The organism is Cobetia sp. MM1IDA2H-1, assembly GCF_002916775.2.
GTDB lineage: Bacteria > Pseudomonadota > Gammaproteobacteria > Pseudomonadales > Halomonadaceae > Cobetia > Cobetia marina.
Map to the genome: position 1 here is coordinate 3,857,015 of NZ_CM133225.1, position 57,671 is coordinate 3,914,685.

At 61.7% G+C, this 57,671-nt stretch carries 39 protein-coding genes, 5 tRNA genes, 6 rRNA genes and 1 pseudogene (2 of these 51 running past the window's edge); 24 read left to right on the plus strand and 27 right to left on the minus strand.

Translation table 11 applies throughout. The features are described 5' to 3' along the window. A protein-coding gene (locus tag BOH68_RS16150; RefSeq protein ID WP_077373605.1) for a TetR/AcrR family transcriptional regulator crosses the window boundary here: on the minus strand, positions 1-475 show its 5' portion. 170 nt of this gene lie to the left of the window's left edge; the window shows 475 of its 645 coding nt (coding positions 1-475); its start codon is at positions 473-475; its stop codon lies beyond the left edge, outside the window. Between the two features lie 299 nt (positions 476-774). On the opposite strand from BOH68_RS16150, the gene BOH68_RS16155 reads away from it, so the two are divergent. Both BOH68_RS16155 and BOH68_RS16160 read left to right on the plus strand, forming a co-directional pair. After that, positions 775-1,485, plus strand: a complete 711-nt coding sequence (locus BOH68_RS16155; protein WP_077373602.1) for an SOS response-associated peptidase — start codon at positions 775-777, stop codon at positions 1,483-1,485. 209 nt (positions 1,486-1,694) lie between these two features. Continuing rightward, the gene (locus BOH68_RS16160) at positions 1,695-4,658 is read left to right on the plus strand and encodes an insulinase family protein (RefSeq protein WP_077373599.1); all 2,964 of its coding nucleotides are present in this window, start codon (positions 1,695-1,697) and stop codon (positions 4,656-4,658) included. Between the two features lie 184 nt (positions 4,659-4,842). Here BOH68_RS16160 and sbcB read toward each other — a convergent pair whose 3' ends face one another. From sbcB to minC, 4 genes are all read right to left on the minus strand, one after another. Beyond that, positions 4,843-6,318: an exodeoxyribonuclease I gene (gene sbcB / locus BOH68_RS16165; RefSeq protein ID WP_077373596.1), complete on the minus strand. Its 1,476-nt coding sequence runs from the start codon at positions 6,316-6,318 to the stop codon at positions 4,843-4,845. A 109-nt stretch (positions 6,319-6,427) separates the two neighbouring features. Then, positions 6,428-6,688 carry a cell division topological specificity factor MinE gene (minE, locus tag BOH68_RS16170; RefSeq protein WP_043336475.1) on the minus strand — a complete coding sequence of 87 codons (261 nt, stop codon included), beginning with the start codon at positions 6,686-6,688 and terminating at the stop codon, positions 6,428-6,430. Further along, entirely contained in the window at positions 6,685-7,503 is an 819-nt protein-coding gene (minD, locus tag BOH68_RS16175; protein ID WP_077373593.1) for a septum site-determining protein MinD, read from the minus strand. The genes minE and minD overlap by 4 nt, the downstream gene beginning before the upstream one ends. 83 nt (positions 7,504-7,586) lie before the next feature. Continuing rightward, entirely contained in the window at positions 7,587-8,369 is a 783-nt protein-coding gene (gene minC, locus BOH68_RS16180) for a septum site-determining protein MinC (RefSeq protein WP_077373590.1), read from the minus strand. 605 nt (positions 8,370-8,974) lie between these two features. Here minC and BOH68_RS16185 point away from each other — a divergent pair. Next, on the plus strand, positions 8,975-11,797 hold the full coding sequence (locus BOH68_RS16185) for a DUF349 domain-containing protein (RefSeq protein WP_077373587.1): 2,823 nt from the start codon (positions 8,975-8,977) through the stop codon (positions 11,795-11,797). A 251-nt stretch (positions 11,798-12,048) separates the two neighbouring features. Here BOH68_RS16185 and phbB read toward each other — a convergent pair whose 3' ends face one another. Continuing rightward, complete coding sequence (gene phbB, locus BOH68_RS16190) at positions 12,049-12,795, minus strand: acetoacetyl-CoA reductase (protein ID WP_077373584.1); 747 nt, start codon at positions 12,793-12,795, stop codon at positions 12,049-12,051. A 369-nt stretch (positions 12,796-13,164) separates the two neighbouring features. Here phbB and BOH68_RS16195 point away from each other — a divergent pair. The 5 genes from BOH68_RS16195 to BOH68_RS16215 all read left to right on the plus strand — a co-directional run bounded on the left by BOH68_RS16195 (position 13,165) and on the right by BOH68_RS16215 (position 15,204). Continuing rightward, a tRNA-Met gene (locus BOH68_RS16195) sits at positions 13,165-13,241 on the plus strand. A 42-nt stretch (positions 13,242-13,283) separates the two neighbouring features. After that, positions 13,284-13,360, plus strand: a tRNA-Met gene (locus BOH68_RS16200). Between the two features lie 43 nt (positions 13,361-13,403). After that, positions 13,404-13,480 (plus strand) — tRNA-Met (locus BOH68_RS16205). A gap of 158 nt (positions 13,481-13,638) precedes the next feature. After that, on the plus strand, positions 13,639-14,118 hold the full coding sequence (locus BOH68_RS16210; protein ID WP_077373581.1) for an EVE domain-containing protein: 480 nt from the start codon (positions 13,639-13,641) through the stop codon (positions 14,116-14,118). 120 nt (positions 14,119-14,238) lie between these two features. Further along, positions 14,239-15,204 (plus strand): tetratricopeptide repeat protein, encoded by a 966-nt coding sequence (locus BOH68_RS16215; protein ID WP_308457324.1) that lies wholly within the window; start codon positions 14,239-14,241, stop codon positions 15,202-15,204. Between the two features lie 517 nt (positions 15,205-15,721). On the opposite strand, the gene BOH68_RS16220 is transcribed toward BOH68_RS16215, so the two are convergent. Then, positions 15,722-16,885, minus strand: a complete 1,164-nt coding sequence (locus BOH68_RS16220; protein WP_077373575.1) for a MalY/PatB family protein — start codon at positions 16,883-16,885, stop codon at positions 15,722-15,724. Positions 16,886-17,006: 121 nt separating this feature from the next. On the opposite strand from BOH68_RS16220, the gene BOH68_RS16225 reads away from it, so the two are divergent. From BOH68_RS16225 to BOH68_RS16265, 9 genes and pseudogenes are all read left to right on the plus strand, one after another. Next, positions 17,007-17,432 carry a hypothetical protein gene (locus BOH68_RS16225; RefSeq protein WP_077373572.1) on the plus strand — a complete coding sequence of 142 codons (426 nt, stop codon included), beginning with the start codon at positions 17,007-17,009 and terminating at the stop codon, positions 17,430-17,432. 399 nt (positions 17,433-17,831) lie between these two features. Then, positions 17,832-18,269, plus strand: coding sequence for a universal stress protein (locus BOH68_RS16230; RefSeq protein WP_077373569.1), 438 nt, complete (start codon positions 17,832-17,834; stop codon positions 18,267-18,269). 67 nt (positions 18,270-18,336) lie between these two features. Then, on the plus strand, positions 18,337-19,878 hold the full coding sequence (locus tag BOH68_RS16235; protein WP_077373566.1) for an alanine/glycine:cation symporter family protein: 1,542 nt from the start codon (positions 18,337-18,339) through the stop codon (positions 19,876-19,878). A 216-nt stretch (positions 19,879-20,094) separates the two neighbouring features. Further along, the gene (locus tag BOH68_RS16240; protein WP_219815764.1) at positions 20,095-21,114 is read left to right on the plus strand and encodes a zinc-binding dehydrogenase; all 1,020 of its coding nucleotides are present in this window, start codon (positions 20,095-20,097) and stop codon (positions 21,112-21,114) included. Beyond that, positions 21,114-21,935: a hypothetical protein gene (locus BOH68_RS16245; RefSeq protein ID WP_077373563.1), complete on the plus strand. Its 822-nt coding sequence runs from the start codon at positions 21,114-21,116 to the stop codon at positions 21,933-21,935. Before BOH68_RS16240 ends, BOH68_RS16245 begins: the two co-directional genes overlap by 1 nt. Before the next feature lie 48 nt (positions 21,936-21,983). Beyond that, positions 21,984-22,373 (plus strand): annotated as a pseudogene (locus BOH68_RS16250) (acyl-CoA thioesterase); the annotation flags it as partial. A gap of 95 nt (positions 22,374-22,468) precedes the next feature. Then, positions 22,469-22,948 (plus strand): aminoacyl-tRNA deacylase, encoded by a 480-nt coding sequence (locus BOH68_RS16255; RefSeq protein ID WP_077373557.1) that lies wholly within the window; start codon positions 22,469-22,471, stop codon positions 22,946-22,948. A 57-nt stretch (positions 22,949-23,005) separates the two neighbouring features. Then, positions 23,006-23,335 (plus strand): hypothetical protein, encoded by a 330-nt coding sequence (locus tag BOH68_RS16260; RefSeq protein WP_077373554.1) that lies wholly within the window; start codon positions 23,006-23,008, stop codon positions 23,333-23,335. Next, positions 23,313-23,840: a DUF501 domain-containing protein gene (locus BOH68_RS16265; RefSeq protein ID WP_077373551.1), complete on the plus strand. Its 528-nt coding sequence runs from the start codon at positions 23,313-23,315 to the stop codon at positions 23,838-23,840. The genes BOH68_RS16260 and BOH68_RS16265 overlap by 23 nt, the downstream gene beginning before the upstream one ends. A gap of 120 nt (positions 23,841-23,960) precedes the next feature. On the opposite strand, the gene BOH68_RS16270 is transcribed toward BOH68_RS16265, so the two are convergent. After that, positions 23,961-25,301 carry a sodium-dependent transporter gene (locus BOH68_RS16270; protein ID WP_077373548.1) on the minus strand — a complete coding sequence of 447 codons (1,341 nt, stop codon included), beginning with the start codon at positions 25,299-25,301 and terminating at the stop codon, positions 23,961-23,963. Between the two features lie 300 nt (positions 25,302-25,601). On the opposite strand from BOH68_RS16270, the gene BOH68_RS16275 reads away from it, so the two are divergent. Further along, positions 25,602-26,156 (plus strand): LOG family protein, encoded by a 555-nt coding sequence (locus BOH68_RS16275; protein ID WP_077373546.1) that lies wholly within the window; start codon positions 25,602-25,604, stop codon positions 26,154-26,156. Between the two features lie 16 nt (positions 26,157-26,172). On the opposite strand, the gene BOH68_RS16280 is transcribed toward BOH68_RS16275, so the two are convergent. Beyond that, a complete protein-coding gene (locus BOH68_RS16280; RefSeq protein WP_077373543.1) occupies positions 26,173-27,939 on the minus strand; it encodes a GNAT family N-acyltransferase in 1,767 nt (588 codons plus the stop codon). Between the two features lie 186 nt (positions 27,940-28,125). Here BOH68_RS16280 and BOH68_RS16285 point away from each other — a divergent pair, with 186 nt between their 5' ends. Further along, positions 28,126-29,094 carry an NAD(P)H-quinone oxidoreductase gene (locus BOH68_RS16285; RefSeq protein WP_077373540.1) on the plus strand — a complete coding sequence of 323 codons (969 nt, stop codon included), beginning with the start codon at positions 28,126-28,128 and terminating at the stop codon, positions 29,092-29,094. Between the two features lie 94 nt (positions 29,095-29,188). Here BOH68_RS16285 and BOH68_RS16290 read toward each other — a convergent pair whose 3' ends face one another. Both BOH68_RS16290 and BOH68_RS16295 read right to left on the minus strand, forming a co-directional pair. Continuing rightward, positions 29,189-29,689, minus strand: a complete 501-nt coding sequence (locus BOH68_RS16290; protein ID WP_077373537.1) for a 3'-5' exonuclease — start codon at positions 29,687-29,689, stop codon at positions 29,189-29,191. Between the two features lie 198 nt (positions 29,690-29,887). Next, complete coding sequence (locus tag BOH68_RS16295) at positions 29,888-30,373, minus strand: tetratricopeptide repeat protein (protein WP_077373534.1); 486 nt, start codon at positions 30,371-30,373, stop codon at positions 29,888-29,890. A gap of 314 nt (positions 30,374-30,687) precedes the next feature. Here BOH68_RS16295 and BOH68_RS16300 point away from each other — a divergent pair, with 314 nt between their 5' ends. From BOH68_RS16300 to yaaA, 3 genes are all read left to right on the plus strand, one after another. Further along, positions 30,688-31,719, plus strand: a complete 1,032-nt coding sequence (locus BOH68_RS16300) for an NADP(H)-dependent aldo-keto reductase (protein WP_077373531.1) — start codon at positions 30,688-30,690, stop codon at positions 31,717-31,719. A gap of 68 nt (positions 31,720-31,787) precedes the next feature. After that, on the plus strand, positions 31,788-32,240 hold the full coding sequence (locus tag BOH68_RS16305; RefSeq protein ID WP_077373528.1) for a DMT family transporter: 453 nt from the start codon (positions 31,788-31,790) through the stop codon (positions 32,238-32,240). A 108-nt stretch (positions 32,241-32,348) separates the two neighbouring features. After that, on the plus strand, positions 32,349-33,137 hold the full coding sequence (yaaA, locus tag BOH68_RS16310) for a peroxide stress protein YaaA (RefSeq protein ID WP_077373525.1): 789 nt from the start codon (positions 32,349-32,351) through the stop codon (positions 33,135-33,137). A gap of 40 nt (positions 33,138-33,177) precedes the next feature. Here the strand turns inward: yaaA and BOH68_RS16315 are convergent, their stop codons facing one another. Continuing rightward, complete coding sequence (locus tag BOH68_RS16315; protein ID WP_255304548.1) at positions 33,178-33,783, minus strand: isochorismatase family protein; 606 nt, start codon at positions 33,781-33,783, stop codon at positions 33,178-33,180. Positions 33,784-33,857: 74 nt separating this feature from the next. Between BOH68_RS16315 and BOH68_RS16320 the strand changes: the two genes are divergently transcribed. Continuing rightward, entirely contained in the window at positions 33,858-34,754 is an 897-nt protein-coding gene (locus tag BOH68_RS16320) for a Tim44 domain-containing protein (protein ID WP_077373522.1), read from the plus strand. Positions 34,755-35,645: 891 nt separating this feature from the next. Here BOH68_RS16320 and rrf (BOH68_RS16325) read toward each other — a convergent pair. From rrf (BOH68_RS16325) to ilvC, 10 genes are all read right to left on the minus strand, one after another. Beyond that, positions 35,646-35,761, minus strand: a 5S ribosomal RNA gene (gene rrf / locus BOH68_RS16325). Between the two features lie 138 nt (positions 35,762-35,899). Continuing rightward, positions 35,900-38,788 (minus strand): 23S ribosomal RNA (locus BOH68_RS16330). 231 nt (positions 38,789-39,019) lie between these two features. Then, positions 39,020-39,095, minus strand: a tRNA-Ala gene (locus BOH68_RS16335). A 39-nt stretch (positions 39,096-39,134) separates the two neighbouring features. Beyond that, positions 39,135-39,211 (minus strand) — tRNA-Ile (locus BOH68_RS16340). A gap of 76 nt (positions 39,212-39,287) precedes the next feature. Beyond that, positions 39,288-40,828: ribosomal RNA gene (locus BOH68_RS16345) — 16S ribosomal RNA — on the minus strand. Positions 40,829-41,702: 874 nt separating this feature from the next. After that, positions 41,703-41,818 (minus strand): 5S ribosomal RNA (gene rrf / locus BOH68_RS16350). A 138-nt stretch (positions 41,819-41,956) separates the two neighbouring features. Then, positions 41,957-44,845 (minus strand): 23S ribosomal RNA (locus BOH68_RS16355). A 242-nt stretch (positions 44,846-45,087) separates the two neighbouring features. Continuing rightward, a 16S ribosomal RNA gene (locus BOH68_RS16360) occupies positions 45,088-46,628 on the minus strand. The 16S, 23S and 5S rRNA genes sit together here with 2 tRNA genes alongside, the layout of an rRNA operon. 631 nt (positions 46,629-47,259) lie before the next feature. Beyond that, positions 47,260-48,111 carry a CDP-diacylglycerol--serine O-phosphatidyltransferase gene (gene pssA / locus BOH68_RS16365; RefSeq protein ID WP_077373497.1) on the minus strand — a complete coding sequence of 284 codons (852 nt, stop codon included), beginning with the start codon at positions 48,109-48,111 and terminating at the stop codon, positions 47,260-47,262. A gap of 209 nt (positions 48,112-48,320) precedes the next feature. Further along, positions 48,321-49,337, minus strand: a complete 1,017-nt coding sequence (gene ilvC, locus BOH68_RS16370; RefSeq protein ID WP_043337232.1) for a ketol-acid reductoisomerase — start codon at positions 49,335-49,337, stop codon at positions 48,321-48,323. Positions 49,338-49,657: 320 nt separating this feature from the next. On the opposite strand from ilvC, the gene ilvY reads away from it, so the two are divergent. Then, positions 49,658-50,587, plus strand: a complete 930-nt coding sequence (gene ilvY / locus BOH68_RS16375; protein WP_077373494.1) for an HTH-type transcriptional activator IlvY — start codon at positions 49,658-49,660, stop codon at positions 50,585-50,587. A 114-nt stretch (positions 50,588-50,701) separates the two neighbouring features. Here the strand turns inward: ilvY and ilvN are convergent, their stop codons facing one another. The 5 genes from ilvN to rluD all read right to left on the minus strand — a co-directional run. Further along, positions 50,702-51,193 (minus strand): acetolactate synthase small subunit, encoded by a 492-nt coding sequence (ilvN, locus tag BOH68_RS16380; protein WP_043337227.1) that lies wholly within the window; start codon positions 51,191-51,193, stop codon positions 50,702-50,704. Then, complete coding sequence (locus BOH68_RS16385) at positions 51,193-52,917, minus strand: acetolactate synthase 3 large subunit (protein ID WP_077373491.1); 1,725 nt, start codon at positions 52,915-52,917, stop codon at positions 51,193-51,195. Before BOH68_RS16385 ends, ilvN begins: the two co-directional genes overlap by 1 nt. 577 nt (positions 52,918-53,494) lie before the next feature. Further along, positions 53,495-56,131: an ATP-dependent chaperone ClpB gene (gene clpB, locus BOH68_RS16390; protein ID WP_077373488.1), complete on the minus strand. Its 2,637-nt coding sequence runs from the start codon at positions 56,129-56,131 to the stop codon at positions 53,495-53,497. 327 nt (positions 56,132-56,458) lie between these two features. Then, positions 56,459-57,238 (minus strand): peptidoglycan editing factor PgeF, encoded by a 780-nt coding sequence (gene pgeF, locus BOH68_RS16395; RefSeq protein ID WP_077373486.1) that lies wholly within the window; start codon positions 57,236-57,238, stop codon positions 56,459-56,461. A gap of 39 nt (positions 57,239-57,277) precedes the next feature. Then, positions 57,278-57,671 carry the end of a 23S rRNA pseudouridine(1911/1915/1917) synthase RluD gene (gene rluD / locus BOH68_RS16400; RefSeq protein WP_077373483.1) on the minus strand. The gene runs 560 nt beyond the window's last position, so the window shows 394 of its 954 coding nt (coding positions 561-954); its start codon lies off the right edge, out of view — the gene reads right to left on this strand; it ends in the stop codon at positions 57,278-57,280.

Genomic DNA, 57,671 nt, shown 5'->3' on the forward strand with positions numbered 1-57,671 from the left:
TGCCCCACAGGGTTCGCGCCATGCGCTTGGCTTCCACTGACTCCACCTTGGGAGCGTACTCGACCAGAGCCAGCTCCACTCGCTCGAACAAGCCTTCGATCATGGCGTTCTGACGCTGATCCAGCTCCCCTTCCTGGGCCAGCGGGAAATCGAACAGCAGCTGCCAGCGATAGGGGTCGCGCTGGGCAAAGCCCCAATAGGCTCGCGCCAATGCCTTGAGACGCTGGGAGGGGCTCGGGGTCTCCTGCCCGGCAATCGCATCGCGCAGACGGTCCAGGGTCGTCAGATTGACGTGCTGGAGCAGGTTGCCAAAACTGCCGTAGAGCTTGAGCAGGGTACTGGGGGCGCAACCGACTTCGCGAGCCAGGTTGCGCAAGGACAAGGCGTGAACGGGCTGCTGCTTGAGCCATTCATCGCATGTCTCCATTACCCGCGCATGCAGCGCTTCCGGTGCATGCTGACGTGGACGGGCCATCGAATTCCTCTGGTGCTGAGATGCGTTACCGCGCAGCGAATCTGGCGCGGTGTGTGTCCGGACTGCGCGGGTTGGCAGAAAGAGTCACGATACCTGAGCATCCTGCTCTTGAAGCGCCCCGTGTCAGCCATTGAATCGAACAGTGTTTCCGTCCAGCATATCGAGACTGAGCACAAACGCAAGCGCCACCAAGGTGTGGCATGCTGGCGACTGCCGCGTGCAGCGGGGCTCTCGCGCTCATGATTGGGCAATGCGTCGCCCTGCATGTTCCCCCCTGCCCTTCATCTCAAAGGATTTCCGTGGCCGGACGCCTGTACCTTCCCCCGTTTCCCGAAGACCTGCCGCCCAGTGAACTGTTCGGATCACTCGCGACGCCTGCCCTCACGCGTCAGCTGCGGGAGGAGCGCCTGGTGAGCGCCAATCGCGCTCCACGCCTGCCGGTCTCGATGCTGCGCCTGGAAGGCCCGAGGCTTCGCCAGGTGCCAGCGCTCTGGGGGCTGACGCCCAGCTGGCTGGAGGTCATGGACCACGCGCCCCACGTGGCGCGCGCCGAGTCGCTGGAAACGCGACGCATGTTCCGCGAATCCTTTACCAGTCAACGGGCACTGATTCCCGTCGGTGGGGTCTATGTCTGGAAGGAACAGCCGCGCATGAAGCAGCCCTTTCTGGTCACGCACGCCACCCGCGCTCCGCTGTTGCTCGCCGCGCTGTGGACCCGCCACTTCAGCCCCCCGCTGATGGAAGGACTGCCCCCCGAGGGGCGCGACAGCTTCGCCTTGATCAGCGTGGCGTGCGCGGGTGTCACCGCACGTCTGACCGACCGCATGCCGGCGGTGATCGCACCGCATCAGGTGCGGGAATGGCTGAGCGCCGATACCCCGCTGGACAGGGTACGTGCCATGCTGACACCGGACGCCAGCCTCGCGGCCTTCCCCGTCGCTCGCCGGGTCAATGATCCCGCGCACCAGGAATGGAGCGTCGCGCACCCCACCGGCCCGATGCTGAGCTGAGAGACGCCACTCGGCGCCCGGACAGCATGCTCAGATCGGGAACGCTGAATCCAGGCCGGTCAGACACGCGTATCGCTAGAAGGGGAGCACATCCTCGGACCTGCGCTGCTCGTGAGGCGTTGCTGATCTACCTGCGCGCTTGCGACGCATGAATCGCCCTTATCGAACCACCATGCCAGTGTCATCGGTGCCGTGAACCAGGAGAGAAGATGTCCTTGCCATCAGGATTCCGTCCGCTCGCATTGAGCGCTGCCATTGCCGCCATCGTCATCACCGGCCTGTCGCCCGGCGTCAGCCTGGCCGATTCCTCCACGCCCCCCGCACCGTCCTCCATGACGACAGCCACCGCGGCCTCTGCCATCACCCAGGCAGGCCCGGTGATCAAGAGCGCCAATGACCAGCGCGACTATCGCAGCCTGACGCTCGACAATGGCCTCAAGGTGCTGCTGGTGAGCGACCCGGCGGCTGACAAGGCTGCCGCTGCCATGGACGTGGAAGTGGGCAGCGCCCAGGACCCCGATGACGTTCCCGGACTTGCTCACTTCCTCGAGCATATGCTGTTCCTCGGCACCGATCGTTATCCAGAGCCTGATGCCTACCAGGAATTCATCACCCGTCACGGCGGACAGCACAACGCCTTCACCGCCAGCCAGGACACCAACTACTTCTTCGATATCGCACCGGATGCCTTCGCCGAGGCCCTGCCGCGCTTTGCCCGCTTCTTCGTCGCACCACAGTTCAATGCCGACTACGTCGACCGCGAGCGTCATGCCGTGCATTCCGAATATCAGGCACGCCTGCAGGATGACGGGCGGCGCGTGAATGAGGCTGTCGAGCAGGCGCTCAATCCAGAGCACCCCTTCAACCGCTTCAGCGTCGGCAGCCTCGAGACACTCAAGGACAGCGAGGCCGGCAGCCTGCGCCAACGCCTGGTGGACTTCTATCAGGCGCATTACGGCGCCGGCGTGATGCGCCTCACCCTGGTCGGCCCCCAATCGCTGGACACGCTGGAGTCACTGACGCGCCACAACTTCTCCGATGTCCCGAATCGCGAGCTCTCACGGCCACAGATCGACGCGCCGCTGGTCACTGCCGATGAGCTGCCCGCACGCGTGGAGGTCAAGGCACTCAAGCAGGAGCGCGAGCTCGACTTCATGTTCCCCATCGAGGACCCCGTCGCACAGTATCGCGTCAAACCGGTCAGCTACCTTGCCAATCTCATCGGACATGAAGGGGAAGGCAGCCTGCTGGCGGTACTCAAGGACAAGGGCTGGGCGGATGGGCTCTCGGCCGGCGGCGGCCCGAGCGATGGCGAGAATGCCCTGCTCAGCATCAATGTCACCCTGACGCCCGAGGGCGCCCGGCACCAGCCGGCAATCCGCGCCGCGCTGTTTGACTATCTGGCATTGATTCGCCAGCAGGGCCTGGAGGAGTGGCGCTACAAGGAGCAGGCGGCGCTGGGCGAGCAGGAATTCCGCTTCCAGCAGCGCAGCTCTCCCGTGGACCTGGCCAGCAGCCTGGCCATGATGATGACGCGCTATCCGGTCAAGGATGTACTGGCCGCGCCCTACCTGATGCAGGACTATGACGCCGAGCTGATCGAGTCGACCCTTGATCGCCTGACGCCAGAGAATCTGCTGGAGGTCTACTCCGGCCCTGATGTCACGGGCGACCAACAGGGCAAATGGTTCAAGGCGCCCTATACCCTGACGCGCCTCACGGACGATGCCGTCGCCCGTGCCGGAGACGATCCCTCGCTGGCCGCCCGGCTTGCCCTTCCGGCCCCCAATCCTTATCTGGCCAGCGACTTCCAGGTCCTGAATCTGCCCGATGCGCCGCCACGTCAGCTGATCGACGAGCCCGGCGCCGAACTCTGGTATCAGGGTGATGACAGTTTCGGGGTCCCGAAGGCCGAGTGGCGCTTCGGGCTGCTCAACCCCGCCGTGAGTGCCTCGGTCGAGGATGAGGTCATGAGTCGCGTATTGGCGGCGTGGCTGAACGACAGCCTGAATGCCCGCCTGTACCCGGCACGTCTGGCCGGACAGGATGCTCTGGCCTATGCCCATGGCCGCGGCATCACGCTGCAGTTCAGTGGCTGGCGCGACGGCCAGCAGCCGGAAATGCGCGAGGTGCTGGATCAACTGGTCAATGGTGACATCGACTCTCAACGACTGGCACGCATCACGCAGCGCATGACACGCAGCCTGAGCAATCGCGCCCAGGCGCCCCTGTACACGCAGCTGGGCCGCAGTCTCAGTGAAGCGCTGGTCGGCCAGCCCACCACCGTCTCGCAGCAGCAGGACGTGCTGGCGCAGGTCACCAGCGAACGTCTGGACGCCTTCCGCAAGCGCTTCCTGGCACGCCTGCATGTCCAGGCCATGGTGACAGGCAACCTGAGCGACACTCAGGCACGCGAGACCGGTCAGCTGGTGATCAATGGCCTGGCCCCCCGCGTCACGCGCGACGGCATCCCGGAGCTTGCCATCCACCGGGTGGACCAGCCCCTCGCGTTGCGACCGGAGAGCTCACGCGGCGATGCCGGCGCACTGCGCTACCTGCAGGGCAAGGATCGCACGCTCGAGAGTCAGGCCAGTCTGGCCGTGCTGGGCCAGCTGATCGAAGCCCCGTTCTACAGCCGGCTGCGCACCGATGAGCAACTGGGCTACATCGTCTCGGCCAGCTACTCCCCCATGCTGGATGCCCCGGGCCTGAGCCTGCTGGTCCAGTCGCCTTCCAAGGACAGCAAGACCCTGTTCTCGCGCATGGATGCCTTCTTCACGACCTTCGATGAGCGCATCACGGCGCTGGATGAAGCCACGCTCGCCAGCTATCGCAGTGCAGTGATCGATGGTCTCGAGCAGAAGCCGCGCCGCCTCTCCGAGCTTGCATCACGCAACTGGAGCGAACTGAGCTTCGGCTGGACCGACTTTGATCGCCGCCAGCAGCTGATCCTCGCCGTGGAGCAGGTCAGCGTCCAGGATATCCGTGACGCCTGGCAGCAGGTGACTCAGGCGGCGCCGCTGGAACTGGCCTTTGATCCCGAGATCCCCAGCGACTTCGATCAGCGCCTGCCGACGCTCGCGCTCCCCCTGCTGCCGGAGGCGCCACGTGCCGAGCACGGTGCCACCAGCGCCGCTCCCTCGGCGCAACCTGCGGGCAATGCCCAGCATTGATCGCGCCACGCGTGCATGCCCGACGGCCAGGCGGGTCAGTCAGAACGCTTCCGTGAGGAACGGAGCCGTGAAGTGAAGGGCAGATCAGAGACGCGTGGAGCGTCAGTTTTTTCCGAGAGATGAACGACACGACCCCGGCGAATTCGCCGGGGTCGTGTCGTTGTGGCTGCGAGAATTTCGAGAATCAGCCAAAGGCCTGTGGCGGCATGATGCCTTCCACATACATCGCCAGTTCTTCCAGAATCTGCACGCGCGCCGGATCCTGCTCGTTCTGGGCCAGACGCTGGATCTCGCTGACGAAGCCCTTCACGGTCAGGCTGGCGACCTGCTCGTCATTCATGCGCTCCCAGCGCCACTGCTCCCAGCGCTCCCGCTCGGCTGAATCAAGCGTGTAGCCGTAGCTGCGTGCGCGGTAGCGGAACAGCATCTCCTCGAGCCGCCCATCCTGGAAGGCGAAGGGCGTGTCATCCAGTGCCTCGGGGTGAGAGGCACGCACGCGCTCCATCTCCTTGCGGTCCGCGGGCGAGAAGAAGCCTCCCGAATAGAGCATCAGGTCCGGGTCAGCCGGGCCGGCCGGCGGCGTCTCGGCAAACACCTGGGCGACCTTCACGCCGACCCCCGCATTGTCCTTGAGCCACTTCCAGTGCTCACGACATCGTGCAGGGTCGAGCTTGAGGCGCGCGACGATCTCGCCGTATTCCCCCTGGTGAGGGCCGGAGACATCCTTGAGCGCCGTCGCCGGCATCAGCACCGGGCTCTTGTTGAGATGAATGACCTTGAGGGGGATGCGCTCCTCACCTTCCGCCAGGTCATCCGCACTGGCGAACACCCGCGCCCGAATCTCCTCGGGAGTGAGATCCATCAGCGGTGCCGGGTCCACCGACAGGTCATAGACGATGACGCCATTGGCATTGGAGGGGTGCTCCGCCAGCGGCACCACCAGCGCACCGCATGCTCGCGAGGCCGGATAGCGACGTGAGATGTGCAGCATCGGCTTGCGCGCACCGATGTCCAGCAGGCTGGCGACATGACGCTTGTTGCGCAGCTTGAGCAGATACTCGAAAAGCCGGGCATTGCGTGACTTGAGCAGACGCGCCAGGGCGATGGTGGCCCGCACATCGACCAGGGCATCGTGCGCGCCGGCATGCTCGATGCCATTGGCGGCCGTCAAATCTTCCAGACGGAAGCTGGGGGCTCCGTCCTCGCGCCGCGGCCACTCGATCCCCTCGGGGCGCAGCGCATGGAAGGCGCGCACCACATCGATCAGGTCCCAGCGCGAATTGCCGTTCTGCCACTCACGCCCGTAGGGGTCGAGGAAGTTGCGATAGAACAGGTGACGGCTGACTTCATCATCGAAACGCAGGCTGTTGTAGCCCACCGAGCAGGTGCCCGGCACGCTCATCTCGTCGTTGATGCGCCCGGCGAACTCGGCCTCCGGCAGGCCGCGACGCTCGGCCTGCTGCGGCGTGATCCCCGTGATCAGGCACGCCATCGGATGAGGCAGGAAGTCGTCAGCGGGCTTGCAGAAGAGCGTCAGCGGCTCACCGATCTCGTTGAGCTCCGCATCAGTACGAATGGCGGCAAACTGCGATGGACGATCGCGGCGCGGGTCGGCGCCGAAGGTCTCGTAGTCGTGCCACAGGAAGGTGGGCTCTGCCACAGGAAATCTCCACGCGGACGGTCAGAAAATGCCCCTGCCAGAACACCGCGCCCGAGGGGGGCGATGTTCTGGCAGGAAAGTCGTACGAATCAGCGGTTGTCGAGTCTGCTCATGCCTCGCCGGGGCGCGGCAGAGTGACGTTCAGCTCGAGCACCGAACAATCATCCTCGCGGTCCAGCGAGATGTTGATGGCATCCTGATCGACCTGAACGTACTTGCGAATCACCTCCAGCAGCTCACGCTCCAGCATCGGCATGTAATCCGGCTGGTCACGCTGACTGCGCTGGTGAGCCACGATGATCTGCAGCCGCTCCTTGGCGACATTGGCCGTCTTCTTGCGCTCTCGCTTCAGAAAATCCAGTAATTTCACTTGCGCCCCCCTCCAAACATTCTGGCCAGCAGACCGCGCTTCTCGACTTCATGGAAGCGCAGCTGGACTTCCTCGCCCAACAGGCGGGAAACGCAGTCCACATAGGCCTGACCAGCATCGCTCTTCTGGTCGTGGGTCACCGGCACCCCCTGGTTGGAGGCGCGCAGCACGGCCTCCGACTCGGGAATCAGGCCGATCAGCGGGATCGACAGGATTTCCTGGATGTCCGTCAGATTCAGCATGTCACCCCCGGTCACGCGCGCCGGATGGTAGCGGGTGATCAGCAGGTGTTCGCGCACCGGAGAATCGCCGTTCTCGGCACGGCGTGTCTTGGAAGACAGCAGACCGATGATGCGATCGGAATCGCGCACCGAGCTGACTTCCGGGTTGGTGACCACCACCGCTTCATCCGCGAAGTACATCGCCAGCTGGGCACCGCGCTCGATACCGGCCGGGGAGTCACAGATGACGTAGTCGAATTCTTCCCGCAGGCTTTCGAGCACCTTCTCGACGCCTTCCAGCGTCAGCGCATCCTTGTCACGGGTCTGGGAGGCCGGAAGGATATGCAGGTTGTCGATGCGCTTGTCGCGGATCAGCGCCTGCTTGAGATTGGCCTCGCCCTGGATGACGTTGACGAGGTCGTAGACCACGCGCCGCTCGCAACCCATGATCAGATCCAGGTTGCGCAGACCCACATCGAAATCGATCACGACGGTCTTGTTGCCGCGCAGAGCCAGTCCGGTGGCAATGGCGGCGGCGCTGGTCGTCTTGCCGACTCCGCCCTTGCCTGACGTCACTACGATAATCTTGGCCAAAGGTATCTTCCTTGCTGAGAGTCCCCCGTGAAACGGGGATCACCGGTAAATATTGGATATCGTTCGAGGCACGCCGGCATCACTCAACCGAGGCGTGCGATACAAAGCTGGTCATGTTCGAGCACGACTTCGACACTGGCACCCAGCAGACGATTGTCGATGTCGTCCAGGCGCTTGTAGGTTCCCGCTACCGAAAGCAGCTCGGCATGCAGTTCCTTGCAGTAGATGCTGGCGTTGCGATCGCCATGGATGCCGGCCAGCGCCCGGCCGCGAAGGGCGCCATAGATGTGCACGCTGCCGGCGGCCAGAATCTCGGCACCGGCATTCACGGCACCGATGATCACCAGATCACCCTCTGGCGCGCTGACCTGCTGCCCTGAGCGCACGGTACCACGGTAAACCTTGCTGGCATGGGCCGGCACCTCAACGACCGCGGCTTTTTCGTCCGCGACAGTCGCCTCTGGCTCGTCGGCGGGAGTCGCTTTCGCCTCAGGCTCGACAGTCGTGACCGGCGGCACGGACTCCAGCGTCCGGCCGCGATTTTCCTGGGGCGGGAACCACCCGAGACCCAATGCCCAGGCAGACTGGCGCACCGGGTCGCCACCACCGCGCACCGCCACCGGCAACAGCTTGTGGCCGCGACACACGGCGCAGATGCGCTCCAGCGCCAGGTGCGGCTCGTCGAGCTTCTCGACGCTCAACACCACCGGCGTGTGCTGAAAGAAGGCGGGGGACTGGCTGAGTTTGCTGACCAGTTGGGCACGGATCTGCTCCGGGTCTCCACTGACCAGTTCCATGACCGTCATCGGCAGCATGCCGCCTTTGAAGGTGAAGGCCTGGGAGGCCCTGTCCGTACTGAGACTCATGACCTGACTCCGGGTTGCGTGAGGGAAGTGACACCCTCCGACACTCGTGAAAGAAGCTCGTGACGCTCGAGACATCCCTGGGATGGCATCCCGAAGCAGAAGGCCATCTGCCCGGCAGGCAGATACCTGCCCGACGACTCATGCGGTGAAACGCCGAGGCCAGACGCCCCATCTCCCCGCGACGCAGTGCGACTTCTGCAGGAAGCGAGCTTCGTGATGACGTATCACCCGAGCGAGGAATGGCCTTTCATGAACCATCGCTCTGCTGAACAAAGCTATGTGAGCTGACACGGCGCTGCAACTGATGATACGGCCAGCAGTCCACACTGTCAGGTGTCGCGAGGCCACGACGCACGAAAGAGTCATCTCGTGATGACCTGACTCATCCCGCGCGAAGGCGCTCGGCAGACACTCTCCCCCGGTTTCCCTGCACCGATGGGCGCGTGAGACCACACAACATGGCCTCGTGACTGATAAGATAGCGGGGTGACGAAATTCATGCGCCGTCACCCCGGTTCACCGACAGACCCGAGTGTCCTGGTCCTGTCCGAGTGACTGGCCGCTGTTGCGCCCCTCTATTTTTTTGCCTGGATAACCGCTCTCTCATGACCGGACTGCTTTCCCGCCTCACTGGCCGCCTGTTCGCCCCTCGCTGGCAGCATGCCAACCCGACCATTCGCTCCGCTGCCGCGGCCCAGCTGGACCCTGAAACGCCGGATCAGCGCCAGATACTCGAGTCTCTGATTCTCGAGGACCCTGCGCTTGAGGTGCGTCATGCCGCTCTGGCACGCATGGCGACACCGGAGCGACTGCTGCCGCTGCTGGACCGGGCCGACGGGCTGGTACGCGAGCGACTCGTCGAGCTGCTGAGCGGTGGTCAGGATGCCCCCTCCCTGCTGGATCGCGAACAGCTGGTCGCACGCCTCGATGACAATGAGCTGCTGGCCGCCATCGCGGCGCGCGGGGACAATCAACAGTTGCGTCTGGTCGCGCTGGAACGTCTCACAGATGAAGCCGCCCTGATCCATCAGGCCTGCCACAACAGCATCGCGGCGGTGCGCCATGCCGCCGCCGCTCGCATCACCAGTCAGGACGGGCTGGAGCAGCTGGTGCGCGGCGCCAGACGCGATCGTCACGTCCAGCGTCAGGCCCGCGACACGCTCGCCCAACGCCGCGCGGATGCCCAGCAGGCAGACGCTCTCAATGCCAGCCGTGACAACCTGCTGGGTCAGATGGAGAAGCTGCCGCGTCAGGCCTGGGAAGACAGCGTGCCATCACGCTATCGCTCACTGCTGCGCGAGTGGGAGCGACTGCCGGCCGCCGACCACGACGTCCAGCAGCGTTTCGAGGAAGCGCGTCTGCAGGCGTACAAGGTCATCAGCGATCATGAAGCCCGTGAACAGGCCATCCGTGAGCATGAACGCCTGAGCGCCAACCTGAGCACCCACCTGGAAGATATCCTCACGGCCCTGCACCAGGCGCGCGCGGACCTCCTCAGTCGCGAGTGCGTCAATGATCACGACTTCGCCAGCCTTCAGGCTCAGCGTCGTCTGCAAGGCGAACGCTGGCGCGAGCTGACCGACCAGTTCTCGGCCCCGGCCGAACTGCTCGAACGTCATCAGCGCCTGCAGCAACAGCTGCAGGACCCGCTCGATGCCTGGTACCGCCATCAGCTGTGTCAGGGCGAGATGGACGCGGCGCTGGTCGACAATGACCTGGAACAGATGGCACGTCTCGAGCGTGAGATCGCCTGGCCGGCAGAGCTGCCGCTCACCAGAACGCTGCATGCCGTGCGCCAGGCGCTGGAGGCAGCTGCACCGCAGGCGACGACCGGTGACGAGAGTGCCGACGAGGCCGCCGCGACCGATGAGCCCGCCACGGACAGCAGCGACAAGCCCCGAACGCTTGATCTGGAAGCCATCAGCGCCGAACTGGATCAGCTGGACACCTACCTGGAAGCCGGCAAGCTCAAGCCCGCCAGTCGCCTGCATCGTTCACTGCGCGACCGCACCGAAGGCCAGCTCGACAGCGAGCGTCAGACGCGCCTTCGTCAATTGGGCGCTCGCGTCGCGGAGCTGCGTGACTGGCAGAACTTCGTCGCCGCTCCCAAGCGTGAACAGCTGCTGGAAGCCATCACCACATTGGCCGAGCGCGAGGACCTCAGTGATGAGCAGCGCGACCGCCAGCATCAGCAACTGATTCAGCAGTGGCGCAGCCTGGGCGATGCCGCTGCCAGCCGTGAGTCCAGCCAGTCCTTCCGCAGCGCCTCGGACAGCATCAAGCAACAGCTGCAGGATTACCGCGAAGCGCGCAAGCAGGCGCGCGAGCACAACCTTGCCATGCGTGAGGCGCTCTGTGAGCAGCTGGAATCGCTCAATGGACACGCCATGGGCGATGCGGACCCGGACGCCCTGCGCCAGATCCGCGACCGCGCACGCGAAGAGTGGCGCCGTCACACTCCGGTACCGGCAGGCCCGGGCCGCCAGCTGTCGCATCGCTTCGGTGAAGCGCTGACCGCGCTGCAAGGCTTGATCGACCAGCGCGCCGGCGAGATCGCCGCGGCCAAGCAGGCATTGGTGGACGCCGCCGAAGCGCTGGCCGATGAAGACGCTCCGGCACGTGCGCGCGCCGAGCAGGCCAAGGCACTGCAGACTCGCTGGCGGGAACTGGGCCGTGCCCCCAAGGGCGAGGAGCAACGCCTGTGGTCTGCCTTCCGCGCCGCCTGCGACCGCATCTTCGCCGCACGTGATCAGGACCGTGAAGCGCGTGACACGCGCGAGCAGGTCCGCCTCGAACAATGGCAGGCTCTGATCGAGCGCCTCGATAGCTGGGAACCGACGACCCTGGATGACGCCGCCCAGCTGGACGACGCCCTCAAGGAAGCCGACGCGCTGGGTGCCCTGCCGCGTGGCAAGCGCGGTGACGGCATGCGTCGGCGCTGGAATGGCATTCTCAAGCGTCGCGAACAGCGCCTGGATGAACTCCATGCCCAGCAGCTGCGCCAGGAATGGCAGCAGTGGCGCGACCTGCTGGAGCAACATGCCGTCGCCGATGCCAGTGCACGCCAGGGCAATATCGAGGATGTCGAACTCCCCGAGTCATCGGCGTTCGACGATGCCAGCCGCCAGGCCAATGCCGCGCGCAACCAGATGCGCCGTGCCGAGCCGGTCAGCGCCAATGCCGCCAATGAGCGCCTCGCGGAGCTGCGTGTCCATCTGGCGATCCTGTTCGAGGCGCCGCTAGGTGCGGAAGACGAATCGCGGCGCCTGACCGTTCAGGTGGCCCGCATCAATCAGCAACTGGGCGAGCGCCTTGAGCGTGATGAGGAACTCGACGAGGTGCTGGATGCGCTGCTGGCCAATGGTCCGCTGGACTGGGAAGCCTGGCAGGCCGAGTTGCCGCGCTTCGATGCCCTGTTCAACCACTGACGGCGTCGGGTCGGCATAGACAGTCAGCTGACCGACACCCTACGACGACGAAGCCCCCGTCTCTCCTCGAGACGGGGGCTTCGTGGTGTTCACGACAGGAAAAGTGCGCTTGCCCCTCTCCTGTCTGATCCTGGTTCCTGTGAGTGCGCTCTGCGGCCTCTTGTACGCTTGATGGCCTCTTCCGCCCTGCCGGGTTCTGCCACCCTGCGGGTACGTCGCGAGACGCCGGGGCGCATGAGCACGAACGGACATCAGCCCATGAACTGGCCACCATTGATGTCCAGATTGGCACCGGTGATGAAACCGGATTTCTCGTCCGCGAGGAATGCCACCGCGCGAGCGATCTCGTCCGGCTGACCATAACGCTTGACCGGAATCGTCTCGCGGATGGATTCACGAATCTCTTCCGGAATCTTCATGATCATGTCGGTGGCGATATAGCCCGGCGACAATGTATTGACGGTGATGCCCTTGGTCGCGGTTTCCTGTGCCAGCGCCATGGTCAGACCATGCATGCCCGCCTTGGCGGCCGAGTAGTTCACCTGACCGAACTGGCCCTTGCGGCCGTTGATGGAGGAAATGTTCACGATGCGGCCGTACTTGTGCTCCAGCATGTCATTGATGACGGCACGGCAGGTATTGAAGACGCTATCGAGGTTGCAGTTGATGACTTCGCGCCACTGCTCGTAGCTCATCTTGCGCATGGAGGTATCACGCGTGATCCCTGCGCAGTTGACGAGCACGGCCACCGGCCCGAAGCGCTCGCGAATTTCATTGACGCCTGCCTGACAGGCTTCGAAGTTGTCCAGCTCGATACCGGAAAGCGCGATGTTCTCGAACCCGGCAGCACGCTGTTCCTGCAACCAGCCTTCTGCCTTTTCCTTGTTCCTGTAACCGGCAATCACCTGGTACCCCTGGCTCGCCAGCTCACGACAGATGGCGGAACCGATGCCACCGGTGCCACCGGTGACCCATGCAACGGGTGCTGTTTGCGTCATGTTATTGTCTCTCCCTGTTCCTGGAACGTCCTGTGCCCGCAAGAGAGCACAGCATGGCATTTCGCCGTTGATCGCTCATCGACTGGCTGGCGATCTTCCGGTAACGACAAACACTGACAGGCGTCTCTGACAGCATGGCGACAACCGTGCGCTCGGTGAAGACTGTCACCGCCCTGCGCGAGGCGTGTCACTCTCAGTATGGACAGGATTCCCACGGAAAGTATGTAGCAGATCTCTCACATTGATTGAGGTCAATTCCATCACCCTCGCTCCCCCCCATCGCCTGGCCGCCTCAGGAAAGTCTTCCGGCTGATTACGGGATAACGGTTGACTCAGCACTGTATATCCTTATACTACGCCCCACGTTGATGCGGGGTGGAGCAGTCTGGTAGCTCGTCGGGCTCATAACCCGAAGGTCATCGGTTCAAATCCGGTCCCCGCTACCAGCAAGCGCCAGCAGTTTCGGCACTTGGGAAACAACGTGATGTTGCGGGATGGAGCAGTCTGGTAGCTCGTCGGGCTCATAACCCGAAGGTCATCGGTTCAAATCCGGTTCCCGCTACCAACCTCTGATGCGTCAGAGTTGGAGCAAAGGCAGTACCCAGTGTTGCGGGGTGGAGCAGTCTGGTAGCTCGTCGGGCTCATAACCCGAAGGTCATCGGTTCAAATCCGGTCCCCGCTACCAAGAATTCGAAAGGCCTGATGCCCTGCATCAGGCCTTTTTCGTATGCGTGACATTCCTGTGCGAGGATATCGACGAGGCCAGCGCCCGGACCTCATTCCTCCCATTCTCCACACCCATCACCTTCACACTCATCACGTCAGTCTCGAAGGAGTGCCTGCATGCGCCACTGGCTGGTCAAGACCGAACCCGACGCCTTCTCGCTGGAAGACCTGCGCCGCGAGTCGCCGGCACTCTGGGATGGCGTGCGCAACTATCAGGCGCGCAACTCCCTGCGCGAGATGCAGCTCGGGGATGTCGTGCTCATCCAGCACTCCAGCTGCAAGGTACCTGCAGTGGTCGGGCTGGCCGTGGTCAGCGAGCTCGCCCTGCCGGACCCGACAGCCAGCGACCCCGAGCACAAGGGCTTCGACCCTCGCCAGATGGCGGACCTCGAGGCCGGCAAGGCGCCGCGCTGGGTCGCTCCGCGCCTGCGCTATCTGCGTTCGCTGCGCAGTGCACTTCCCATCGCGCGCCTGAAGGCGAAGCCCGAGCTGGCCGACAGTCACCTGGTCCGCCGTGCCCGCCTTTCCGTCATGCCATTGAGCGAGGACGAGATCCAGTGCATCGCCCGCCTGGCCGGGGACGACCTCAAGCCTTGAGACCCCCGCCCGCACCAGATGACCCCTGCACATCTTGAACTCGCCCGCCGCGGCCCGCATCATCAGGCCAGCCGGCTCGCGTGCGAGCCTTGAATCGCAGACACTTCCGGGGCATGCATCATGATCATCGATCCCAATACCGGCCAGCCACTGACCGGCAATGACACCACCGCCGCCCAACCGCAGGGCGTGGTAGGCGGAGCTGCTGCCAGCGCCCCCCGCCAGGCAGAAGACGCCAACACCTACATCATCGATGTCGACATGAGCAATCTGCAGCAGGTCCTCGAGGCCTCGCAGCAGGTACCGGTGCTGTTGGACTGCTGGTCTCCCCAGAGCGAGCATTGTCGCGTCCTGACGCCGATTCTCGAGATGCTGGCCCGTGAGTATGCCGGTGGCTTCATCCTCGCCAAGCTGAACGCCGAGGAACAGCAGGACATCGCTGCCCAGCTGGGAGTGCGCTCGGTACCCGACGTCAAGCTGGTCATCCAGGGCGGCCTGGCAGGCAACTTCACCGGCGCCCGCCCGGAAGCCGAGATTCGCCAGTTCCTCGAGCAGCACAAGGTGATGCCTGCTGCCGGTGCCGGCCCCAGCCTCGCCGAGCAGGCCGCCAGCGCACTGGAAACCGGCGACCTGGCCACCGCCAAGGCGATTTACCAGCAGCTGGCGCAGGAATCCCCCGAGACACCGGACTACCGCATCCAGCTCGCCTCGGTCCTGGTCGCCGAAGGCAACGGCGAAGAGGCCCGCCAGCTGCTGGACTCCCTCAAGCCGGAAGACCGCGATGGCCCGAAGGCGCGTGGTGTGCGTGCACGCATCGATTTCATCGCCGAGGCGCCGAGCCCGGAAGAGGTCCAGGCCATGATCGAGCGGGATGACAGCGAGGCCCGCTACCAGCGCGCCATGCGTGATCTTGCCGATGGCCACTACGAGCTGGCGCTCGATGCCCTGATCGGCCTGATGAAGACCGACCGCCAATACGGGGATGATCTGGCCCGCAAGACGCTGCTGCGCGTGTTCGATGCCCTCGGCGCGACCCATGAGCTGACCGTGCGCTTCCGCCGCCAGCTGTTCGCCCTGATGTACTGAGTCGCAGACGGCAACCACCTTCCCACGACAAGGGGCCCCGAGGACGTGAGTTGTCCTCGGGGCCCCTTGTCGCAGGTAGTGGATGAATGTCGTGAAGCGTGTGCGTGCAGCAGGGTGGGAAAGGATGCGGATGAGCCCTGGATTCAGCCGCCCCGACGCGTCCACCCTTTCAGCAGTGATGGCCTCGCACGCGCTTCGCGGGCGCTGAGCGGACAACCAGGCGGGAGCTCTTCCAGCGCGGGCGTGATGGCCCCCGCCTCCTTCGCCCTGGCCAACCGGAGACTCCCGCCCCTGCAACACCATTCTCGACATGCCATCACGCCGGACGACTCAACATCGGCTCGCGCCCAACGAGATGTCTCTGCCAGCTCATGTCTCATCATCATCCCTCCTGAGGATGCCCGCTCACGATGAACGGCCTGCCCTCAGAGTTATCGATAATGATTCTCAATTCAAGGTTTCGCTCGCCACTTCCTGCCAGCATCTCATCGGCGCTTGATCCAGATCAGACATCTGACTACCCCTGCAGCGCACCTTTCAGGCGTTCATCGAGACGCTGCAATGCCTGCTCAAGCTGCTGACGTGTAGTGGCGTAGTTCAGGCGCACGAACCCCGGCCAGCCGAAGTCGGCCCCATCGGAAAGCGCGACACCGCACTCCTCCAGCAATGTCTGCTGAGGCGAATCGCCCAGGCCGGCCTCACGCATGTCCAGCCAGGCCAGATAGGTCGCCTGGGGGCGCGTCATGCGAACGCGCTCCCAGCCGGCCACATGCGCTTCGAGCAGATCAAGATTGCCGCGCAGCACCTCCAGCAGCTCCTGACGCCACGGCTCTCCCTCACGCCACGCCGCTTCCGTCGCCACCATGCCCAATACATTGGTATCCGGCATCAGGCCACGGGTCGCGGCGACGAAGCGCTGACGCAGGTCCGGATCGGTGATCACCGCACAGGCAAAGGTCAGCCCCGCCGTGTTGAAGGTCTTGGAAGGCGCCCACAGTGTCACGCAGCGCGCCGCCAGGCGCGGATTGAGGCTGGCCAGCGGGATATGCCGCGATGCGGGGTCCACCACCAGGTCGGCATGCAGCTCGTCGGACACCACCAGCAGATCATGACGCTCCACCAGTGCTGCCAGCGCCTCGAGCTCTTCCTCGCGCCAGACACGGCCGGTAGGATTGTGTGGATGGCACCACAGCAGCAGTTCCGTCTCGGGAGTGATCGCGGCTTCCAGTGCCTCGAGGTCCAGCTGCCACAGGCCACCTGGCTCGGCAGGCTCCGCCAATGGCGCCATCTGCGCGATACGCCCCGTCTTCTGCGCAACCTGCAGGAAGGGCGGGTAGATCGGCGTGGTCGTCACGACCCCCGCCCCTTCTGACGTCAATGCCAGGCTGGCGAGATGCAGTGCCGGCACCACGCCGGGCAGCCAGACGATGGCCTCACCCGGTATCTCCCAGCCATAGTGCTCACGGCTCCAGTCGCGCAGACTGTCATCGAGCCCCTGAGAGGGCTTGGCATAGCCGTAGATCGGGTGAGCAACCCGCTCCGCCAGTGCACGCGTCACGGCCGGCGGCGCGCTGAAGTCCATGTCGGCGATCCACAGCGGCAGGACATCCGCGCCGTAGCGCTCCCACTTCTGGGAGGGATACTGACTGCGGTCAATGGGGGTGATGAAATCGTGCTCCATGTAGAATCTCTCCCGGTGCTGGCCCATGCGAGCCATGAAGACATGAGGCACCACCTGCCGCTCGAACCGCCGGCAACAGGCGGACAACCCCGTGGAATGACTACAGCATAAGGCTTTGTGCATGTCCGAAGACACCTTTTACCCGCAAGCACAACGCGGTCTCCCCGGCCTGTTGCGTGCCTGGCTGACCCATGGAAGAGGCGACAGCCAGCGCCTGGCGGTATTGCTGGCCGATACGGCCCGCGTGGCGAAGCTGGGGCAACCTGAGAGCAATCCGGAAGGCGAGCAGCTGGAACGCTGGGCCCATGATGGCGGCGCCCCACTGTGGGCTCCCAAGGCCGCCCTGTTTCTGCTGATGCAGATGCCGGTGCGCCCGCTGCCGCAGGATGAGGACGAGGCCTGCGCCTGGGCGTACTGCTGGATACGCATGCGTGAGCACGAAAGTCCGGATGCCGCACTCATGGCACTGCCCGACCACCTCAGAAAGCCGCTGGCCTGGCCCATGGAAAGCGCCTGGAAGGATCTGACCCACCAGCGCCTGATCTAGCACTTGTCCCGGTCGTCCCTTGACACATGGGCGCATGCCCTTCCCCGCTACGACAACGACACCTTCCCCCGCCCCACCTCTGGCGCCCACCACCCGGCCACAAGCGTGGTGGGGCACTCCAGGCGAACCTCGTTGCCAGCCTGACTGGTACGGCTCGTCTCTGCGGGCATGACTCTCCTCCACATGCCTCCTCCTGCGTGTCTGCCTGACTCCTTCCCCAGGCGCCTCCTGCCGCCCTTTTACGTTTAATCACCGTTTCATGAAGCATGATAAACGCAGGGATTTCTGCACCTGCCGAGGAGTAAGGTGCTTTCAACCGTCCAAGAACGGTAATTCAACAAGAATCCGCTGGCCGAGTCGCCGAGACACAGTGACCGGCAAGCTTCTGGAGAGCTCTCAATGACCACCTCCCTGATTGTCGGACTGGATGGAACGCCGGGCGGCGACAGTGCCATCGCACACGCCAAGCGCGTCGCGACGCTGGTCGGCCCCGAAACCCGCATCATTCTCTGCTATGTCGTCGAATGGTCGCCCTACAGCTTCAACACGCCGGAAGAGAACGCCCAGCGTGCGAGTCGCCGTGAAAGCGAGATCAAGCTGGCACGCGAGCGCGTTCTCGCGCCTGCCATCACGGAGCTCGAGAAGGAGGGGTATCAGGTGGAAGGCCGCGTTCGTCACGGTGACGCCGCCGAGATCCTGAGCCTGCTGGCGCGGGAAGTGAATGCCGAGCAGATCATCGTCGGTCGCAAGGGGGAGAGCATGCGCTCTCGTATCTTCGGCAGCGTGACCGCGCATCTGATCCAGGAAGCCTCGGTCCCCGTCACCGTCGTGCCCTGATGGATGACGCCAGGCGTCCGCAGACTGATCCCACAACAATGACAACATGCTCCCGAGGTCCCTTCTCATGAGTCGATTCCGCTCCCTTGCCCCCTGGGCTGCTGCCATGGCAGCGCTCATGGCCGCAGGCTCTGCCCGTGCCGAAGGCATGGATCAGGCCATCAGTGACATCGTCGGGCCGATCGTCAATCCGATCGTCTCCACCATCTTCTATTCCGTGCCGGTGGCAGGCACCCAGTTCCCGCTGATCGTCGGCTGGCTGATCATCGCTGCCGTCGTCTTCACGCTCTATTTCGGCTTCGTGCAGTTCCGTCTGTTCGGGCATGCCGTGCGTCTGGTCAAGGGCGACTACACCGACCCGAAGGATGAAGGCGAGGTGTCCCACTTCCAGGCACTGGCCACCGCGCTTTCCGGCACGGTCGGGCTGGGCAACATCGCCGGTGTCGCGGTCGCCGTCTCGCTGGGGGGGCCGGGCGCGACCTTCTGGATGATTCTGGCCGGTCTGCTCGGCATGGCCTCCAAGTTCTGCGAATGTACCCTTGGCGTGAAGTACCGCAACGTCAATGCCGATGGCTCCATCTCCGGCGGCCCGATGTACTACCTGTCCAAGGGCTTCGCGGAGAATGGCAAGGCCGGGCTTGGCAAGATCCTGGCGATCTTCTTCGCCATCTGCGCCATCGGCGGCTCCATCGGCGGCGGCAACATGTTCCAAGCCAACCAGTCCTATCAGCAGGCCGTCAACGTCACCGGCGGTGATGCCAGCTTCCTGATCGGCTACGGCTGGCTGTTCGGTCTCGTGATGGCCGCCATCGTCGGCATGGTCATCATCGGCGGCATCAAGTCCATCGCTCGCGTCACCGAGAAGCTGGTGCCGATGATGGCGGTCATCTACGTGATCGCGGCTCTCATCATTCTGGGCTTCAACTTCAGCGCGATTCCGGCGGCCTTCGGCGCCATCATCGAAGGTGCCTTCGCACCGGTCGCGGTCGGCGGCGGTATCGTCGGCGTACTGATCCAGGGCTTCAAGCGCGCCGCCTTTTCCAATGAAGCCGGTATCGGCTCCGCCGCCATCGCCCACTCTGCCGTGAAGACTTCCCAGCCGGCCACCGAAGGCATCGTCGCGCTGCTCGAACCGTTCATCGATACCGTCGTCATCTGCACCATGACCGCACTGGTCATCGTCATCACCGGCGCCTATCAGGTCGAAGGCCTCGGCGGCGTCCAGCTGACGTCCTACGCCTTCGAGACCGCCTTCCCGTGGTTCCCGTATGTGCTGGCGCTGGCGGTGCTGATGTTCGCCTTCTCCACCATGCTGTCCTGGTCCTACTACGGCCTGAAAGCCTGGACCTACCTGTTCGGTGAGAGCAAGGGTGCCGAGATCGTCTACAAGCTGATCTTCCTCGCCTTCGTGGTCATCGGCTCCTCCATGAGCCTCGGTCCGGTCATCGACTTCTCCGACGCCATGATCTTCGCCATGTCCATCGCCAACATCATCGGTCTCTACTACCTGATGCCGGTCGTGAAGCGCGAGCTGAGCCAGTACCTCGCCAAGCTGAAGTCCGGCGAGATCGCCCCGATCGACAAGGAGACCAAGCGCCAGAACGCGTGACACCTCTCCCTCTCAGGCGGGTCTGACTCAGTCGTCACCCGCCGCATGACCCAAAGCCTCTGCCCTTCGGCAGGGGCTTTTTCGTTGTCGATCATGCAATTCCGTCACCAGGACGGCGGAAACCACCCAAGTCGCATTGCCGCGGCGCAGCGCAATGGGTAGGGTGTGGCGCTCACTGGCCGAACTGGCCGGAATTCGTTTCAACGAGGACGTCTCATGCTCGCTTCCATGCACGCCATGGTGCTGCGCAACCCCGGCCCGGATGCCAACTTCGAATGCACGCAATGCCCACTGCCGGAACCCGGCCCCGGACAGGTGCGCATTCGCGTCGCCGCTTCCAGCGTCAACCCGCTCGATCTCAAGCTGGCCAGCGGGCAGGTCGCCCTTCTCCCCCCCGAACCCTGCATCCTGCATGGTGATGTCGCCGGCATCGTCGATGCCGTCGGAGACGATGTGCTGACCTTCTCACCGGGCGATGAAGTGCTCGGATTTGCCGGGGGTGTCGCGTCTCACCCCGGGGCGCTGGCGGATTACATGATCGCCGATGAGCGTCTGATCACCCGCAAGCCGCGCCGCCTGAGCTTCATGGAAGCCGCGGCATTGCCTGCAGTGTTCATCACCGCCTGGCAGGCGCTGGTGGAACGTGGCCAGCTGGAGGCGGGGCAACGCGTACTGATTCACGGCGGCGCCGGCGGTGTCGGTCATGTCGCACTGCAGATCGCCCGTTGCATCGGTGCGGAAGTCGCCACGACCGTCTCCACGGATGACAAGGCGCAGCTGGCACGTGCCTGTGGCGCGGACCACGTCATTCGCTACCGCGAGGAAGCGGTGGCCGACTACGTGGAGCGCCTGACGGCTGGCCAGGGCTTTGATCTGGTCTTCGATTGCGTCGGGGGTGACAACCTGGCCGCCAGCTTCGCCGCCAGCAGGCTGGGCGGGCGCATCGTGACCATCAATGCGCGCACCACGGCAGATCTCTCGCCGCTGCATGCCGGTAGTCGCAGCCTGGAAGTGCTGTCGATCCTGCTGCCGCTCAGCGCCGGCATCGGTCACGAGCAGCAGCGTCAGGCACTGGGCAAGCTGGTGGAACTGGTCGAGGAAGGCGAGTTCAAGGTGCGCCTGGACGAGCGCCAGTTCGACTTCCGTGAAGTCGCCGAGGCACACCGACATCAGGCCTCCGGCAAGGCACTGGGCAAGATCTCCCTGCTGCGCCGCCAGTTCTGGGACGCCACTTGATGACAGCGGTACTGCATGGCGAGCTTGGCCTGCAGCTGCTCAAGCTGCTGATTTCGGTCGCGGTGGTGATCGGCCTGTCGTTGATCGCGGAGCGTCTCTCGACGCGCATGGCCGGGCTGCTGTCCGGCTATCCGCTCGGCACGGCCATCACGCTGGGCTTCATCGGGGTCGAGATTTCCCCCGAATTCGCCGGTGAGAGTGCCATCTACACGCTGGCCGGATTCTCCTCGACCCTCGCCCTGGGGGTCGGCTACTGGCTATGCGGGCGTGCAGAGGGGCTGCGCGGCGTCATCAACGGTACTCTGGGTGGCCTGCTGGGCTGGCTGGCGGCCAGCGTGATCCTGGCGCAGTTCGAGTTCACCCGCGTCAGCGGCGTGATCGTGACGCTGATCGCCATCATGCTGTGCATGCGCCTGTACCGCGACGTACCGGAAACCCGCAGTCGCAAGGCCCCGTTCTCGTGGCCTTCGCTGCTGGCGCGTGCGGGCCTCGCGGCCGGCATCGTGTTCGGCATCACCGCGCTGGCCCATCTGTTGCCACCGTCCTGGGCCGGGCTGGTGGCGGCCTTCCCTGTCACCATGTATCCGCTGTTGATCATTCTGCATCTGACTCAGGGGCCGGCCGCTGTCGCCACCGTGATCAAGCACTACCCGGCGGGCCTTGGTTCGCTGCTGTGCTATTCACTGGTGGTCTCGCTCAGCTACCCGAGCATGGGGGTCGGGGCGGGCACCCTGCTGGGGTTCGTGATCGCGACGGCATGGCTGGGCGTGTTCACGCCGCTGCAACGACGACTAGCCACACGGCGTACAGCCAGCGTCTGAGCTTCCTGATAGGCTGAAAAGCCCGCAAGGACGCACAGGAGCGATGACATGTACTTCAAGACGCTGGAGCCGGCCTTCTTCGATACCGATGCCCTCGGACATATCAACAACACGCGCCTGCCGGCCTGGTTCGAGTGGGCGCGCAATGACCTGTTCCGCGTCTTCGTGCCGGATCTCGACCCGCGCAAATGGCCGCTGATCATGGCGCGCATCGAGGTCGACTTTCTCGCCGAGCTGCAATACGGCCAGGATGTCGAGATTCGCACCTGGCTGTCGCGGCTTGGCGGCAGCTCCTTCACCGTGACCCAGGAAGCCTGGCAGCGCGGTATCTGCGGGGCGCGTGGCCACTGCGTGCTGGTGCAGTTCGATCATCACGCCAAGCAATCGCAGCGCATCGAAGGCGAGCTGCGCACGACCCTGCTCTCCCACCTGCACGAACACACTGACAGCGCCGAGCTGGATCTCCCTGCCCTGCGCGAGAAAGCCCGCGCGCTCGGCACGCACAGCACGGCGCCCGCCGGGAGCGTACCGGCATGACACCCGCGCTCAAGCTGCTCAAGGGCAAGCCTCACCGTACCCTGGAATATGCCCATGACCCTCGGGCGCCTGCGTATGGCGAAGAGGCTGCCCAGGCGCTGGGGCTTGAGCCGGCACGGGTCTTCAAGACACTCGTCTGTCAGCTGGAAGGCAGCAGTGCCCGCCAGCCGCTGGTGGTCGCCGTGGTGCCCGTCACCGGCACGCTGAACCTCAAGGCACTGGCGCGTGCCTGCCATGCCCGCAAGGCAGCCCTGGCCCCCCACGAGGCCGCCGAGCGCGCCACCGGCTATGTGGTCGGCGGCATCAGTCCACTGGGTCAGAAGAAGCGGCTGCCGCTGTGGGTGGACGACAGCGCCGAGGGGGTGGAGGAGATGTTCATCAGCGGTGGACGCCGAGGACTGGAGATCGGTCTCGCTCCCGCGCTACTGTGTGAACTGGGCAATGGGCAGTTCGCGCCGCTGGCGCGTGAGGACTGAGGCTCTCGCTACCTGTCACCCTGTCGCTACCTGCCGCCACGCCAGCGAGGAGGCCCGATGGGCATTCGCTACAGCAAGTGGATCTATCCGGACATGACCGAGCTGCATGCGCAGGTCGAGGCCTCGCTGGAGCAGTGGTTCGGCGAGCGCTTCGCCGACTACCCGCACATCAGCTTGCCGGGCCTTGACCCCTACGATTATGATGGCTGGTTCAATCGTCTGGCCCCGGAGCTGATGGCGCGCGGCAGTGACTACTGCGAGCGCGAGTGGCATGGCTATGTGCCGAGCCCCCAGCAGCTCAACCAGGCGTTCTTCCGGGCCGTCTCCCGGTCCAACAAGTGTGTGCTGGAGCCTGACTGCAAGCATGGTGATCCTGACCAATCATAGTCCCGACGCGCGTGAGCTCGAGATCATCGAGCGCCAGCTCGGGCGCAAGCCTCGCGGCATCCAGGCCGTGGCCGCCACCGATGGCGAGGGCACCCCGCTGGTGCTGCGCATGCATTCGCTGGTGGATGGCAAGCCCTTCCCGACCCTCTACTGGCTGTGCGACGAGCGCCTCAAGATCTCGCTGTCACGCATCGAGGCCGAAGGCGTGATCAAGGAGCTGGAAGAGAGCCTCAAGACCGACGAGGAACTGCTGGCGCGCTATCGTGCCAGTCATGAAGCCTATGTCGCCGAGCGCTGGAGCTTCATGAGCGAGGCCGAGCGCAGCGCCATCGAGTCCCAGGGCTTCGCTGAGCTGATGCGTGAGCGTGGCGTCGGCGGCATCCGCGACTGGAATCAGGTGCGCTGCCTGCACACCCAGTACGCCCAGCACCTCGCCTATGCCGAGGGCAATGCCATCGGGCACTGGGTCGATGCCAACTACGACGTGCTGTCCGAGCTGCCCTGAGCCCTGCCTGCGATCTAGCCGATACTCAGTCCCTCGAGCAGAGGCCGTCAGCCTGGAGGCACAAGACGAAGAAGCCCGCCAATTGGCGGGCTTCTTGCGTCGTGCAGGGGGCGTTTCGGCTTACAGCGAGTGCGCGAACACCAAGGCGATGCACAGCGGGCAGATCAGGCGCACGTACCACGGCCAGATCTTCCAGAACAGGCTGGACTCGATGTCCGGCGCCCCGCTCTGGATCTCCTTGAGCAGCGCATGGCGCGACATTGCCCAGCCGACCAGCAGACACATCACCAGCGCGACCAGTGGCTGGCTGTACTGGGTGGTCAACATGATCACCAGACCGAACAGCGCCCCGAAGTTGGCGGCGATGGTCAGACTGATGGCCATGATGGCGGCCCCGACGGCCAGGGTGGCGGCACGCCGTCCCAGCCAGCCACGCTCGACCACGAAGGATACCGGCACTTCCAGCATCGAGATGGAGGAGGTGATGCCCGCCACGCTCATCAGCGCGAAGAACGCCACCATCAAGACGTCTCCCGCGCCACCCATCTGACCGAACAGCGCCGGCAACGTATCGAACAGCAGCGTGTCGGAGCTCTTGAGCAGGCCGTCGGCATCGAAGATCTCGACGCCCAGATGACGCGCGGCATACATGGCCGGAATCACCAGCAGGCCGGCCAGGAAGGCGATGCCGACGTCGATCAGCGTCACCAGCACGCCGAGACGCGGCAGGTTCTGCTCCGGCCCCAGATAGGAGCCGTAGATCAGCATCGCCCCCACGCCGAGCGACAGCGAGAAGAATGCCTGGCCCATCGCGCTCAGCATCAGGTCAGCATCGAAGATGCGATCCCACTGCGGGGTCAGATAGACACTCAGGCCTTCATCGGCGCCCGGCAGGGTCAGCACGTAGCCGATCAACCCCACCAGCAGGGCCAGCAGCAGCGGCATCAGACGTGTGGACCATTTCTCGATCCCGCCGCGCACGCCACCGACCACGATCGCCATGGTCAGGGCGAGGAAGACCGCCGTCAGCGAGACATTGCGCGTGAAGTCGAAGGTGGTCAGCCAGCTGGCGGCGGACGACATGCCCAGCGCCGCACTGACCGGCGCGGCGGTATAGCCCAGCAACCAGCCCGCGACGATGGCGTAGAAGGCCAGGATCAGGCTGGCGGTCAGCATGCCCGCCCAGCCCGCCAGCGCGCCGAAGCGCTTGGTGATGCCGCGCCCCAGACTCATGCTAGTGACGATATTGGCCTGACCATGCCGCCCGATGACCAGCTCGGCCATCAAGGCCGGCCACGCCAGCAGGAAGGCCAGCACCAGATACATCACCACGAAGGCCCCGCCTCCGTTGTTGGCGGTCTGGGACGGGAAGCCCCAGACGTTGCCAAGCCCTACTGCCGAACCAGCGGCGGCCATCAAGAAGCCCAGCCGACTGGCGAAGCGTCCGCGCACCTGCGCCATCTGTCTCTCCTGCCTTGTTGTCCCGCGCCCGCCGTCAGGACGTCGCGTCATGTTGGAGTGCACCCCGATGAAAAGGCTCATGGGCGTCAGCGCCCGCCAGCCGTCGCCTGCGGGGGCGGCAAGGGTAGCAGAGCAGGCCCGTGAATGCAGGTACCACGCCGAGCATGCTCTCTCACTCTGCAAGGCAAGGTTGCGCCAAGGCGTCATGGCCCCGCCGCACAACTCGGGTAGGATGGAGACCACGACATTCTGGCGTGGCACTCGACCTTGCGTGCCACAACACACCTTCAGGAGAGCAACATGCATCGCATCTGTGTCTATCTGGGTTCCCGCGAGGGGGCCTCCCCGCATCACCGCCAGCAGGCCGAGGCACTGGGGACCGCGATCGCCGAACGTGGCTGGGGACTGGTCTATGGAGGAGCACGAGCCGGACTGATGGGCGCATTGGCAGATGCCGCGCTGGCCGCAGGCGGTGAGGTGGTCGGCGTGATCCCGCAGGCGCTGGTGCGCAACGAGAAGGCACACACCGGGCTGACTCGGCTGATCGAAGTGGCGGACATGCATGAGCGCAAGGCCCAGATGGCCGCGCTGGCGGATGGTTTCGTGACCCTGCCGGGCGGGATCGGCACGCTGGAGGAGCTGTTCGAGACCTGGACCTGGCAATACCTGCGCTTTCACGCCAAGCCGATCGCCGTCCTCGACAGTGACGGCTTCTACGCGCCGCTGCTGGAATTTCTGGATCGCACCGTCGAGGCGGGCTTCCTCGACGCGGATACTCGCGCCCGCCTGATCAGCGAACGCGAGATCACTCCCCTGCTGGACCGCCTGGCCCCCTCGTCAGGCGAGCAGGCCTGACGGCAAGCTGCATGGGTCAGGCCTCCGTGACGGGGTGTCGTGCACCGGCCTGATCGCGACAGGCCGGCTCCCCGAGATAGCGGCTGCGCTTGCTGGCGGTGATGCGTCGGATATCGACCATCACCAGCCCATCGATGCAGTAGCCGAAATCGGCATCGACGCTGAAGTCGAGGAAGCGAGTGCCGCCGGGCTCGGTGACCTCGGCGTACTGCTTGTAGAGGGTCGGCACCGTCACGCCCATCGCGTCCAGCTGGGCGCGCAGGCGACGGAAATCACCCTCGGCATCCTGACCATCGAACAGACGCTCTGCCTCATGGGCGGCACTGCCCGGCGCACTCTGCGCGACCGGTGCCCGTGCACGGGCCAGCCCCTCCTCATCCCCGTAGTAGTGGCGGTAATAGCTGACGATCAACGCCCGAGCAGCCTCCGGGTAGCTGTTGGAGAGCGTAACCGGGCCGAACAGCCAGCGAATCTCGGGGTGACGGCGCAGATAGGCACCCAGCCCCTGCCACAGGTAATCGAGACTGCGGCGCCCCCAATAGCGTGGCTGCACGAAGCTGCGCCCCAGCTCCAGGCCCTCCTGCATATGCGCGAACATCTCCGGCGTGAAGCGGAACAGGGTCGGACTGTAGAGCCCCTTCTCGCCATGCGCCGCCATGATCTTGCCCACCTCACCGATGCGATAGGCCCCGGCGATCTCGAGATCGGCGTCATCCCACAGCACCAGATGACGGTAATGCGCGTCGTAACGGTCGATGTCACGACGCTCTCCCGTCCCTTCGCCGACACGGCGGAAGCTCAATTCGCGCAGCCGACCGATCTCGCGCATCACGCTGGAACCGGGAAAGGCATCGAACAGGTAGATCTTCTTGCCGTCGCGGGTCTCACCCAGCAGCTCACACGACGTCAGTTCCTCACGCAGCGCCTGGCGCTCCTCCGGATGCCCGATGGCCTTCTCGGTCACGAACAGCCCGCGCTTGCCGCGTCCGATGCGATAGAGATGCTTGCGCAGCAGGCGTGTCTTGGCATTGGTGCTCAGGGCATCACTGTCGAGACGCGCCAGCGGAATCAGTTCCCCGATGCGCAGCTTGAGCTGACGTTCGCGCTGGCGAAACATCTCATGGGCCAGCAGCGGCGTGCCGAGGCCACGGTTGATCGATGACAGGGTATAGAAGAGCGTCGAGTTGCGACCACTGACGTGAATCGGCAGTACCGGCGCGTTGGTCTTGCGCGCGAAATGCAGGAAACCCGACAGCCACTTGCCGTCACGCGGCCCGGTCGGTCCTGCACGCGAGACCTCTCCGGCCGGGAAGATGATCACGGCCTCTTCATTCATCAGTGCCTCGCAGATCTGGGTGCTGCTTCTGCGATACCCACGGCGACTGAGGTTGTCCAGCGGCAGCAGCAAGGGCGCCAGCGGCTCGACCTTCATCAGGATGTCGTTGGCGACGATCTTCACGTCACGCCGCACCTCCCCGACCAGCTTGAGCAACGCGAGCCCATCCAGCGAGCCCAGCGGGTGGTTGGCGACGATCACCACTCGCCCGTAGGCAGGGATGTTCTCGCGCTCCCGCGAGGAGACGGAGTAGGCGAAGGAGAAGTGATCGAGCACACGGTCGATGAAGTCAAAACCGCGCAGACCGGCATGCTCGGCGAGGAAGGCATTGATCTCGCTCTCGTGAACCAGACGCCGCAGCAGCGCCAGCGCCGGGCGACGAATCAGAGGGTGGCGCCTGGCAAAGGCGGGATACTTGGCGGCGATGACACGGGCGGTATCGATCATGCTCACTCCTTTGCGCAACGCGGTGCGTCACTCGCAGTCTGAAACAGAGGCTTGATATCACGTCAGAATCGCGCCACTTCATGACAGGTGCGTCACAGTCCCCGTACAGTGAGATGACAGACATCCGTCTGAGGACGGAGCGATCACAGCAAGGCAGCCACGATTGCCAAGCCAAGGAGATAGCGAATGTATGCGATAGCCGTCGAGAACGAGGCGCTGGTCTGGCAGGAAACCGAGGCCCCTTCAGGTATCGCCTCGGACGAGGTGCGTATCCAGGTGGCCTGGGCCGGCGTCAATCGCGCGGATCTGATGCAGCGCGCCGGGCAGTATCCGCCCCCGGCCGGGGAAAGCGAGATTCTCGGTCTCGAGGTCAGCGGCACCATCCTCGAGGTGGGCAGACACGTGGAACGCTTCCAGGTGGGGGACCCGGTCTGCGCCCTGCTGGCAGGCGGAGGCTATGCCGAAGAGGTGGTGGTCAATGCCCTGCAGGTACTGCCGGTGCCGGAGGGCTACGGCCTGCGTGAGGCGGCCGCCCTGCCGGAGATGTTCGCCACCGCCTGGCTGAACCTGTTCATCGAGGGCAACCTCAAGCACAAGGAACGCGTCCTGCTGCACGCCGGGGCCAGCGGTATCGGCACCACTGCCATCCAGCTGTGCGGCCTGTTCGGCCATCCCTGCTTCGTGACCGTCGGCAGTCAGGAGAAGCTGGACACCTGCCTGCGGCTGGGGGCCGATGCCGGCTGGAATCGCCACGATGGCAGTTTCGTCGATGCCGTGAACGAATGGGGCGGCGCTGACATGATTCTCGACCCGGTCGGCGGCGGCTACCTGTCAGGCAATCAGCAGGTCCTGAATCAGGATGGCCGCATGGTATTGATCGGCCTGATGGGCGGACGCATGGACGAGCTGGATCTGGGGCGCATGCTGATGAAGCGCCAGCGGTTGATCGGCTCGACCCTGCGTTCCCGCTCGCCCAAGGGCAAGGGCATGGTGCTGGATGCACTCTATGTCCACGTCTGGCCACGCCTGGCGCGAGGCGAGATACGTCCGCATATCGACAAGAGCTGGCCGATCCAGGACGCCGAGGCTGCACATGCCTATGTGCAGGACAACGCCAGCACCGGCAAGGTGCTGCTGGCGGTAAGCGGGGCCTGAGTCCGTCGTCGACTGGCAGAACGCAAGAAGGCAGCCCGATGGGCTGCCTTCTGCAGGGGCTTTCATGCCAGTCATCTTTCGCCGGGCTGAACGCTCAGTCGTTGCGCTCGATGGCCTGGGCCTTCTGCCAGGTCAGTTGCAGCAGACGGGCATCATCTCCAGCGCGATGGCGCTGGATGCCGCCTTCGGCGATCACGGCTTCCTTGAGCTCGGCCCAGCGATTCAGCTGCTCCTCATCCAGCAGCCGGCGCAGCGCTTCCAGCCGGAAGTGCGGCAGCATGCCGGCATGATGGAACAGCAACGACAACCAGGTATTGTCGTAGCCCCAGCTGTCGCTGTACGCGATGCGTGTCTCGCTCAGCTCATCATTGATCCACTGCGCCACTTCCCGCACCGGGCGGCCTTCACGTGCCAATCGGGCGCGTGAAATGCCATGCAACAGCTCAGCCTTGGGGTCCCAGTGCACCCACTCTTCCAGCGGCTGGATGAGGAAGGCACAGCTGCTGCCATCGGTACGCGCCAGACCGATCTCGATCGGGTAGCTGCCGCGGCCAAAGCCGGAGGCTTCAATATCGAGCAGAATAGGCAGCGTCACACGCGTCTCCCACGGTATCTCAGGCAGCCAAGGACCAGGCAAGAAGGGGTTGAATGTCTTCAGGTTACGGGAATTGCCCCCCGTTTGGCGAGTCCTGCTCATCCGGTTGGCATCAGAAGAGACGGAGACGACAGCGCCCTCACGAGGAGGGCGCTGTCAGAGGAGGCGATCGACGACGGCAGCAGCCGTCGGATTGGCTCAGTGGAGGGCGGCTTCGTCACCGCTGCGTGCATGCGCTTCCCAGTGCTCCGCCTTGTGCGGGCAGACCGCCAGCCCCAGCGAGCCTTCACGATAGGCACGTGCCAGGCGCTGCGCGGCAAGCGCATGATGACGCTCTGCCGCACGTGCATACCAGGTCACGGCCTTGGCCGGGTCACTCTGGTATTGCGCGCAGCCATGCTCGTAGATGCACCCTGCCTGGTACTGGGCATGGATGTCACCCGCCTGTGCCGCCTTGACGACGAAACGGGCACCCTTGGCCTTTTCCTGCGCCGAACTGCCGCGCTGGAACAGCATGTGGCCGTACAATGACAGCGCACCGGTATGACCGGCCTTGGCGCAGTGATTGAACAGACGCATGGTCAGACGATGCTTCTGCTGAGAGCCGGAAAGCCAGGAGGCGTGGAACAGACGCTCCGCCAGGCGGTATTTCAGTCCGGTCATCAGGGTTGAGGCCTGCGGCATGACGAGTAACCTTGAAACAGATAAGAGGGATGACGCCGTATCTGGCCCTTTCCTGAGCCTGCGACGCTGTTCTCCTTGCCAACGCTGTCAGTTTGCCCATGCGGGCGGCCTCGCGAGGCTGCTCCCCTGACAACGGGGCGCCAAGCATACTCGCGCAATCAGGGGGACTCAAGCCCGCCTTGTGGGTTTTTGTTACGCTGCTAATATGTGCGCCGTCCCACGAGTGAAACCGCCGCCGTACCTGCCCTGACACACGCAGGCGACGCACGCTCGCCTTACCCGCTTTTGCCAACCACCCGACAGGGGAATCCTGCATGCAACGTAGAGCTCTAGGCCGCACCGGCATTGACGTGAGTCTGCTGTGCCTTGGCACCATGACCTTTGGTGAGCAGAACAGCGAAGCCGATGCCCACCAGCAGCTGGATCGTGCGCTCGATGCCGGCATCGACTTCATCGATACCGCCGAGATGTACCCTGTCCCGCCCAATGGCGAGACCCAGGGCCGCACCGAGCAGTACATCGGCAGCTGGCTGGCCGCACGCGGCAACCGTGACCAGGTCAAGATCGCCACCAAGGTCACCGGCCCGGGCATGGACTACCTCCGCGGTGGTTCACGCCTGACCCGCGAGCAGATCATCGCCGCCTGTGACGACAACCTGCGCCGTCTGGGCACCGATTACATCGACCTCTATCAGCTGCATTGGCCGGATCGCAAGACCAACTTCTTCGGCAAGCTGGGTTACCAGCCGGTGGAAGACGAGGACATGACGCCGCTGGAAGAAAGCCTCTCCGCCCTTGGCGAACTGGTCACCGCGGGCAAGATTCGCGCCGTGGGTCTGTCCAACGAGACGCCCTGGGGCGTGATGCAGTGCCTGAATCTGGCCGAGCGCCTGAATCTGCCGCGCGTCGCCAGCGTCCAGAATCCCTACAATCTGGTCAACCGCAGCTTTGAGGTCGGGCTGGCCGAGTTCGCGCACCGCGAAGATGTGGGCCTGCTCGCCTATTCGCCGCTGGCCTTCGGCACCCTGTCCGGCAAGTATCTGGATGGCGCCCGTCCGGAAGGCGCGCGTCTGACCCTGTTCGAGCGCTTCCAGCGCTACAACGCGGAGCCGGCCCAGCACGTCATCGCCTGCTACGTGGATATCGCACGCCGTCATGGCCTGAACCCGGCGCAGATGGCACTCGCCTTCGTCAACACGCGTCCGTTCCTGACCAGCAACATCATCGGTGCCACCACCATGCTGCAGCTGGAGAGCAACATCAAAAGCCTCGAGGTGGAACTGAGCGACGAGGTGCTGGCCGAGATCGAGATGATCCACAACACCGCGCCGAACCCCTGCCCCTGATCTGTCCCTGACGCGCAACCCGACAGGCCGGTCGTGATGACCGGCCTGTTCGTCTCCAAGGAAACCCCATGAATCCCGCTGAACTGAGCATGATTCTCATGGCCGTGGCCGCCGGTGCCATGATGCCGATCCAGGCCGGCGTCAATTCCACGCTGGCCCTGCAGACCCACAGTTCGCTCATGGCCGCCATGGTCAGCTTCGTGATCGGCTCGATCGCCCTGATCGGTATCGTGCTGGCCATGCGATTGCCCATGCCGGGTATTGGTGCCCTGAAAGCGGCTCCCTGGTGGAGCTGGACCGGCGGTCTGCTGGGGGCCTTCTTCGTGGCAGCCAGCGTGATCCTGGTACCCAAGCTGGGCGCGGCCACCATGATGGCCACCTTCCTGGCGGGCCAGCTGACGGCTTCGGTCGTTCTGGATCACTTCGGTTGGGCAACCTTCCCGCAGCATGATCTCTCGCTGGGGCGCGTGGCGGGCGTGCTGTTGCTGTTCGCTGGCGTCTTCCTGATCCGACGCTATTGATGCCTTTGGCGTCACGCATCGCAATCTATGGCCCCGATAGTCCCGACGGACTCGGGGCCATGTTGTCTGCCTGATATACTGAGACCTTTCCCCTGTCAGGAGGTCTTCATGCTGAGTGTGATTTCGCCCGCCAAGTCGCTGGATTTCGACAGCGCCCCCGTGACCTCCCGTCATACCCAACCCGACTTTCTTGATCAGGCTCAACCACTGATCGATATCCTGCGCGAGCAATCACCGCAGGACATCGCAAGCCTCATGAAGCTTTCCGACAAGCTGGCCGGCCTCAATGCCGCTCGCTTTCAGGAATGGCAGCCCCCCTTCACGCCAGACAACGCCAAGCAGGCGGTACTGGCCTTTCAGGGAGATGTCTATCAGGGCATGGCGGCAGAAACGTTCAGCGAGGAAGAATTCGAGCGCGCGCAACACAGGCTGCGCATTCTCTCCGGCCTCTACGGGCTACTGCGCCCGCTGGATCTCATCCAGCCGTATCGTCTGGAGATGGGCACCCGCCTGAGCAACCCGGCCGGCAAGGACCTCTACGCCTACTGGCGCAAGACGCTGACGCCGGCACTGGAGCAGGCCGTCGAAGACAGTGGCACGCCGATACTGGTCAATCTGGCCTCCAACGAGTACTTCAAGGCCATCGACGCCAAGGCATTCCGCCACCGTATCGTGACGCCGGTCTTCAAGGACGAGAAGAACGGTCAGTCCAAGATCATCAGCTTCTACGCCAAGCGTGCACGCGGCCTGATGAGCGCCTGGATGCTCAAGCACGATATCGAGACGGCCGAGGACCTCAAGGACTTCGATGTGGCCGGCTACCGCTTCTCCAATGCCGCCTCAGAGGGCGATACGCTGGTCTTCACGCGCAGTGAAGCCGACGCGGCACGCGCCTGACGCGCGCCTTGCAGGTCGCCCTTGCAGGTCGCCCTGCGACTCACCCACCCAGCCCGGGGAACGCCAGGTGCTCTCCTGCCCGGGGTTTGAGATAACGGCGATGAATATCGCCGAAAAGGACGTGATCCGCGCTTCCAAGCCATTCGTAAGCCACCATCTCGGCGCTGACGACACTGGCCCCCGCCGCCTCGCAGCGGGTCACTCCCAATGCTGCCTCACGCGGGCGGCGACTGGCGACACCATCAGCTACCAACGCCACTCGATACCCCGCACCGCATAGTGACAGCACGGTCTGCATCACGCAGACATGCGCCTCGGCACCACATACCACCAGCTGATCATATCCGCTCTGCTCCAGCGCCTTTCGAAAATCCTGTGCCTCCAGCGCGCTGAAGCTGCGCTTGGTGAAGCAGCGGGTTCGCTCGCTCAGCAAGTGTGTCATGGGAGCACTTTCGCCCAGCTTGTCCGGACAGTGCTCCGTCAGCCACACGGGAATTTCCAGCGCCTGGGCGATGCCGCCCAGCCAGATGGCACTGTTGATGGCTTCGGTTCCGCCACTCAGTACCGGCATCAGGCGGGCCTGAAAGTCGATCAGCAACAACAATGACCGCCTCGCCATCAGGTGTTGAGACTTTTCGTCGTCCATTGGTCCTCCCACGTCGATTCTAGGGCTAGAATGGGGCTTCCACTTACACGCTAGCGCATCCAAGGAGATCCCACATGCGCCATCTGTTCATCATGCTGATGGTCGGCTTGCTCGGCTTCGGTCTGAGCGTCGAACACGCGGAGGCCAAGCGCCTCGGCGGCGGCAAGAGTTTCGGTAGCTACTCACGATCCGCTGACAGCGGAAAATCCTCCAGCTCACTGTTTGGCAGCAACAAGGCCACCAACAGCAGCACTGCAGCGAAGTCCAAGCCCTCCAGCGGTCTGTCCAAGTTTGCCGGCCCGCTGGCAGGTCTGCTGGCAGGTGGTCTGCTGGCATCGCTGTTCTTCGGCGGCGCCTTCGATGGTCTGCGCATGACAGACTTCCTGATCATCGCGGTGATCGCCTTCATCGCCTTCAAGTTCCTGAGCGCGCGCAAGAAGGCCGCCATGGCGAGCGGCGGGCCGGCAGGCAGCGGTAGCGCCTCCCCCCGTCACGATGATCAGCCACGTAACGTGCAGGCACGTGAAGCGCACCAGGAGCAGGGCGAGTCGCTGGCGCCTGCTGGCGGTATCGGTGCAGGGCTGGGCGGCGGAGCTCCCGTCAGTGAGCCTGCCTGGTTCGACAAGGAACAGTTCCTCGGTGGTGCCAAGGAGCACTTCATGACCCTGCAACGCGCCTGGGACAACAATGACCTGCCGCGCATCCAGGAATACGTGACGCCGGAGCTCTACAACATGCTGCGCGAAGAACGCGCTCAGCAGCCAGCCAACAACCGTACCGAAGTCGTGCGTCTGTTCGCTGAACTGGGCAGCGTGCAGGAAATCGGCAAGCAGGCGGAAGCGACAGTGCTGTTCCACGGCGTGCTCGACGAGAATGGCGAGCAGAACGAGTTCAACGAGACCTGGCACCTGGTCCGTGAGCTGCGCGATGGTGCAGACTGGTACATTCAGGGTATCGAGCAGAACAGCTAAACAGCTCCTCCCTCCCTGATGCGGTCTTCACACTGAGGACTCCATCAGATACCAGAGCGGCCGGATGATCACTCATCCGGCCGCTTTTTCTTGCCTGCAAGGCAAGGAGCCAGACGGCAGACATAAAAAAACCGGCCACTGGGGAAGTGGCCGGCGGACTGGCTGCTCGACTGCAAGGCAGGAGTGCCATATCTCAAAAAGTCTGCTGATGGGATAGCACAGACAAGTTTCTAAGCAAGGGAACGTCGAAACTCACCTACTCAGAGTCTGGCATGACGCTTTAGTTCACCCTGATGAAGAAAAAGTCGAGCAACTCCGAGGTGCGAAACCCGCGACGCTTGGCGCTCGATAAAGAGAAGCCGTCATGGCACTTCCTCCGCTCTCGGAAACAACGGACTCATGCGAGCCTCACGGCGCTCACGTGCATCACCCCGACAGTCGACACGATGTGAATACCCCAAGGAATCGTACAGCGAGGTTTCCACACCCTCTTGCTCTCTTGCTCTCTTGCCCCCTGCGACTCCCTGGAACTCTGCTCCCCGTCTACGGCTTCTCCTGGCAAGCACGACGCAGTCCTTCCTTTGTCTCTCTTCTCTTTCGCACCACTTTTTCCTACGCACAAAGAGAACCGCCCCTGCAGCTGGGCTGCAGGGGCGGTTCAGTATAAGTGCCTGACGAGGATCGGGGCGGCCATCCGCTACTCTTACAGGGAGAAACGCTACCCTAGGGACGCGTGACCTTTTCTCATCGCGTGTTCCCAGCACGCCCGGCTCAGCACTCTTTACTCAACGCAGCTTTTGTCTCGCACATGACTCTTGCCGAGCATCACTTTTTCCGTGCACAAAGAGAACCGCCCCTGCAGCAAGGCTACAGGGGCGGTTCGGTATAAGTGCCTGACGATGACCTACTCTCACATGGAGAAACTCCACACTACCATCGGCGCTAAGCGGTTTCACTTCCGAGTTCGGCATGGGATCGGGTGGTTCACGCTCGCTATGGTCGTCAGGCGAAACGGTGGCATCTTGCGATGCCTGAGTCCCGAGGCTTGTGGCCTCGCGACTCGCAATATGAATCATGCTGACCGATATGTCGTCGATCCTGTCGCAATCCCGGCGGTTTGCCTGCGCAAACCCCTTGGGTGTTATATGGTCAAGCCTCACGGGCAATTAGTACTGGTTAGCTCAACACATTGCTGTGCTTCCACACCCAGCCTATCAACCTTGTAGTCTTCAAGGGCCCTTCAGGAGGCGCAAGGCCTCAGGGAAGTCTCATCTTGAAGGGGGCTTCCCGCTTAGATGCTTTCAGCGGTTATCCCGTCCGAACGTAGCTACCGGGCAATGCCATTGGCATGACAACCCGAACACCAGAGGTTCGTCCACTCCGGTCCTCTCGTACTAGGAGCAGCTCTTCTCAAACTTCCGACGCCCACGGCAGATAGGGACCGAACTGTCTCACGACGTTCTAAACCCAGCTCGCGTACCACTTTAAATGGCGAACAGCCATACCCTTGGGACCGACTTCAGCCCCAGGATGTGATGAGCCGACATCGAGGTGCCAAACACCGCCGTCGATGTGAACTCTTGGGCGGTATCAGCCTGTTATCCCCGGAGTACCTTTTATCCGTTGAGCGATGGCCCTTCCATACAGAACCACCGGATCACTAGAACCTACTTTCGTACCTGCTCGACGTGTCTGTCTCGCAGTCAAGCACCCTTATGCTCTTGCACTCAATGCACGATTTCCAACCGTGCTGAGGGTACCTTCGTGCTCCTCCGTTACTCTTTAGGAGGAGACCGCCCCAGTCAAACTACCCACCATACACTGTCCTCGATCCGGATAACGGACCTGAGTTAGAACGCCAATGATGTCAGGCTGGTATTTCAAGGTTGGCTCCACCGCATCTGGCGACGTGGTTTCAAAGCCTCCCAGCTATCCTACACAGACAACATCAGCATCCAGTGTAAAGCTATAGTAAAGGTTCACGGGGTCTTTCCGTCTAGCCGCGGGTACACAGCATCTTCACTGCGATTTCAATTTCACTGAGTCTCGGGTGGAGACAGCGTGGCCATCATTACGCCATTCGTGCAGGTCGGAACTTACCCGACAAGGAATTTCGCTACCTTAGGACCGTTATAGTTACGGCCGCCGTTTACCGGGGCTTCGATCAAGAGCTTCGGACGAATCCTAACCCCATCAATTAACCTTCCGGCACCGGGCAGGCGTCACACCCTATACGTCCGCTTGCGCGTTTGCAGAGTGCTGTGTTTTTAATAAACAGTTGCAGCCACCTGGTATCTTCGACCGGTAAGAGCTTACGGAGCAAGTCCTTCACTCGAACCGGTGCACCTTCTCCCGAAGTTACGGTGCCATTTTGCCTAGTTCCTTCACCCGAGTTCTCTCAAGCGCCTTGGTATTCTCTACCTGACCACCTGTGTCGGTTTGGGGTACGGTCGCATGTGATCTGAAGCTTAGAGGCTTTTCCTGGAAGCGTGGCATCGATGACTTCCTGACCGTAGTCAGTTCGTCTCGCATCTCGACCTCAGAGGAACCGGATTTGCCTGATTCCTCGGCCTACATGCTTTCACCAGGACAACCAACGCCTGGCTCACCTAGCCTTCTTCGTCCCCCCATCGCAACCACATCCGGTACGGGAATATTAACCCGTTTCCCATCGACTACGCGTTTCCGCCTCGCCTTAGGGGCCGACTCACTCTGCTCCGATTAACGTAGAACAGAAAACCTTGGTCTTCCGGCGGGGGAGTTTTTCACTCCCCTTATCGTTACTCATGTCAGCATTCGCACTCGTGATACCTCCAGCAGACTTCTCAATCCACCTTCATTGGCTTACACGACGCTCCTCTACCGCTCATCCATAAGGATGAACCCGTAGCTTCGGTACCTGATTTAGCCCCGTTATATCTTCCGCGCAGGCCGACTCGACTAGTGAGCTATTACGCTTTCTTTAAAGGATGGCTGCTTCTAAGCCAACCTCCTAGCTGTCTGAGCCTTCCCACATCGTTTCCCACTTAATCAGGATTTTGGGACCTTAGCTGACGGTCTGGGTTGTTTCCCTTTTCACAACGGACGTTAGCACCCGCTGTGTGTCTCCCACGCTGCACTCACTGGTATTCGGAGTTTGCCTCGGGTTGGTAAGTCGGGATGACCCCCTAGCCGAAACAGTGCTCTACCCCCAGCGGTGATACGTGAGGCGCTACCTAAATAGCTTTCGAGGAGAACCAGCTATCTCCGGGCTTGATTAGCCTTTCACTCCGATCCACAGCTCATCCCAGCATTTTTCAACATACTTGGGTTCGGGCCTCCAATTGATGTTACTCAATCTTCACCCTGGCCATGGATAGATCGCCCGGTTTCGGGTCTATACCCTGCGACTGGTCGCCCAGTTAAGACTCGCTTTCGCTACGCCTCCCCTATACGGTTAAGCTCGCCACAGAATATAAGTCGCTGACCCATTATACAAAAGGTACGCGGTCACACCATGAAGGTGCTCCCACTGCTTGTACGCATACGGTTTCAGGATCTATTTCACTCCCCTCGCCGGGGTTCTTTTCGCCTTTCCCTCACGGTACTGGTTCACTATCGGTCAGCCAGGAGTATTTAGCCTTGGAGGATGGTCCCCCCATGTTCAGTCAAGGTTTCTCGTGCCCCGACCTACTCGATTTCACGATACTCAGACTTCGACTACGGGACTATCACCCTGTATCGTCAAGCTTCCCAGCTTGTTCGTCTGTCAGTTGTATCGCTTAAGGGCTGGTCCCCGTTCGCTCGCCGCTACTTGGGGAATCTCGGTTGATTTCTTTTCCTCCGGGTACTTAGATGTTTCAGTTCCCCGGGTTTGCCTCTATAGGTTATGTATTGGCCTATAGATACTCACCTGATGGTGAGTGGGTTTCCCCATTCGGAAATCGTTGGGTCGCAGGGTATTTGCCACCTCGCCAACGCTTATCGCAGGCTATCACGTCCTTCATCGCCTCTGGCTGCCAAGGCATCCACCGTATGCGCTTAATCGCTTGACCATATAACCCCAAGGGGTCTGTCAAGGATTACGAATCTGTCGGACCTCTCCGACATATCGTTTGATGGAGATGTGCTTGGCGCACATTCCATCGTCAGCATGATTCACATTGTTAAAGAGCGGCTGTTCAGAGAACAGTGAGAAGTCACACAACCTTCTCGAGGAAGGCAATATGCTTGTCACTGTGAACTGTCAGCGTTATCAGGCAGTAGAAGCTTGAACCGGAACTTGATGGTGGAGCCAAGCGGGATCGAACCGCTGACCTCCTGCGTGCAAGGCAGGCGCTCTCCCAGCTGAGCTATGGCCCCAAAAGTCGGCAAACCGTGTCGACAAAAGCACGAAGCTTTTGGTGGGTCTGGGCAGATTTGAACTGCCGACCTCACCCTTATCAGGGGTGCGCTCTAACCAACTGAGCTACAGACCCGACACTACTACTCGATAAACTAACTTGATCAGGTAATTCGTTGTGAGCACTTGCCGCGAGCAGTAGACAGTGTCGATAAGGAGGTGATCCAGCCCCAGGTTCCCCTAGGGCTACCTTGTTACGACTTCACCCCAGTCATGAACCACACCGTGGTGATCGCCCTCCCGAAGGTTAGGCTAACCACTTCTGGTGCAGTCCACTCCCATGGTGTGACGGGCGGTGTGTACAAGGCCCGGGAACGTATTCACCGTGGCATTCTGATCCACGATTACTAGCGATTCCGACTTCATGGAGTCGAGTTGCAGACTCCAATCCGGACTGAGGCAAGCTTTATGGGATTGGCTCCACGTCGCCGTATTGCAACCCTTTGTACTTGCCATTGTAGCACGTGTGTAGCCCTACCCGTAAGGGCCATGATGACTTGACGTCGTCCCCACCTTCCTCCGGTTTGTCACCGGCAGTCTCCTTAGAGTTCCCGACATTACTCGCTGGCAAATAAGGATAGGGGTTGCGCTCGTTACGGGACTTAACCCAACATTTCACAACACGAGCTGACGACAGCCATGCAGCACCTGTCTCAGAGTTCCCGAAGGCACCAATCCATCTCTGGAAAGTCCTCTGGATGTCAAGGGTAGGTAAGGTTCTTCGCGTTGCATCGAATTAAACCACATGCTCCACCGCTTGTGCGGGCCCCCGTCAATTCATTTGAGTTTTAACCTTGCGGCCGTACTCCCCAGGCGGTCAACTTATTGCGTTAGCTGCGCCACTAAGTCCTCAAGGGACCCAACGGCTAGTTGACATCGTTTACGGCGTGGACTACCAGGGTATCTAATCCTGTTTGCTACCCACGCTTTCGCACCTCAGTGTCAGTGTCAGTCCAGAAGGCCGCCTTCGCCACTGGTATTCCTCCCGATCTCTACGCATTTCACCGCTACACCGGGAATTCTACCTTCCTCTCCTGCACTCTAGCCAAGCAGTTCCAGATGCCGTTCCCAGGTTGAGCCCGGGGCTTTCACACCTGGCTGACTTAGCCACCTACGCGCGCTTTACGCCCAGTAATTCCGATTAACGCTTGCACCCTCCGTATTACCGCGGCTGCTGGCACGGAGTTAGCCGGTGCTTCTTCTGCGAGTGATGTCTTTCCTCGGGAGTATTAATCCCGAAGCGTTCTTCCTCGCTGAAAGTGCTTTACAACCCGAAGGCCTTCTTCACACACGCGGCATGGCTGGATCAGGCTTTCGCCCATTGTCCAATATTCCCCACTGCTGCCTCCCGTAGGAGTCTGGGCCGTGTCTCAGTCCCAGTGTGGCTGATCATCCTCTCAGACCAGCTACGGATCGTCGCCTTGGTGAGCCGTTACCTCACCAACAAGCTAATCCGACATGGGCTCATCCGATAGCGCAAGGTCCGAAGATCCCCTGCTTTCTCCCGTAGGACGTATGCGGTATTAGCCTGAGTTTCCCCAGGTTGTCCCCCACTATCGGGCAGATTCCCATGCATTACTCACCCGTCCGCCGCTCGACGCCTTCTAGCAAGCTAGAATCGTTTCCGCTCGACTTGCATGTGTTAAGCCTGCCGCCAGCGTTCAATCTGAGCCATGATCAAACTCTTCAGTTGAAAGCTTGATAGTCTGTTAAGCAGACCAAACTTGGTTCAGAGTCAAACTTCTCGTGAGAGGCTTGCTCCGATATTTGGTGACCTTGTCACCACTCATCGGCAAGCGCTCACACGAATTACCTGATCAAATTTTTAAAGAGCGTCGCTGTTAAGCGAGGAGGCATATTCTATCCGGAACGCTTGAGAAGTCAAGCACTTGATGATGAGTCAGTCGACTGCCTCTAAGCATCATCCAGCGGTGAGGAGCGTTGCTCGATCACCTGTTCCGTAAGGAGTGCGGCGTATTCTAGCGAATCGCCCGGGATTGTCAATCGATGATTTGGAAGCGTACTTCAAAAACATCAAACAAAACAACCACCTGCAAACCTCTTTCACCGCTGGTAACGCCATGCGTCCCCGGCAGCGGATGCGTACTTTACGCATTCACCTCTGAAAGTGCAAGCGCTTTCTTCAAAAAGCATCCAGCCATGCAGTGTTCGGTGCTTTCGGCCGTCACGATTCAGGACGACATCATGGTAAAGAAGCGGGCCTGATCGATCGCTCTGATGATTCCCGAGAGTCACACCTGGAAAGAAAGGGGTGTGGATAACCTGACATGAGCCGCTCAATGAAAGTTTTCCACACCCCATTACCGACCTGGAACGAGACAATATCTTTACCCATGCGGTGTGAGCACCACCAGGACCGTGCGCCCTCCCCACTCGAAGCGTATGAAGACTTGTACATTTACCTGGCACGTCGAAGATCACCAAGATTCTGGTATCACATTCCAGTGCGCCATTTTTCTGTGCACCACCTCTCCAAGCACCACATTTTCCTACGCACAAAGAGAACCGCCCCTGCAGCAAGGCTGCAGGGGCGGTTCGGTATAAGTGCCTGACGATGACCTACTCTCACATGGAGAAACTCCACACTACCATCGGCGCTAAGCGGTTTCACTTCCGAGTTCGGCATGGGATCGGGTGGTTCACGCTCGCTATGGTCGTCAGGCGAAACGGTGGCACCTTGCGGTGCCTGAGTCTCGAGGCTTGTGGCCTCGCGACTCGCAATATGAATCATGCTGACCGATATGTCGTCGATCCTGTCGCAATCCCGGCGGTTTGCCTGCGCAAACCCCTTGGGTGTTATATGGTCAAGCCTCACGGGCAATTAGTACTGGTTAGCTCAACACATTGCTGTGCTTCCACACCCAGCCTATCAACCTTGTAGTCTTCAAGGGCCCTTCAGGAGGCGCAAGGCCTCAGGGAAGTCTCATCTTGAAGGGGGCTTCCCGCTTAGATGCTTTCAGCGGTTATCCCGTCCGAACGTAGCTACCGGGCAATGCCATTGGCATGACAACCCGAACACCAGAGGTTCGTCCACTCCGGTCCTCTCGTACTAGGAGCAGCTCTTCTCAAACTTCCGACGCCCACGGCAGATAGGGACCGAACTGTCTCACGACGTTCTAAACCCAGCTCGCGTACCACTTTAAATGGCGAACAGCCATACCCTTGGGACCGACTTCAGCCCCAGGATGTGATGAGCCGACATCGAGGTGCCAAACACCGCCGTCGATGTGAACTCTTGGGCGGTATCAGCCTGTTATCCCCGGAGTACCTTTTATCCGTTGAGCGATGGCCCTTCCATACAGAACCACCGGATCACTAGAACCTACTTTCGTACCTGCTCGACGTGTCTGTCTCGCAGTCAAGCACCCTTATGCTCTTGCACTCAATGCACGATTTCCAACCGTGCTGAGGGTACCTTCGTGCTCCTCCGTTACTCTTTAGGAGGAGACCGCCCCAGTCAAACTACCCACCATACACTGTCCTCGATCCGGATAACGGACCTGAGTTAGAACGCCAATGATGTCAGGCTGGTATTTCAAGGTTGGCTCCACCGCATCTGGCGACGTGGTTTCAAAGCCTCCCAGCTATCCTACACAGACAACATCAGCATCCAGTGTAAAGCTATAGTAAAGGTTCACGGGGTCTTTCCGTCTAGCCGCGGGTACACAGCATCTTCACTGCGATTTCAATTTCACTGAGTCTCGGGTGGAGACAGCGTGGCCATCATTACGCCATTCGTGCAGGTCGGAACTTACCCGACAAGGAATTTCGCTACCTTAGGACCGTTATAGTTACGGCCGCCGTTTACCGGGGCTTCGATCAAGAGCTTCGGACGAATCCTAACCCCATCAATTAACCTTCCGGCACCGGGCAGGCGTCACACCCTATACGTCCGCTTGCGCGTTTGCAGAGTGCTGTGTTTTTAATAAACAGTTGCAGCCACCTGGTATCTTCGACCGGTAAGAGCTTACGGAGCAAGTCCTTCACTCGAACCGGTGCACCTTCTCCCGAAGTTACGGTGCCATTTTGCCTAGTTCCTTCACCCGAGTTCTCTCAAGCGCCTTGGTATTCTCTACCTGACCACCTGTGTCGGTTTGGGGTACGGTCGCATGTGATCTGAAGCTTAGAGGCTTTTCCTGGAAGCGTGGCATCGATGACTTCCTGACCGTAGTCAGTTCGTCTCGCATCTCGACCTCAGAGGAACCGGATTTGCCTGATTCCTCGGCCTACATGCTTTCACCAGGACAACCAACGCCTGGCTCACCTAGCCTTCTTCGTCCCCCCATCGCAACCACATCCGGTACGGGAATATTAACCCGTTTCCCATCGACTACGCGTTTCCGCCTCGCCTTAGGGGCCGACTCACTCTGCTCCGATTAACGTAGAACAGAAAACCTTGGTCTTCCGGCGGGGGAGTTTTTCACTCCCCTTATCGTTACTCATGTCAGCATTCGCACTCGTGATACCTCCAGCAGACTTCTCAATCCACCTTCATTGGCTTACACGACGCTCCTCTACCGCTCATCCATAAGGATGAACCCGTAGCTTCGGTACCTGATTTAGCCCCGTTATATCTTCCGCGCAGGCCGACTCGACTAGTGAGCTATTACGCTTTCTTTAAAGGATGGCTGCTTCTAAGCCAACCTCCTAGCTGTCTGAGCCTTCCCACATCGTTTCCCACTTAATCAGGATTTTGGGACCTTAGCTGACGGTCTGGGTTGTTTCCCTTTTCACAACGGACGTTAGCACCCGCTGTGTGTCTCCCACGCTGCACTCACTGGTATTCGGAGTTTGCCTCGGGTTGGTAAGTCGGGATGACCCCCTAGCCGAAACAGTGCTCTACCCCCAGCGGTGATACGTGAGGCGCTACCTAAATAGCTTTCGAGGAGAACCAGCTATCTCCGGGCTTGATTAGCCTTTCACTCCGATCCACAGCTCATCCCAGCATTTTTCAACATACTTGGGTTCGGGCCTCCAATTGATGTTACTCAATCTTCACCCTGGCCATGGATAGATCGCCCGGTTTCGGGTCTATACCCTGCGACTGGTCGCCCAGTTAAGACTCGCTTTCGCTACGCCTCCCCTATACGGTTAAGCTCGCCACAGAATATAAGTCGCTGACCCATTATACAAAAGGTACGCGGTCACACCACGAAGGTGCTCCCACTGCTTGTACGCATACGGTTTCAGGATCTATTTCACTCCCCTCGCCGGGGTTCTTTTCGCCTTTCCCTCACGGTACTGGTTCACTATCGGTCAGCCAGGAGTATTTAGCCTTGGAGGATGGTCCCCCCATGTTCAGTCAAGGTTTCTCGTGCCCCGACCTACTCGATTTCACGATACTCAGACTTCGACTACGGGACTATCACCCTGTATCGTCAAGCTTCCCAGCTTATTCGTCTGTCAGTTGTATCGCTTAAGGGCTGGTCCCCGTTCGCTCGCCGCTACTTGGGGAATCTCGGTTGATTTCTTTTCCTCCGGGTACTTAGATGTTTCAGTTCCCCGGGTTTGCCTCTATAGGTTATGTATTGGCCTATAGATACTCACCTGATGGTGAGTGGGTTTCCCCATTCGGAAATCGTTGGGTCGCAGGGTATTTGCCACCTCGCCAACGCTTATCGCAGGCTATCACGTCCTTCATCGCCTCTGGCTGCCAAGGCATCCACCGTATGCGCTTAATCGCTTGACCATATAACCCCAAGGGGTCTGTCAAGGATTACGAATCTGTCGGACCTCTCCGACATATCGTTTTGATGGAGATGTGCTTGGCGCACATTCCATCGTCAGCATGATTCACATTGTTAAAGAGCGGCTGTTCAGAGAACAGTGAGAAGCGCGCTCTGTTGAGCACGCTTGCCACTGCCGGCTAAGCCAGCAATAAGATCAGGTAATTCGTTGTGAGCACTTGCCGCGAGCGGTAGACAGTGTCGATAAGGAGGTGATCCAGCCCCAGGTTCCCCTAGGGCTACCTTGTTACGACTTCACCCCAGTCATGAACCACACCGTGGTGATCGCCCTCCCGAAGGTTAGGCTAACCACTTCTGGTGCAGTCCACTCCCATGGTGTGACGGGCGGTGTGTACAAGGCCCGGGAACGTATTCACCGTGGCATTCTGATCCACGATTACTAGCGATTCCGACTTCATGGAGTCGAGTTGCAGACTCCAATCCGGACTGAGGCAAGCTTTATGGGATTGGCTCCACGTCGCCGTATTGCAACCCTTTGTACTTGCCATTGTAGCACGTGTGTAGCCCTACCCGTAAGGGCCATGATGACTTGACGTCGTCCCCACCTTCCTCCGGTTTGTCACCGGCAGTCTCCTTAGAGTTCCCGACATTACTCGCTGGCAAATAAGGATAGGGGTTGCGCTCGTTACGGGACTTAACCCAACATTTCACAACACGAGCTGACGACAGCCATGCAGCACCTGTCTCAGAGTTCCCGAAGGCACCAATCCATCTCTGGAAAGTCCTCTGGATGTCAAGGGTAGGTAAGGTTCTTCGCGTTGCATCGAATTAAACCACATGCTCCACCGCTTGTGCGGGCCCCCGTCAATTCATTTGAGTTTTAACCTTGCGGCCGTACTCCCCAGGCGGTCAACTTATTGCGTTAGCTGCGCCACTAAGTCCTCAAGGGACCCAACGGCTAGTTGACATCGTTTACGGCGTGGACTACCAGGGTATCTAATCCTGTTTGCTACCCACGCTTTCGCACCTCAGTGTCAGTGTCAGTCCAGAAGGCCGCCTTCGCCACTGGTATTCCTCCCGATCTCTACGCATTTCACCGCTACACCGGGAATTCTACCTTCCTCTCCTGCACTCTAGCCAAGCAGTTCCAGATGCCGTTCCCAGGTTGAGCCCGGGGCTTTCACACCTGGCTGACTTAGCCACCTACGCGCGCTTTACGCCCAGTAATTCCGATTAACGCTTGCACCCTCCGTATTACCGCGGCTGCTGGCACGGAGTTAGCCGGTGCTTCTTCTGCGAGTGATGTCTTTCCTCGGGAGTATTAATCCCGAAGCGTTCTTCCTCGCTGAAAGTGCTTTACAACCCGAAGGCCTTCTTCACACACGCGGCATGGCTGGATCAGGCTTTCGCCCATTGTCCAATATTCCCCACTGCTGCCTCCCGTAGGAGTCTGGGCCGTGTCTCAGTCCCAGTGTGGCTGATCATCCTCTCAGACCAGCTACGGATCGTCGCCTTGGTGAGCCGTTACCTCACCAACAAGCTAATCCGACATGGGCTCATCCGATAGCGCAAGGTCCGAAGATCCCCTGCTTTCTCCCGTAGGACGTATGCGGTATTAGCCTGAGTTTCCCCAGGTTGTCCCCCACTATCGGGCAGATTCCCATGCATTACTCACCCGTCCGCCGCTCGACGCCTTCTAGCAAGCTAGAATCGTTTCCGCTCGACTTGCATGTGTTAAGCCTGCCGCCAGCGTTCAATCTGAGCCATGATCAAACTCTTCAGTTGAAAGCTTGATAGTCTGTTAAGCAGACCAAACTTGGTTCAGAGTCAAACTTCTCGTGAGAGGCTTGCTCCGATATTTGGTGACCTTGTCACCACTCATCGGCAAGCGCTCACACGAATTACCTGATCAAATTTTTAAAGAGCGTCGCTGTTAAGCGAGGAGGCATATTCTATCCGGAACGCTTGAGAAGTCAAGCACTTGATGATGAGTCAATCGACTGCCTCTAAGCATCATCCAGCGGCGAGGAGCGTTGCTCGATCACCTGTTCCGTAAGGAGTGCGGCGTATTCTAGCGAATCGCCCGGGATTGTCAATCGATGATTTGGAAGCGGACTTCAAAAACATCAAACAAAACAACCACCTGCAAACCTCTTTCACCGCTGGTAACGCCATGCGTCCCCGGCAGCGGATGCGTACTTTACGCACGAACCGGGCTGAGGGCAAGGGCTTTTTCCATCGATTGTCATTTCGAGGACATGCGGGCGACATCTCTTCCCTCATCACCTCTTCTTGCTCCTTGGGCCTCGTCTCGCCGTTGCTTGCTGACACATCTCTTCCCCGGCCAGAAACGCATTCGGCCCCGCCAGAAATGGCGGGGCCGAATATCGATCATCACACCAATGGCAGCTGGCGCTTACTTGTTGCCGCGCAGCTTGCGGCCCAGTGCCATGATCGGACCACTGGCGACATAGCAACCGAACAGGCCCAGCAGCATCACGGACGGCTCCAGCGAGATGACCACGAAGGCCAGCACGATGGCGAGCAGCGCGACGAAGGGCACCGGCCCCTTGAGGTCGATCTCCTTGAAGCTGTAGTACCTGATGTTCGACACCATCAGGATACCGGCAGCCGCGACCACGAAGACCATCAGCGACTTGAAGGCGAAGGTCTCGGCGTCAAAGTTGTGCATGGTCCACACACAGCCAGCCACGAGTGCCGCCGCTGCCGGACTGGGCAGGCCGATGAACCACTTCTTGTCGGTGGAGCCTATCTGGACATTGAAGCGCGCCAGGCGCAGCGCCGCACCCGCGACATAGACGAAGGCGGCGATCCAGCCGATCTTGCCGACATCCTGCAGAATCCAGCTGAAGGTGACCAGTGCCGGTGCCACGCCGAAGGACAACATGTCCGCCAGGCTGTCGTACTCCGCACCAAAGGCGCTTTGCGTATTGGTCAGGCGAGCCACACGTCCATCGAGACCATCCAGCACCATCGAGACGAAGATGGCGATGGAGGCATTGGCAAACTCGCCGTTCAGCGCACATACCACAGCGAAGAAGCCAGAGAACAATGCCGACGTGGTGAACAGGTTGGGCAGCAGGTAGATGCCACGCCGACGAACGGGCTTGCCATCCTCGATGGCCTCTTCCACGACTTCGCTGTCGTCGGTGAATTCTTCCACCACCTTGTCCAGCACGGAACTGCTACGGCGGGTCGGTTCTTCGGGGGCATCTTCTGCGCCGGGATGTCGATTTTCGTCAGTCATGGGATTCCTTGCATCATGCCTCGTCGTGGCAGGGTAACCACATTCTACACCTGCCAGTGAGCGCGAATAGTAGTGACACCCTAGCGGCCTCACCGTCGACTGTCACTTCCCTCCCCCATTCGATAGCGCTTATAGAGCAACAACGCAAGCGGGGCGCCCTCCTGATGGAGAGCGCCCCGCTCATTTCACGCCGGATCCAATAGGCAGGATCAGTTGCGTGACTTGTCGACCAGCTGGTTGGCAGTGATCCACGGCATCATGCCACGCAGCTTCTCACCAGTCTGTTCGATCGGGTGCTCGGCGTTCTGACGACGACGGGCCGTCATGGACGGGTAGTTGGTGTTGCCTTCCTGGATGAACATCTTGGCGTATTCACCGCTCTGGATGCGCTTGAGTGCATTGCGCATGGCGACACGGGACTGCTCGTTGATGACTTCGGTGCCGGTCACGTACTCGCCATACTCCGCATTGTTGGAGATGGAGTAGTTCATGTTGGCGATGCCACCTTCGTACATCAGGTCGACGATCAGCTTGAGCTCGTGCAGACACTCGAAGTAGGCCATTTCCGGTGCGTAGCCGGCTTCGGTCAGGGTCTCGAAGCCCATCTTGACCAGCTCGACCGCGCCACCACACAGGACAGCCTGCTCACCGAACAGATCGGTTTCGGTCTCGTCCTTGAAGGTGGTCTCGATGATGCCGGTACGACCGCCGCCTACGCCTGCCGCGTAGGACAGTGCGATGTCCTTGGCCTGGCCAGTCGCATCCTGGTGGATGGCGATCAGGTCCGGGATACCGCCGCCCTTCACGAACTCGGAACGCACGGTGTGACCCGGTGCCTTCGGCGCGATCATGATGACGTCGAGGTCAGCACGCGGCACGACCTGGTTGTAGTGGACGTTGAAGCCGTGAGCGAAGGCCAGTGTCGCGCCCTGCTTCAGGTTCGGTTCCACCTGGTTCTCGTAGATGGCCTTCTGGTTCTCGTCCGGCGCCAGGATCATGACCAGGTCGGCCGCCTTGACCGCTTCCTCGACTTCAGCAACCTTCAGGCCAGCCGCTTCGGCCTTGGCCCAGCTGGAGGAAGAGCGACGCAGGGCTACGGTGACGTCGACGCCGGATTCCTTCAGGTTGTTCGCGTGGGCGTGGCCCTGGGAACCGTAACCGAGGATGACCACTTTCTTGCCCTGGATGAGGGAGAGGTCACAATCCTTGTCGTAATAGAGTTTCATCGTCATTGCTCCTGGCGGCTCACCCCGTCAGCGGGATGGCGTGAGATCTTGAAAGAGTGTCTGTTGTTCTTGCGACCCTTCCCGCGAGGGAAGGGCGTATGTCAGTGTCCAGCGCCGACGGCCATCTATCCTGACCGCTCTGCGTCCCTGGGAGGTCGTGCGCCTTGGATCAAGGTCTGCCGTCCTCCTCCTGCGCGGCGATGAGTCCACCTTACCCGCACCTCGACATTGCGTAAAATGCTATATTTGCACCATCATATGCCATATAGCGCAACACAAGGCATTTCCCCCTTCAGCACTCATCGACAGCGGACTCCGGCATGGACAATCGTCAACTCAAGCAATTCCTGACCCTCGCCGAAACGCTGCATTTCGGACGCGCCAGCACTGCCCTGCACCTGAGCGCCTCTGCCCTGTCACGTGCCATTCGCGCCATGGAAGAGGAACTGGGCGTCAGCCTGTTCGAGCGCGACAACCGCAGCGTCGCACTGACACCGGCGGGAGAGCGCTTCCGTCGTCATGCTCGCGAACTCCTGAGTCAGTGGGATGACATTCGTCAGTCATTGCTGGAAGACAGCGATGAACTGCGTGGCGAGCTATCCCTATACTGCTCGGTGACCGCCAGCTACAGCTTCCTGTATGAGATTCTCGCCTCCTTCCGGGCCCGCCATCCGCATGTGGAGCTCAAACTGCATACCGGTGACCCCGCCGTGGCATTGGAGCGCGTGCTGATGGGCCACGAGGACCTGGCGATCGCCGCACGCCCGGACGTGCTGCCCTCGCGCCTGGCCTTCACCGACTTCGCCGAGTCGCCGCTGCGCTTCATTGCCCCGCGTCGTGATGGCCCCGGCCATCAGCTGGAAGGCATCGGCGGGGCAGACGATTCGGCGGCGGGGGACGACCATATCGACTGGGCGCGCGTCCCGATGATCCTCTCCGAGACCGGCCTGGCGCGCGAGCGCTTCGATGCCTGGTGCCACACCCGTGGCATCAAGCCGCGCCTGTATGCCCAGGTCGCCGGCAACGAGGCCATCGTCAGCATGGTCGGATTGGGCTTCGGGATCGGCGTGGTGCCGCAGATCGTGCTCGACAACTCCCCGCTGGCCGATCAGGTGCGCATCCTCGATGTCGATCCGCCGCTGACCCCCTACAAGGTCGGGCTGTGCGTACAGGAGAAACGTCTTCGACATCCACTGGTACGCGCACTCTGGGAACAGCTGCCCGGTACCCCGCGACGGCCAAAGGAGTGATGACGCAGTGACCCTGCGCCACGGAACATTGCGCTATATGGCCTGCCCCACGCCACAACGAAAACGGCGCCCCGAGGGGCGCCGTTCTTGTCTTGCGATTCCACAATCACCGTCTTACAGGCTCAACACCTTCTCACCGCGGGCGATGCCGGAGACCCCGGTACGTGCCACTTCCAGCACGCCTACCGGCTGCATCGCCGCCAGGAAGGCATCCAGCTTGCCACCGTCACCGGTGATCTGGATGGTGTAGAGGCTCGGCGTGATGTCGACGATCTGGGCACGGAAGATGTCCGCCGTGCGCTTGATCTCGTCACGCTGGGCGCCCAACGCCTTGACCTTGACCAGCATCAGCTCGCGCTCGATGTGGCTGCCCTCGGTGAGATCCACCAGCTTGACCACATCCACCAGCTTGTTGAGGTGCTTGGTGATCTGCTCGATGACGCGATCTTCGCCGACCGTGGTGACGGTCAGACGTGACAGGGTCGCGTCCTCGGTCGGGGCCACGTTGAGGGTCTCGATGTTGAAATTGCGCTGTGAAAACAGGCCGACGACCCGTGACAGCGCGCCCGGTTCGTTTTCCATCAGAATGGAGATGATATGGCGCATCAGGTCCGCTCCGTCTTCGTAAGCAGCATGTCACGCATGGAGCCGAGAGGCACCTGCATCGGATAGACGTGTTCACGCGGGTCGACATAGATGTCGAGGAACACCAGCTCGTCCTTGTTGCGGAAGGCTTCTTCCAGCGCAGGTTCGAGCTCCTCCACCGTGTGCACCTTGATGGCACGGAAGCCATAGGCGCCCGCCAGCTGCACGAAGTCAGGCAGCGACTCCATATAGGAATGCGAGTGACGGGACTTGTAGTTCAGGTCCTGCCACTGACGCACCATGCCAAGCGACTGGTTGTTGAGATTGATGATCTTGACCCCGATCCCGTACTGCTTACAGGTCGAGAACTCCTGCATCATCATCTGGAAGCTGCCTTCCCCGGTGAACAGCACCACATCGTCTTCCGGGTAGGACATCTTGATGCCCATGGCCGCCGGGAAGCCGAAGCCCATGGTGCCCAGACCACCGGAGGTGATCCAGCGGTTGGGGCGCTGGAACTTGTAGTACTGGGCGGCGAACATCTGGTGCTGACCGACATCGGTGGCGACGAAGGCTTCGCCACGCGTCGCGCGGTGCACGGCTTCCACCACCTGCTGCGGCTTGAGCGGCTCGCCCGGGGCAGACGGCTCATACAGCTTGCCTTCACGCTCGGCACGCCAGCCATCGATCTGGGTCCACCAGGCCTCCAGTGCATCGGGGTTGGCCAGCTCACGCCCCTGCACGAGGCTGATCATCTCGTTGATCACGGCATCGGCCGGACCGACGATCGGCACATCGGCGCGCACGGTCTTGGAGACCGAGCTCGGGTCGATGTCGACGTGGATGATCTTGGCCGTCGGGCAGAACTTCGAGGTGTTGTTGGTCACGCGGTCATCGAAGCGCGCACCGATGCAGATGATCAGATCGGTGTGGTGCATGGCATTGTTCGACTCATAGGAGCCGTGCATGCCGGGCCAACCCAGACACTGGCGATCGCCCTGCGGATAGGCACCAATGCCCATCAACGAGGTGGTGATCGGGAAGTTCAGACGGCGCACCAGGTCGGTCAGCGCTTCGCTGGCACGACCGGAGACCACGCCACCGCCGGTGAAGAACAGCGGGCGGCGGGCCTTGAGCATCAGCTCGACGGCCTTCTTGATCTGGCCGCTGTGGCCACGGGTGACCGGGCTGTAGGAGCGCATGCGTACCTTCTTGGGGTAGCTGTACTCGTAACGTTCGGTCGGGGCGGTCATGTCCTTCGGGATATCGATGACGACCGGCCCCGGGCGACCACTGGAGGCCAGATAGAAGGCCTTCTTGATGACTTCCGGAATCTCGCTCGGATGCTTGATCGAGAAGCTGTGCTTCACGATCGGGCGAGTCACACCGACGATGTCGGTTTCCTGGAAGGCGTCTTCACCGATCAGGTGGCTGGCGACCTGGCCACACAGCACGACCATGGGAATCGAGTCCATGTAGGCCGTGGCGATACCGGTCACGGCATTGGTCGCGCCGGGGCCTGAGGTGACCAGCACGACTCCGGGCTTGCCGGAAGCGCGTGCGTAGCCATCGGCTGCGTGGGTAGCAGCCTGTTCGTGGCGGACCAGAATGTGCTGGACCTTGTCCTGACGGAACAGGGCGTCATAGATGTGCAGCGCCGCTCCACCGGGATAGCCGTATATATACTCCACGCCCTCGTCATGCAGCGCGCGGGCGATCATGTCAGCGCCGGAAAGCAATTCCACTTGGTTGTTCTCCCCTGGAGGTCTCGAGTGCGTCCGGCAGCAATACGCAAGCCGGATCGAGTGCGACCTGAATGTCGCTACCGCAACAGTTGCGGCACCTGATGCCAAACCCTGGCGTCTGCGGCCCGGTTAGGGCCTGCACTCTTGTCGCATCGGTTGGATGCGGTCGGGGCTGATGGCCGATCGGTACGGTTGGCGTACCCTGATCGGCATATCCTTCGACAGGCGGACAGCGACTCAGCGTCTGTCCTTCACGTGGCGCTTCGAGGGTCGCCCGAATGGCCACGCCCGCAATCAGGAATGGTCAAGAGTCCAACAGCCGCAAGGGGCTGTCAACTCAACCTTACGCCAGTGTGCGCCGCCTACGCCAAATGCCACACCGATAACGGGAAATCCGGCCATATGCGTGCGTAAAACCTCACGAATGGCATTTAATTCGCAATTTTCTGCCTCTTGATTTTCAGCATCCCTGCCGCCGGGTTGTCATTTTGCGCCCAGACGACAGACACGAAAACGCCCCACCGCAAGTGGAAGACAGACTTCCGTCACGGTGGGGCGTCACTCACGGGCGCGCGATTCAGCGCGTGAAGGTCAGTTCTCCGCCCTCTTCGCCGACCTGGATCACGTCACCGGGCACGAATTCACCGCCCAGCAGCGCCTGGGCCAGCGGGTTCTCGATACGGCTCTGGATGGCGCGCTTGAGCGGACGCGCACCGTAGACCGGATCGAAGCCTGCCTTGGCCAGCAGCGCCATCGCGGCATCGGTGATCTCGAAGCCGAGATCACGTTCGGCCAGCCGCGCCTTGAGCCGCTCGAGCTGAATGCCGGCGATGGAGGCGATCTGCGCCTGCCCCAACGCGTGGAAGACCACCACTTCATCGATGCGGTTGATCAGCTCCGGCCGGAAGTGATTGCCCACGACTTCCATCACCGCCGTCTTCATGTCGTCGTACTGGAAGGCCGCCTTGCGATCGACACTCTCTTGCGTGTCTTCCTCGTCCGCCAGCTCGCCATTGAGACCGCTCATGCGCTGGATCATCTCGGACCCCAGATTCGAGGTCATCACGATCACGGTATTGCGGAAGTCGACGGTACGCCCCTGCCCATCGGTCAGGCGGCCATCTTCCAATACCTGCAGCAGGATGTTGAAGACATCTGGATGCGCCTTCTCGACCTCATCGAGCAACAGCACGGAGTACGGCTTGCGACGTACCGCCTCGGTCAGATAGCCACCCTCTTCATAGCCGACATAGCCGGGAGGCGCGCCGATCAGACGAGCCACCGAGTGCTTCTCCATGAACTCGGACATGTCGATGCGCACCATCGCCTCTTCGGTATCGAACAGGAAGCTGGCCAGCGACTTGCAGAGCTCCGTCTTGCCGACCCCGGTCGGGCCGAGGAACAGGAAGGAGCCATTGGGACGATTCGGGTCCGACAGCCCGGCGCGTGAGCGACGCACCGCATTGGCCACCGCGATCACCGCCTCGTCCTGACCGATCACCTTCTCGTGCAGCGCCTCTTCCATGCGCAGCAGCTTGTCGCGCTCGCCTTCGAGCATCTTGGAGACCGGAATGCCGGTCCAGCGCGAGACGACCTCGGCAATCTCCTCCTCGGTGACATTGGAGCGCAGCAGCACGTGGGCGGAGGTATCCGCCTCGCCTTCGCCGGCTTCGCTGATCTGCTTCTCGAGCCCCGGAATCACGCCGTACTGCAGTTCCGACATGCGGCTGAGGTCGCCGGCACGCCGCGCCTGTTCCAGATCGATGCGCGCCTGTTCCAGTTCGGCCTTGAACTGCGCTGCCCCCTGGATACTGGCCTTCTCGGCCTTCCAGACCTCATCGAGATCGGCGTATTCGCGTTCCAGCTCCGCGATCTGGTCCTCAAGCGCGCCGAGACGCTTGAGTGCCGCTTCGTCGGTCTCCTTCTTGAGGGCTTCACGCTCCATCTTGAGCTGGATCAGACGGCGGTCGAGACGGTCCATCTCCTCCGGCTTGGAGTCCAGCTCCATGCGGATGCGTGACGCGGCTTCATCGATCAGGTCGATCGCCTTGTCCGGCAGCTGACGGTCCGTGATGTAGCGCGATGAGAGGCGCGCGGCCGCAATGATCGCACTGTCAGTGATATCCACCCCATGGTGCACCTCGTAGCGTTCCTTCAAGCCACGCAGGATGGCGATGGTGTCCTCCTCGCTGGGCTGATCCACCTGCACCTTCTGGAAACGACGCTCCAGCGCGGCATCCTTCTCGATGTACTGGCGATACTCGTCAAGCGTGGTGGCACCGACACAGTGCAGCTCGCCACGCGCCAGCGCCGGCTTGAGCATGTTGCCGGCATCCATCGCGCCCTCGGCCTTGCCCGCGCCGACCATGGTGTGCAGCTCATCGATGAACAGGATGACCTGGCCTTCTTCCTGCGACAGCTCCTTGAGGACGGACTTGAGGCGCTCCTCGAACTCACCGCGGAACTTGGCCCCCGCCAGCAGCGAGCCCATGTCGAGAGACAGCACACGCTTGTTCTTGAGGCCTTCCGGCACCTCGCCATTGACGATACGGCTGGCCAGCCCCTCGACGATGGCGGTCTTGCCGACACCGGGCTCACCGATCAACACCGGGTTGTTCTTGGTGCGACGCTGAAGGACCTGAATCGTGCGACGAATCTCCTCGTCACGCCCGATCACCGGATCGAGCTTGCCGTCGCGCGCACGCTGGGTGAGGTCCATCGTGTACTTGTTGAGTGCCTCTCGATTGTTCTCGGCGTCGGCATCTCCCACCGCCTCGCCACCGCGCAGTGCATCGATGGCGGAGGTCAGGGCGGGCTTCTTGATGCCCGAGGAGGTGAACAACTTGCCGAGATCACCGCCCAGCTCCAGCGCGGCCAGCAACGCGAGCTCGGAAGCGATGTATTGATCGCCGCGTTTCTGGGCTTCGCGGTCGGCCAGATTCAGAAGCTTGCCGAGCGCCTGGGAAGGCGCGACATTGCCGTCGAACTGGGACACGGTGGGCAGGTCATCCAGTTGACGCTTGAGCCCGCTCATCAAGCTGGTGGCATCACCGCCCGCCTTGTTGACCAACGCCTTGAGACCGCCATCGCGGTCCTCCAGCAGGGCCAGCAGCAGGTGCTGGGGATGGATTTCATTGTGGCCTCGCCCGACGGCGAGCGACTGGGCATCCGCAAGCGCGTTCTGCAGCTTGCTGGTGAGTTTGTCGATGCGCATGGTGCCTTCTCCTGAGAGTCATGGCGGTACTCCTCTTCTCAGGAGCTTCGCCTGTAACATTTCGTATCTAACCCTAGAGATGGGGGGCTGGGGGGTCGCTTTCAAGGCGTGATTTGCGGCAACGCAGCATGTTGTCCGCGAAGCATGATCCAGATCAGGTTCCCCTGCAGCAGGTTGGCCCTCAGCGCCTGAAGATGTCGCCAGGGGCTTCCGCTCGACACGGAAAAGCGCCCCGCCAACCTGAGTGATCAGGTCAACGGGGCGCTTTCGTCTTTCGGCTTGCCGAGCGTCGGTGCATCGCGGCGGCCAGGTCTCCACTTCATGCTATCAGCGCAGCCAGATCACCGTGGCCATTCGCCCCGTCACGCCATCATCACGGCGATGGGAGTAGAAGCGCGATTCCGAGGCGGTACAGAAGTGACCGCCACTGACATGGCCGACCCCCGCACGCTCCAGCCGCAGGCGAGCCAGCTTGTAGAGGTCGCCCATGTAGTGGCCCAGCCGATAGGGGCTGGATTCGAAGGCGTCGTCGGCCTCGGGGAGATCCGCGATAAAGGCGTCACGCACCTCGGGGCCGACCTCGAACTGGGCATTGGAGATCGCCGGGCCCAGCCAGGCCATCAGCTCGCCCGGGTCATCTCCAAGACGAGCGACAGTGGCTTCCAGCACACCTTCCACCAGGCCACGCCAGCCCGCATGCGCCACCCCGACCCGCGTCCCCTGACGATCACAGAACAGCACCGGCAGGCAGTCCGCCGTCATCACCACGCAGGCCTGCCCCGTACCGGTACTGATGCAGGCGTCAGCACGTGGTGGCACCGCCTCATGGCGCTCATCGGCGTGACAGACGTCAAAGGCATCCACCACCTGAGTCCCATGCACCTGATCCAGCCACGCCAGTGGACGACCATCATCGACCTCCGCCGCGAGCAGATCACGCACCCGCGCGACCATCGCCGGATCATCCCCGACATGCCGCGCCGGATTGAAGCCAGCGTATGGCCCCTGACTCGGGCCACTCTCACGCGTGGTCACGAAGGCCTGCACCGGACTGGGTGCTGGCCAGTCCGGCAGAATCAGGGTCGGGCGTAGACTGTCGTCGTGCATAACCTCTCCTGGCGCGATGGGATACGCGAACCGAGCCCCTCAGCGGGCGATGTCTTCCTTGAGATAGTCGATCAAGACCAGCATGTCACCCGGCATCTCGGCGCGGAATTCGACTTCCTTGCCCGTGATCGGGTGGATGAAGGCGAGGCGACGGGCATGCAGCGCCTGACGCGGGAACTGACGCAGCAGCTCCTTGAGCGGGTCACTGGCCCCCGGCGGAAGCTTCAGACGGCCTCCGTAGACCGGGTCCCCGATCAGTGGATAGCGCTGGTGCGCCATGTGCACACGGATCTGGTGGGTACGCCCGGTTTCCAGCTTGCAGCGGATATGGGTATGGCCCCGGAAGCGCTCCACCACGCGAAAATGCGTGATCGCCATCTTGCCGCTATGGGTCACGGCCTGACGCTTGCGATCCTTGGGGTGACGCCCGATG

Bases quoted from the DNA above. Each gene is read 5' to 3' on its own strand.
- BOH68_RS16210 (WP_077373581.1), top strand. From the start codon at position 13,639: ATGCGCCACTGGCTGGTCAAGACCGAACCCGACGCCTTCTCGCTGGAA.
- BOH68_RS16220 (WP_077373575.1), bottom strand. From the start codon at position 16,885: ATGGAGCACGATTTCATCACCCCCATTGACCGCAGTCAGTATCCCTCC.
- BOH68_RS16300 (WP_077373531.1), top strand. From the start codon at position 30,688: ATGCAACGTAGAGCTCTAGGCCGCACCGGCATTGACGTGAGTCTGCTG.
- pgeF (WP_077373486.1), bottom strand. From the start codon at position 57,238: ATGCACGACGACAGTCTACGCCCGACCCTGATTCTGCCGGACTGGCCA.
- ilvN (WP_043337227.1), bottom strand. From the start codon at position 51,193: ATGCGCCATATCATCTCCATTCTGATGGAAAACGAACCGGGCGCGCTG.
- phbB (WP_077373584.1), bottom strand. From the start codon at position 12,795: ATGACGCAAACAGCACCCGTTGCATGGGTCACCGGTGGCACCGGTGGC.
- BOH68_RS16235 (WP_077373566.1), top strand. From the start codon at position 18,337: ATGAGTCGATTCCGCTCCCTTGCCCCCTGGGCTGCTGCCATGGCAGCG.
- yaaA (WP_077373525.1), top strand. From the start codon at position 32,349: ATGCTGAGTGTGATTTCGCCCGCCAAGTCGCTGGATTTCGACAGCGCC.
- BOH68_RS16275 (WP_077373546.1), top strand. From the start codon at position 25,602: ATGCATCGCATCTGTGTCTATCTGGGTTCCCGCGAGGGGGCCTCCCCG.
- BOH68_RS16260 (WP_077373554.1), top strand. From the start codon at position 23,006: ATGGGCATTCGCTACAGCAAGTGGATCTATCCGGACATGACCGAGCTG.
- BOH68_RS16305 (WP_077373528.1), top strand. From the start codon at position 31,788: ATGAATCCCGCTGAACTGAGCATGATTCTCATGGCCGTGGCCGCCGGT.
- BOH68_RS16215 (WP_308457324.1), top strand. From the start codon at position 14,239: ATGATCATCGATCCCAATACCGGCCAGCCACTGACCGGCAATGACACC.
- BOH68_RS16255 (WP_077373557.1), top strand. From the start codon at position 22,469: ATGACACCCGCGCTCAAGCTGCTCAAGGGCAAGCCTCACCGTACCCTG.
- BOH68_RS16230 (WP_077373569.1), top strand. From the start codon at position 17,832: ATGACCACCTCCCTGATTGTCGGACTGGATGGAACGCCGGGCGGCGAC.
- ilvY (WP_077373494.1), top strand. From the start codon at position 49,658: ATGGACAATCGTCAACTCAAGCAATTCCTGACCCTCGCCGAAACGCTG.
- BOH68_RS16315 (WP_255304548.1), bottom strand. From the start codon at position 33,783: ATGGACGACGAAAAGTCTCAACACCTGATGGCGAGGCGGTCATTGTTG.
- minC (WP_077373590.1), bottom strand. From the start codon at position 8,369: ATGAGTCTCAGTACGGACAGGGCCTCCCAGGCCTTCACCTTCAAAGGC.
- BOH68_RS16280 (WP_077373543.1), bottom strand. From the start codon at position 27,939: ATGATCGATACCGCCCGTGTCATCGCCGCCAAGTATCCCGCCTTTGCC.
- BOH68_RS16245 (WP_077373563.1), top strand. From the start codon at position 21,114: ATGACAGCGGTACTGCATGGCGAGCTTGGCCTGCAGCTGCTCAAGCTG.
- BOH68_RS16265 (WP_077373551.1), top strand. From the start codon at position 23,313: ATGGTGATCCTGACCAATCATAGTCCCGACGCGCGTGAGCTCGAGATC.
- BOH68_RS16185 (WP_077373587.1), top strand. From the start codon at position 8,975: ATGACCGGACTGCTTTCCCGCCTCACTGGCCGCCTGTTCGCCCCTCGC.
- BOH68_RS16285 (WP_077373540.1), top strand. From the start codon at position 28,126: ATGTATGCGATAGCCGTCGAGAACGAGGCGCTGGTCTGGCAGGAAACC.
- clpB (WP_077373488.1), bottom strand. From the start codon at position 56,131: ATGCGCATCGACAAACTCACCAGCAAGCTGCAGAACGCGCTTGCGGAT.
- BOH68_RS16240 (WP_219815764.1), top strand. From the start codon at position 20,095: ATGCTCGCTTCCATGCACGCCATGGTGCTGCGCAACCCCGGCCCGGAT.
- BOH68_RS16160 (WP_077373599.1), top strand. From the start codon at position 1,695: ATGTCCTTGCCATCAGGATTCCGTCCGCTCGCATTGAGCGCTGCCATT.
- BOH68_RS16320 (WP_077373522.1), top strand. From the start codon at position 33,858: ATGCGCCATCTGTTCATCATGCTGATGGTCGGCTTGCTCGGCTTCGGT.
- BOH68_RS16270 (WP_077373548.1), bottom strand. From the start codon at position 25,301: ATGGCGCAGGTGCGCGGACGCTTCGCCAGTCGGCTGGGCTTCTTGATG.
- BOH68_RS16295 (WP_077373534.1), bottom strand. From the start codon at position 30,373: ATGCCGCAGGCCTCAACCCTGATGACCGGACTGAAATACCGCCTGGCG.
- ilvC (WP_043337232.1), bottom strand. From the start codon at position 49,337: ATGAAACTCTATTACGACAAGGATTGTGACCTCTCCCTCATCCAGGGC.
- pssA (WP_077373497.1), bottom strand. From the start codon at position 48,111: ATGACTGACGAAAATCGACATCCCGGCGCAGAAGATGCCCCCGAAGAA.
- BOH68_RS16225 (WP_077373572.1), top strand. From the start codon at position 17,007: ATGTCCGAAGACACCTTTTACCCGCAAGCACAACGCGGTCTCCCCGGC.